General features: G+C 71.2%; 45 protein-coding genes. 26 read left to right on the top strand and 19 right to left on the bottom strand.

Annotated features, from left to right (window positions below):
- Positions 1-26 precede the first annotated feature (26 nt).
- The 3 genes from RBR11_RS18035 to RBR11_RS18025 form a co-directional block, all read right to left on the bottom strand.
- Positions 27-1,256 (bottom strand): integrase core domain-containing protein, encoded by a 1,230-nt coding sequence (locus tag RBR11_RS18035; RefSeq protein WP_419956798.1) that lies wholly within the window; start codon positions 1,254-1,256, stop codon positions 27-29.
- Between the two features lie 296 nt (positions 1,257-1,552).
- Complete coding sequence (locus RBR11_RS18030; RefSeq protein WP_308490771.1) at positions 1,553-2,974, bottom strand: aspartate aminotransferase family protein; 1,422 nt, start codon at positions 2,972-2,974, stop codon at positions 1,553-1,555.
- Between the two features lie 20 nt (positions 2,975-2,994).
- On the bottom strand, positions 2,995-4,494 hold the full coding sequence (locus RBR11_RS18025) for a CoA-acylating methylmalonate-semialdehyde dehydrogenase (protein ID WP_308490770.1): 1,500 nt from the start codon (positions 4,492-4,494) through the stop codon (positions 2,995-2,997).
- Positions 4,495-4,694: 200 nt separating this feature from the next.
- Between RBR11_RS18025 and RBR11_RS18020 the strand changes: the two genes are divergently transcribed.
- Positions 4,695-6,269, top strand: coding sequence for a PucR family transcriptional regulator (locus tag RBR11_RS18020; RefSeq protein ID WP_308490769.1), 1,575 nt, complete (start codon positions 4,695-4,697; stop codon positions 6,267-6,269).
- Positions 6,270-6,318: 49 nt separating this feature from the next.
- On the opposite strand, the gene RBR11_RS18015 is transcribed toward RBR11_RS18020, so the two are convergent.
- The 5 genes from RBR11_RS18015 to RBR11_RS17995 all read right to left on the bottom strand — a co-directional run bounded on the left by RBR11_RS18015 (position 6,319) and on the right by RBR11_RS17995 (position 9,572).
- The gene (locus RBR11_RS18015) at positions 6,319-7,044 is read right to left on the bottom strand and encodes a Type 1 glutamine amidotransferase-like domain-containing protein (protein WP_308490768.1); all 726 of its coding nucleotides are present in this window, start codon (positions 7,042-7,044) and stop codon (positions 6,319-6,321) included.
- Positions 7,041-7,166: a hypothetical protein gene (locus tag RBR11_RS18010; protein ID WP_308490767.1), complete on the bottom strand. Its 126-nt coding sequence runs from the start codon at positions 7,164-7,166 to the stop codon at positions 7,041-7,043. The genes RBR11_RS18015 and RBR11_RS18010 overlap by 4 nt, the downstream gene beginning before the upstream one ends.
- A 65-nt stretch (positions 7,167-7,231) precedes the next feature.
- On the bottom strand, positions 7,232-7,576 hold the full coding sequence (locus tag RBR11_RS18005) for a cupin domain-containing protein (protein WP_308490766.1): 345 nt from the start codon (positions 7,574-7,576) through the stop codon (positions 7,232-7,234).
- Positions 7,573-8,967 carry an NAD(P)/FAD-dependent oxidoreductase gene (locus RBR11_RS18000; RefSeq protein ID WP_308490765.1) on the bottom strand — a complete coding sequence of 465 codons (1,395 nt, stop codon included), beginning with the start codon at positions 8,965-8,967 and terminating at the stop codon, positions 7,573-7,575. Before RBR11_RS18000 ends, RBR11_RS18005 begins: the two co-directional genes overlap by 4 nt.
- Before the next feature lie 137 nt (positions 8,968-9,104).
- On the bottom strand, positions 9,105-9,572 hold the full coding sequence (locus RBR11_RS17995) for an Lrp/AsnC family transcriptional regulator (protein WP_308490764.1): 468 nt from the start codon (positions 9,570-9,572) through the stop codon (positions 9,105-9,107).
- A gap of 100 nt (positions 9,573-9,672) precedes the next feature.
- On the opposite strand from RBR11_RS17995, the gene RBR11_RS17990 reads away from it, so the two are divergent.
- Together RBR11_RS17990 and RBR11_RS17985 are read left to right on the top strand one after the other, a co-directional pair.
- Complete coding sequence (locus RBR11_RS17990; RefSeq protein WP_308490763.1) at positions 9,673-11,106, top strand: aminobutyraldehyde dehydrogenase; 1,434 nt, start codon at positions 9,673-9,675, stop codon at positions 11,104-11,106.
- A gap of 449 nt (positions 11,107-11,555) precedes the next feature.
- Positions 11,556-12,299 (top strand): dienelactone hydrolase family protein, encoded by a 744-nt coding sequence (locus tag RBR11_RS17985; protein WP_308490762.1) that lies wholly within the window; start codon positions 11,556-11,558, stop codon positions 12,297-12,299.
- Positions 12,300-12,610: 311 nt separating this feature from the next.
- On the opposite strand, the gene RBR11_RS17980 is transcribed toward RBR11_RS17985, so the two are convergent.
- The 6 genes from RBR11_RS17980 to RBR11_RS17955 all read right to left on the bottom strand — a co-directional run bounded on the left by RBR11_RS17980 (position 12,611) and on the right by RBR11_RS17955 (position 17,723).
- On the bottom strand, positions 12,611-13,528 hold the full coding sequence (locus RBR11_RS17980; protein ID WP_308490761.1) for an ABC transporter substrate-binding protein: 918 nt from the start codon (positions 13,526-13,528) through the stop codon (positions 12,611-12,613).
- Between the two features lie 52 nt (positions 13,529-13,580).
- Positions 13,581-14,309, bottom strand: coding sequence for an ABC transporter permease (locus RBR11_RS17975; protein WP_308490760.1), 729 nt, complete (start codon positions 14,307-14,309; stop codon positions 13,581-13,583).
- Complete coding sequence (locus tag RBR11_RS17970) at positions 14,306-14,992, bottom strand: ABC transporter permease (RefSeq protein WP_308490759.1); 687 nt, start codon at positions 14,990-14,992, stop codon at positions 14,306-14,308. Before RBR11_RS17970 ends, RBR11_RS17975 begins: the two co-directional genes overlap by 4 nt.
- A gap of 1 nt (position 14,993) precedes the next feature.
- On the bottom strand, positions 14,994-15,848 hold the full coding sequence (locus RBR11_RS17965; protein WP_308490758.1) for an ABC transporter ATP-binding protein: 855 nt from the start codon (positions 15,846-15,848) through the stop codon (positions 14,994-14,996).
- Positions 15,849-15,855: 7 nt separating this feature from the next.
- A complete protein-coding gene (locus tag RBR11_RS17960; RefSeq protein WP_308490757.1) occupies positions 15,856-16,158 on the bottom strand; it encodes a DUF427 domain-containing protein in 303 nt (100 codons plus the stop codon).
- 146 nt (positions 16,159-16,304) lie between these two features.
- Entirely contained in the window at positions 16,305-17,723 is a 1,419-nt protein-coding gene (locus tag RBR11_RS17955; protein WP_308490756.1) for a dihydrolipoyl dehydrogenase family protein, read from the bottom strand.
- A 237-nt stretch (positions 17,724-17,960) separates the two neighbouring features.
- Between RBR11_RS17955 and RBR11_RS17950 the strand changes: the two genes are divergently transcribed.
- Entirely contained in the window at positions 17,961-19,571 is a 1,611-nt protein-coding gene (locus RBR11_RS17950; protein ID WP_308490755.1) for a LuxR C-terminal-related transcriptional regulator, read from the top strand.
- Positions 19,572-19,720: 149 nt separating this feature from the next.
- A complete protein-coding gene (locus RBR11_RS17945; RefSeq protein ID WP_308490754.1) occupies positions 19,721-20,812 on the top strand; it encodes a flavin-containing monooxygenase in 1,092 nt (363 codons plus the stop codon).
- Positions 20,813-20,897: 85 nt separating this feature from the next.
- Here the strand turns inward: RBR11_RS17945 and RBR11_RS17940 are convergent, their stop codons facing one another.
- Positions 20,898-21,890, bottom strand: coding sequence for a LacI family DNA-binding transcriptional regulator (locus RBR11_RS17940; protein WP_308490753.1), 993 nt, complete (start codon positions 21,888-21,890; stop codon positions 20,898-20,900).
- Positions 21,891-22,051: 161 nt separating this feature from the next.
- On the opposite strand from RBR11_RS17940, the gene RBR11_RS17935 reads away from it, so the two are divergent.
- The 5 genes from RBR11_RS17935 to RBR11_RS17915 are packed head-to-tail and all read left to right on the top strand — an operon-like array spanning position 22,052 to position 26,901.
- Positions 22,052-22,876, top strand: a complete 825-nt coding sequence (locus RBR11_RS17935; protein ID WP_308490752.1) for an ABC transporter permease — start codon at positions 22,052-22,054, stop codon at positions 22,874-22,876.
- Entirely contained in the window at positions 22,873-23,670 is a 798-nt protein-coding gene (locus RBR11_RS17930; protein ID WP_308490751.1) for an ABC transporter permease, read from the top strand. Before RBR11_RS17935 ends, RBR11_RS17930 begins: the two co-directional genes overlap by 4 nt.
- Positions 23,667-24,662, top strand: a complete 996-nt coding sequence (locus RBR11_RS17925) for an ABC transporter ATP-binding protein (RefSeq protein WP_308490750.1) — start codon at positions 23,667-23,669, stop codon at positions 24,660-24,662. The genes RBR11_RS17930 and RBR11_RS17925 overlap by 4 nt, the downstream gene beginning before the upstream one ends.
- A gap of 38 nt (positions 24,663-24,700) precedes the next feature.
- Complete coding sequence (locus tag RBR11_RS17920; RefSeq protein WP_308490749.1) at positions 24,701-25,798, top strand: extracellular solute-binding protein; 1,098 nt, start codon at positions 24,701-24,703, stop codon at positions 25,796-25,798.
- Positions 25,795-26,901, top strand: a complete 1,107-nt coding sequence (locus tag RBR11_RS17915; RefSeq protein WP_308490748.1) for an adenosine deaminase family protein — start codon at positions 25,795-25,797, stop codon at positions 26,899-26,901. Before RBR11_RS17920 ends, RBR11_RS17915 begins: the two co-directional genes overlap by 4 nt.
- 209 nt (positions 26,902-27,110) lie before the next feature.
- Here RBR11_RS17915 and RBR11_RS17910 read toward each other — a convergent pair whose 3' ends face one another.
- Positions 27,111-28,226, bottom strand: coding sequence for a lactonase family protein (locus tag RBR11_RS17910; protein WP_308490747.1), 1,116 nt, complete (start codon positions 28,224-28,226; stop codon positions 27,111-27,113).
- A gap of 1 nt (position 28,227) precedes the next feature.
- Positions 28,228-29,514, bottom strand: a complete 1,287-nt coding sequence (locus tag RBR11_RS17905) for an adenylosuccinate synthase (protein WP_308490746.1) — start codon at positions 29,512-29,514, stop codon at positions 28,228-28,230.
- Between the two features lie 204 nt (positions 29,515-29,718).
- Between RBR11_RS17905 and RBR11_RS17900 the strand changes: the two genes are divergently transcribed.
- Positions 29,719-30,471 (top strand): hypothetical protein, encoded by a 753-nt coding sequence (locus RBR11_RS17900; RefSeq protein ID WP_308490745.1) that lies wholly within the window; start codon positions 29,719-29,721, stop codon positions 30,469-30,471.
- Between the two features lie 38 nt (positions 30,472-30,509).
- Here the strand turns inward: RBR11_RS17900 and RBR11_RS17895 are convergent, their stop codons facing one another.
- Entirely contained in the window at positions 30,510-31,703 is a 1,194-nt protein-coding gene (locus RBR11_RS17895; protein WP_308490744.1) for a cytochrome P450, read from the bottom strand.
- Between the two features lie 292 nt (positions 31,704-31,995).
- On the opposite strand from RBR11_RS17895, the gene RBR11_RS17890 reads away from it, so the two are divergent.
- The 7 genes from RBR11_RS17890 (at position 31,996) to RBR11_RS17860 (ending at position 38,518) form a co-directional block, all read left to right on the top strand.
- Complete coding sequence (locus RBR11_RS17890; protein WP_308490772.1) at positions 31,996-32,961, top strand: AAA family ATPase; 966 nt, start codon at positions 31,996-31,998, stop codon at positions 32,959-32,961.
- A 187-nt stretch (positions 32,962-33,148) separates the two neighbouring features.
- Complete coding sequence (locus tag RBR11_RS17885) at positions 33,149-34,054, top strand: DUF58 domain-containing protein (RefSeq protein ID WP_308490743.1); 906 nt, start codon at positions 33,149-33,151, stop codon at positions 34,052-34,054.
- Positions 34,038-34,529 carry a hypothetical protein gene (locus RBR11_RS17880; RefSeq protein WP_308490742.1) on the top strand — a complete coding sequence of 164 codons (492 nt, stop codon included), beginning with the start codon at positions 34,038-34,040 and terminating at the stop codon, positions 34,527-34,529. Before RBR11_RS17885 ends, RBR11_RS17880 begins: the two co-directional genes overlap by 17 nt.
- Complete coding sequence (locus tag RBR11_RS17875; protein WP_308490741.1) at positions 34,520-35,503, top strand: VWA domain-containing protein; 984 nt, start codon at positions 34,520-34,522, stop codon at positions 35,501-35,503. Before RBR11_RS17880 ends, RBR11_RS17875 begins: the two co-directional genes overlap by 10 nt.
- Complete coding sequence (locus RBR11_RS17870) at positions 35,500-36,591, top strand: vWA domain-containing protein (RefSeq protein ID WP_308490740.1); 1,092 nt, start codon at positions 35,500-35,502, stop codon at positions 36,589-36,591. Before RBR11_RS17875 ends, RBR11_RS17870 begins: the two co-directional genes overlap by 4 nt.
- Positions 36,588-37,391, top strand: a complete 804-nt coding sequence (locus RBR11_RS17865) for a hypothetical protein (RefSeq protein ID WP_308490739.1) — start codon at positions 36,588-36,590, stop codon at positions 37,389-37,391. Before RBR11_RS17870 ends, RBR11_RS17865 begins: the two co-directional genes overlap by 4 nt.
- 86 nt (positions 37,392-37,477) lie before the next feature.
- The gene (locus RBR11_RS17860; protein WP_308490738.1) at positions 37,478-38,518 is read left to right on the top strand and encodes a hypothetical protein; all 1,041 of its coding nucleotides are present in this window, start codon (positions 37,478-37,480) and stop codon (positions 38,516-38,518) included.
- Here RBR11_RS17860 and RBR11_RS17855 read toward each other — a convergent pair.
- The gene (locus RBR11_RS17855; RefSeq protein ID WP_308490737.1) at positions 38,490-39,098 is read right to left on the bottom strand and encodes a hypothetical protein; all 609 of its coding nucleotides are present in this window, start codon (positions 39,096-39,098) and stop codon (positions 38,490-38,492) included. The two genes, RBR11_RS17860 and RBR11_RS17855, sit on opposite strands and share 29 nt — an antisense overlap.
- 189 nt (positions 39,099-39,287) lie before the next feature.
- Between RBR11_RS17855 and RBR11_RS17850 the strand changes: the two genes are divergently transcribed.
- The 8 genes from RBR11_RS17850 (at position 39,288) to RBR11_RS17815 (ending at position 46,935) form a co-directional block, all read left to right on the top strand.
- Positions 39,288-40,022 carry a Pr6Pr family membrane protein gene (locus tag RBR11_RS17850; RefSeq protein ID WP_308490736.1) on the top strand — a complete coding sequence of 245 codons (735 nt, stop codon included), beginning with the start codon at positions 39,288-39,290 and terminating at the stop codon, positions 40,020-40,022.
- Between the two features lie 45 nt (positions 40,023-40,067).
- Positions 40,068-40,298 (top strand): AbrB/MazE/SpoVT family DNA-binding domain-containing protein, encoded by a 231-nt coding sequence (locus RBR11_RS17845; RefSeq protein WP_308490735.1) that lies wholly within the window; start codon positions 40,068-40,070, stop codon positions 40,296-40,298.
- Positions 40,282-40,698 carry a PIN domain-containing protein gene (locus tag RBR11_RS17840; protein ID WP_308490734.1) on the top strand — a complete coding sequence of 139 codons (417 nt, stop codon included), beginning with the start codon at positions 40,282-40,284 and terminating at the stop codon, positions 40,696-40,698. Before RBR11_RS17845 ends, RBR11_RS17840 begins: the two co-directional genes overlap by 17 nt.
- Before the next feature lie 173 nt (positions 40,699-40,871).
- Positions 40,872-42,320 carry an argininosuccinate synthase gene (gene argG / locus RBR11_RS17835; protein WP_308490733.1) on the top strand — a complete coding sequence of 483 codons (1,449 nt, stop codon included), beginning with the start codon at positions 40,872-40,874 and terminating at the stop codon, positions 42,318-42,320.
- A gap of 36 nt (positions 42,321-42,356) precedes the next feature.
- Positions 42,357-43,523, top strand: a complete 1,167-nt coding sequence (locus tag RBR11_RS17830) for a M20/M25/M40 family metallo-hydrolase (protein ID WP_308490732.1) — start codon at positions 42,357-42,359, stop codon at positions 43,521-43,523.
- Positions 43,520-44,329, top strand: coding sequence for a GNAT family N-acetyltransferase (locus tag RBR11_RS17825; RefSeq protein WP_308490731.1), 810 nt, complete (start codon positions 43,520-43,522; stop codon positions 44,327-44,329). Before RBR11_RS17830 ends, RBR11_RS17825 begins: the two co-directional genes overlap by 4 nt.
- A complete protein-coding gene (gene menC / locus RBR11_RS17820; protein WP_308490730.1) occupies positions 44,326-45,474 on the top strand; it encodes an o-succinylbenzoate synthase in 1,149 nt (382 codons plus the stop codon). The genes RBR11_RS17825 and menC overlap by 4 nt, the downstream gene beginning before the upstream one ends.
- A 231-nt stretch (positions 45,475-45,705) precedes the next feature.
- Positions 45,706-46,935, top strand: a complete 1,230-nt coding sequence (locus tag RBR11_RS17815) for an integrase core domain-containing protein (RefSeq protein ID WP_419956798.1) — start codon at positions 45,706-45,708, stop codon at positions 46,933-46,935.
- Positions 46,936-46,961: the final 26 nt, after the last annotated feature.

Below are 46,961 nucleotides of genomic sequence, written 5' to 3'. Positions count from 1 at the left end.
TCAGGACATCGGTGACAGTTGGTGTCTCAGGACATCGGTGACAGTGGGCGTCTTCTGGGGGCCGATCCTCGGGGTCTGCCGTTGCCGACGTAGCGGGTGCCGGGTTGTGGCCAGGGGTGTTCGATGATGAGGGTGCCGCGCTCGTCGAAGATCATGATCAGGGCGGGGTTCCAGATCGCGTGGACTTGAGTGCCGGCGAACTCGTTCCCGAGTTGGAATGTGGTGCCGCGGATGCTGATGTCGCCGTGCGTGCGGACGATCCGGACGGCATCTCCAGTCGCCCCGGGATGGGTGGCAGCGTCAGGGTCTGGCTCTGGCGCGGGAGCTTTCGGTGTCGCGTCCCAGGCCTGTTGCGGGGTGCTCCGACCGGGAAGCGCCTGGTGCGGGCGCTCGGTGTTGTAGATCACGTCGAACCGGTCCACGAGATGTTGGAGTTCCTCGATCGTCCCGGCGAGGGGCTGCTTGTCCAACCATCGGAACAGGGTCTGGTGGAATCGCTCGTTCTTGCCCTGGGTCATGGGGTGCCCGGGCTTCCCGGTGATCGCGACGACGCCGAGCGTGCTCACGTAGGCGACGAGCTGACTGACGATGCCGCGGCGGTGCGGGTTCAATGCGGCACCGTTATCCGTGAGGAGCCGCTGCGGGACCCCATGCCGGGCGATCCCCTTCTCCATCACCGTGACCGCGCCCTTGCTCGTCTCCGCCCTCGCGACATGCGACGCGACCGCGAGACGAGCATGATCATCGGTGAGCTGGAAGATCACGCAGGTCCGTCCGCCCGCGAGGACGTACTCGGTCGCATCGAGTTGCCAGCACGCGTTCGGAGCGGGATACACGAACCGTCGGAACGCGGACCGCGGCTTCTTCTTTGGCTCCACCCGGGCGACGCCCGCTTCGCGGAAGATCCGTGCGAGTGAGGCGATCGACGGGGTCGTGAATCCCATCGATGTCATCTTGTCGTGCACGCTGATCGGCCCGTAGTCGAGCCCGGATCGCTCCAGCGCTGCCCGCACGTCCAGCGCGCTCCGCTTCACCTCCTCGCCGATCTTCGCCGGCGACGCGGACGGACGACGAGACTGCGGCTCCAGCACCGCCGCCGGGCCCTTCTCCCGCGCACGAGCGAGCAGCACATAGAACGTCTTCCGCGAGATCTCGTGCTCTCGACAAAACGACGTCACCGCCCCACGCGGAGCATCCGCAGGCCAACGAGAGATCGCGAGACGGACACGCGCATCAACAGGTTCATTCTTCGACACCGCTCAATCTGAGCCGAGAAGTGTCACCACCAAGACCCCCAGAACTGTCACCGATGTCCTGATACAGAACCGTCACCGATGTCCTGAGACATAACACCACCACTATCCACAGCGCGTCCGGGATTCAGCAGCGCGTCCGGGAGAGCGCAGCGCGAACGGGAGAGCGCAGCGCGAACGGGAGAGCGCAGCGCGAACGGGAGAGCGCAGCGCGAACGGGAGAGCGCAGCCCACGGCAGCGGGGCCCGCCCGGAACGAGTCCGGTGCGGGACCCGCGTCGTGCGTCCCAGCGACAGGCCTCAGTCGGTGTACTCGTCCGCCACGCTCAGAGCGACGTCGATCGCGGCGAGGCCACGGACGAGCTCGTCCTCGGTGATCACGAGCGGCGGGGCGATGTGCGTGCGGTTGAAGTGCACGAACGGCCAGACGCCGCCCTTCTTCGCCGCCGCGACGAACGCGCCCATCGGCGCAGCCTCGGCGCCGGCCGCATTGAACGGCACGAGCGGCTCCCGCGTCTCGGCCGAACGCACGAGCTCGACCGCCCAGAACAGGCCCTGCCCGCGCACCTCTCCGACGCTCGGGTGCTTCTCGAGCCAGCCCTGCAGGGTCGGCGAGACGATCCGGGATCCGAGGTCGCGCACGTGCTCCAGGATCCCGTCGCGGCGGAACACCTCGAACGTCGCGACGCCCGCGGCGCACGCGAGCGGGTGCCCCGAGTAGGTGAGCCCGCCGGCGAACGGGACGGTGTCGAACGCGTGCGCGATCCGGTCGGAGATGACGACGCCGCCGAGCGGCACATACCCCGAGTTCACGCCCTTCGCGAAGGTGATCAGGTCGGGCTTCGCGTCGAACGCGTCGATGCCGAACCACTCGCCCAGCCGGCCGAAGCCGACCATGACCTCGTCGGCGATGTAGACGATGCCGTACCGGTCGCACAGCTCGCGCACGCCCTGCAGGTAGCCGGGCGGCGGCACGAGCACGCCGTTCGTGCCGACGACGGTCTCGATGATGATCGCGGCGATCGTCGACGGGCCCTCGAGCTGGATCACCTGCTCGAGGTGCGCGAGCGCGCGCTGCGACTCCTCGGCGAGGGTCGTCGAGTGGAACGCCGAGCGGTACAGGTACGGCCCGAAGAAGCGCACCGTGCCGGTGTCGACGGCGTCGTTCGCCCAGCGCCGCGGGTCGCCGGTCATCGAGATCGCCGTCGCCGTGGAGCCGTGATAGCTGCGGTACATCGACAGCACCTTGCGGCGCCCGGTGACGGAGCGCGCCATGCGCACCGCGTTCTCGTTGGCGTCGGCACCGCCGTTCGTGAAGAACACCTTCTCCATGCCTTCGGGCGAGACCTCGGCGATGAGCCGGGCGAGCTCGCCGCGCACGTCGTTCGCGATCGACGGCTGGATCGTCGCGAGACGTCCGGCCTGCTGCTGGATCGCGGCGACGAGGTCGGGCTGCTGATGCCCGAGGTTGAGGTTCACCAGCTGGCTGGAGAAGTCCAGATAGGCGTTGCCCTGGTAGTCCCAGAACGTGGAGCCCTCGCCCGCGGCGATCGGCATCGGGTCGATGAGGGCCTGCGCACTCCACGAGTGGAACACGTGCCCGCGGTCGTCGGCGCGCACCTGCGCCTCGGCCTCGGGGGCCGGGAGCGCGTGCACGGTGCCGAACCGATCGATGAGCCCCTGGCGATCGGTGAGAGCGGCGGCGTCGGTGGCGACGGTCATGATCTTCGGTCCCTTCGGTGTCAGTGGTTGCTCGGGAAGCCGAGGTCGACCTGCGCCGGGGTGTGGTCGGGCCAGCGGGTGGTGACGACCTTCGAGCGCGTGTAGAAGTGGATCGACTCGGGGCCGTAGATGTGCGAGTCGCCGAACAGGCTGGCCTTCCAGCCGCCGAACGAGAACGCCCCGATCGGCACGGGGATCGGCACGTTCACGCCGACCATGCCGACCTCGATGTCGAACTCGAACTGGCGGGCGGTACCGCCGTCGCGGGTGAAGATCGCGGTGCCGTTGCCGAACTGGTGCGCGTTGATCAGGTCGACCGCCTCGGCGTAGCTGTCGACGCGGACGACCGACAGCACCGGGCCGAAGATCTCGTCCTCGTACAACTTCATGCCGGGCTTGACGTCGTCGATCAGGCTGATCCCGGTGAAGAAGCCGTTCTCATCGAGACGTTCTCCCGCCGCGATCCTGCGCGTGCCGTCGATGAGCACCGTGGCGCCCTCGGCCGCAGCACCCGTCACATACGACTCGACGCGGTCGCGGTGCTCGCGGGTGACCAGCGGGCCCATCTCGCTCGCGGCGTCGGTGCCGGCGCCGATGCGCAGACCCGCGACCTTCTCCGTGATCGAGGCGATGAGGGGATCGGCGACATCGCCCACGGCGACGAGGACCGAGACGGCCATGCAGCGTTCGCCCGCGGAGCCGTAGGCGGCGGAGACAGCGGCCGCCGCGGCCCCGTCGATGTCGGCGTCGGGCATGACGACCATGTGGTTCTTCGCGCCGCCGAGGGCCTGCACGCGCTTGCCGTTGGCGGAGGCGCGCTCGTAGATCGCCTGGGCGATCGGGGTGGATCCGACGAAGCTCACGGCCTTGACCTGGGGCGCGTCGAGCAGGGCGTCGACCGCGACCTTGTCGCCGTTGACGACGTTGAGCACGCCGTCCGGCAGGCCCGCCTCCTGGAACGCCTTCGCGAGCCAGATCGCCGCGGACGGATCCTTCTCGCTCGGCTTGAGCACGACGGTGTTGCCGCACGCGATCGCGGAGGCGACCATCCACAGCGGCACCATCACCGGGAAGTTGAACGGGGTGATGCAGGCGACGACGCCGACCGGCTGCTTGACAGAGTGCACGTCGACGCCGCGCGCGACCTGCTCGGCGTGCTCGCCCTTGAGCAGGTGCACGAGGCCGGCGGCGAACTCGACGTTCTCGATGCCGCGGGAGACCTCGCCCGCCGCGTCGGAGAGCACCTTTCCGTGCTCGCTCGTGACGAGGGCCGCGATCTCCGGGGTGCGCTCGGCGAGGATCTGACGCAGGCGGAAGAACACGTCGGCGCGCTTGATCAGGCTCGTCTCCCGCCAGGCGGGCAGGGCGGCGGCGGCCGCGGCGACGGCCTGCCCAGTCTCGGCGGCAGAGGCCAGGGCGACCTGCCGGTGGGCCTCGCCCGTGGCGGGGTTGTAGACGGGCGCGGTGCGCTCGGTCTCGCCGGCGTCTGCGCCGTTGATGAAGTGACGGATCACGGTCACGTGATGCTCCTCGGGTCGTGGTGCTGGTTCTGGTGGCTGAGCAGTCCGCGAGAAACCAGATCCTGCATGAGGCACCAACCCAGGCGTGGTGTCTCATGTCGAAAAGGGTTTCTCACGGACTTACGACGGGGATCCGGACACTCTGATCGGAGGTGTCCGCACGCTTGCCCTCCCATGCTGGCAAAGGAGAGGATGGATCCGTGCCCTCAGATCGTCTGGACTTCACCAGTGACCGGACAGATCGTCCGGACGCGTATGAACCCGGCCTGCCGACCGTCGCCGACGCCCTCGGGGTGGCTTCGCTGCAGGCCGGCCTGCCAGAACTGCTCGCCGGATCCGTGGACGTCCCGGTGCGGTGGGTGCACGTCTCGGACAGCGACCGCGTGGCGCCGCTGCTGAACGGCGGCGAGCTGCTGCTCACGACCGGCGCGAGCTGGCCCGGGGCGGCGGACCCCCTGACGCGGCTCGTCGACGAGTTGGCCGACGCCGGCGTCGCCGGGATCGTGCTCGAGCTCGGCACGCGGTTCACGGTGGCCCCGCCCGCGCTCCTGGCCGCCTGCCGCGCGCGGGACCTCGCGCTGGTGACGCTGGACCGCGAGGTGAAGTTCGTCGCGGTGACCGAGGAGGTGCACCGCCGGATCATCGCCGGGCAGGTCGAGGCACTGCAGGAACGACAGCGGCTTCACGACCTGTTCACCGGACTGAGCCTGCGCGGCGCCCCGATCGAGGTGGTCGTCCGGGAGACGGCGCGGGCGCTGCGGGCGCCAGTCGTGCTCGAGGACCTCGCGCACGAAGTCGTGGTGGCCGACACCTTCGACGCCGCCGAGGCCGAGGTGCTCGCGGACTGGACGCGGCGGTCGCGGCGCCTGCCGGAGACCTGGACCCGAGTCCCGGTCGCGGCCCGGGGCTCGCGCTGGGGAGAGCTCGTGGCATTGCCCGGGCCGCCGCATCCTGGGGGACGCGCGACCGTGCTCGAGCAGGCCGCAACCGCGCTCGCGCTGTCACGCCTGGCCGACGGCGACGGCGCCTGGGCCCGGCTGCGCGCCGACGGGCTGGTCGCCGCGGTGATCGGCGAGCGGTTCGTCGCGGTGGCCGACATCGAGGCGCGCCTGGAGGCGTCGGGCTTCCCCGTGCACGGGCGCGCGCTGTACGCGGCGGTGGGCTCTTCGGTCCCTGAGCCCGTCGAAGGGACCCCGCGCCGTCCGGGCGCTTCGACAGCCTCAGCGACCCGGGTCGGATCCCTCCCCCTGCCGATCGGCGAGACCCGGATCCTTTCCGCGACCATCGACACGGAGCGGATCCTGCTCGCGTCCGTTCCCGCCGGATCCCCCCTCCCCGATCCTCTCGTCGCGGACCTCGGATCCGGCGCGGTCAGCGATCCCGCCGAGACTGTCGCCGAGCTGCTCGCGGCGCTGCCGGCCGTCCGCCGCCTGGCACGGCAGGCCGGTCCGGGTGAGCTGCTGCGCGTCGCGGATCGCCCGCTCGCGCGCCTCGCCGCGGAGCTCAGCGGCGACCACCGCCTGCAGGAGCACAGCGCGCGGCTGCTCGCACCTCTGATCCGGCACGACGACGCGACCGGCGGCGACCTCATCCGGGTGCTGCACGCCGTGGTCGCCCACCCCGGCAATCGCACCGCGGCGGCGAGCGCCTCGCATCTGTCGCGCTCGGTCTTCTACCAGCGCCTCACCGTCATCGCGGACCTGCTCGGCGCCGACCTCGACGACGGCGAGACCCTGTCGGCCCTGCACCTGGCCCTGCTCGCGCACGGGCGCTGAAGAACTCCCGGCACGGCTCGCGCGAGGTCGCAGGACTTCGCGGGCGCTCTCACGTGCCGATCGTCGAGACCAGCACGCCGCCCTCGGCCGGAAGCACCCGCCAGACACTGCCCGTGCCCTCGACCCGGAGCGCGCCATCGTCCACGATCAGGGCCGTGCGCTCGTCGATGCCGAGCGCACCGGCGATCAGCCCGGACTCGACGGCGGCGACCAGGCGGGACAGCACGCCCCGCTGGGCCACATGCACCTCGATGGCCACGTCGACGAGGCCGATGCCGACCTCGATCTCCAGCTCATCGCCCGGCTCCGCGGGATCCTCGGGGGAGACCGCCACGCCACCGATACGGGCGCCGCTGCCGAGCGAGCCCTCCGCCGCGATCATCGCGCCGGCCGAGACACCGAGGTAGGGCACACCGTCGGCGACCAGCCGGCGCACCTCGTCGAACACCGGCTCGAGCCCGGCGCGCACGGTCTCGACGTTGCCGCCGCCCACCGCGATGCCGTCGACGTCGGCGATCGCATCGAGCCCGATCGGCTCGCCCGGCCGCCCCGCGGTGAGGTGCAGCTCGAGGGCTTGTCCTGTTCCGGCCTCGGTCAGGAGCTCGCCGAGCGCCGCCGCCTTCTCCTCGGCCTCGGGGTGCAGCGAGATCACGGCGATGCGCGGCCGGGCGCGGCCCGTGTGGGACGCGCGCACCAGCGCTTCAGTGACGAACGGTGCATGGAGAGCGGCGTCCGCGGTCGTCGTCGCACCGCCGCCGATGAGGTGCACGCTCACGCGGCAGCCTCCCCCGCTGTGCCGGCGGACGATGGTGCCGCATCACCGAACCGGTCAATCGGGAGGAGCTCGCGGCGGATCCCGTCACTGTCGACGGCCGCGTCGTACGCATAGAAGGTCATCCCCTGAGGCTAGCCGGGCGACGGTCACCGTCGTGCCCGCGCGGGATGCGATTGCCGACTCACGCTCACGTGATGTAGACCTTGCGCAGCGTCTCGGTCACGGTCCACGCCGTGCGCATCCCCTCGGCGAGCCGGACGACGGAGCCCGGCCCCACCTCCAACGACGCCAGCGCCGGATCCTCGAACGCGATCGTCGCGCGGCCCGACAGCACGACGAACAGCTCGTCGGCCTCGGTGTCGCGGGCCGTGCCGGGCGTCATCTCCCAGATCCCGATCTCACGGTCTCCCGTGTCGTCGAGCACCGCGACAGCGGTCGTCGGCGCGCCCGCGACCACGTCGGAAGCCGGCAGCGGCGCGTGAGCGAGGTCGAGGCCGGCCACGGCCGTCCCGGCGAGGGGCAGCGCGGTCACGAGTCGAACCCCATGCCGACGGCGTCGAGCGTCTTCAGGAACAGGTTGCGGCGACCGCCGTTGTGGTCGGCCCGATCCATGGCCGCGCGCACGAGACCGACGCCGATCGAGGCCGCCGGCTCCGGCGGGAACGGGATCGGCTTCGTGCGCACCATCTCCAGCTGGGTGCGCTCGGTCGTGAGCCCCGCGAGCTCGTCGAGCATGACGTCCGCGGCGAACCGGGTGGCGCCGACGCCGAGCCCGGTGAAACCGGCCGCGTAGGCGACGCGCCCGCCGCGCGCGGTGCCGAAGAAGGCGCAGAACCGGCTGCACGAGTCGATCGCGCCCGCCCAGCGGTGCGTGAACTGCAGGCCCTCGAGCTGCGGGAACGTGGTGAAGAAGTGCGAGGCGAGCGTACGGAACGTCTCCGGGCGCTCCTCGTACTCCTCGCGCACCTTGCCGCCGAAGTGGTAGATCGCGTCGTAGCCGCCGAACAGGATCCGGTTGTCGGCGCTCAACCGGTAGTAGTGGAACTGGTTCGCGCTGTCCGCGAGACCCTGCCGGTTCTTCCAGCCGATCGCGTCGTACTGCTCGGCCGTGAGCGGCTCGGTCATCAGCGCGTAGTCGTAGACGGGGACGGTCATCAGGCGGTTGCGCTTGAGCAGCGACGGGAACACGTTCGTCGCGAGCACGACCTGGTCCGTGACGACGGATCCGTTCTCCGCCGTGACGGTCTGGAGGCCCTTGCCGCGGATCCCCGTGACCCTGGTGCGCTCGAAGATCTGCACGCCGAGCTCGGTCGCGACCCGGGCGAGCTCGAACGCGAGCTTCGCGGGGTGCACCATCGCGCAGCCCGTGCGGTTCCAGGATCCGGCGAGGTAGGTGGGCGAGGCGACCTCGGCCTGCACGGCCGCCTGGTCGAGGAAGTTCTCGCCCGCCATCCACTCGATCTGGTGCGGTTCGACCGCGAGAGCGAGCTGGCCGGTTCGCTCCCAGTCCACGTCCATGCCGTAGCGCTGCACGCTCTGCTCGATGCCGTCGAGATTCTCCAGGCCCAGCCGCTCGAGCGCCTCCATCTCGGCGGGCCAGCGGTTCTGACCGTTCTCCTCGCCGTGAGTCAGGCTCGCCTCGCAGAAGCCGCCGTTGCGACCGGACGCGGCCCAGCCGACCCGGTTCGCCTCGAGCAGCACGACCGTGCGCTGCGGGTCGCGCTCCTTGGCGCGGATCGCGGTCCAGAGTCCGGCGTAACCGCCGCCGACGATCGCGAGGTCGGCGCGGACGCCGCCTGCGAGCGCCGGATACGCGGTGCGCTCGACGTCGTCGAGCCAGAACGGCGCGTGCGCCGTGCTCTCGAGGGAGCGCTCGATGACCGAGGCGCTCGGCTGCCGTCGTTCGAAGACGGTTGTTCCCATGGCGACTTCCTTGTCCGGTGCGGTGGGAGAGGTTCGGTTCCGGGCTCGGCGCAGCGCGCCGGGGTCGCCGCGGCGACGGTGTTCGGCGGGCCAGGGCGGTCAGCGAGCCCGGGCGGCGGGGGTGCCGGGGCTCCGGATCAGCGGGTGCCCCAGTTGTAGAAGTCCTTGTGCTGACCCGCGTAGAGGAAGTACTCGGTGTGCTTGACGCCGGGGATCGGGCGGATCCGCGTCGCGACCAGATCGAGCAGTTCCTCGTCGCTCTCGCAGATCGCCTCGGCGAGGATGTCGAAGGATCCCAGCGTCACGTTGACGTAGGCGATGGCGGGGATGCGCGCGATCTCCTCGGCGACGATCCGCGGATCCCCCTCGACGCGGATCCCGAGCATGGCCATGCGGGAGAAGCCGAGCTGGCGCGGATCGGTCACGGCGACGATCTGCACGATGCCACTGTCGGTGAGGCGCTGCACGCGCTGACGCACGGCGGCCTCGCTGAGGCCGACCGCGCGACCGATCTCGGCGTAGGGACGGCGACCGTCCTCCTGCAGCAGCTCGATGATCCGCTTCGAGACATCGTCCAGCACCGGCGCCTTGGGCTTCTCGCTCATGCGACGATCCTGACACCATCAACTATCCTCTGCAACTGATTTCGCAGATTCGGATCCACATTTCTTTCGATTTCGTGGGATCTCACGTAGGTTGTTCCGCATGCAGACCACGCTGTTGCAGAACTTCATCGGCGGCCGGTACGTCGCCGCCCGCGGCGAGGGCCGCATGGACCTCGTCGACCCGGCCACCGAGCAGGTGTACGGCCAGGCGCCGATCTCGGATCGGAGCGACGTCGACGCCGCCTACGCCGCCGCTGCCACGGCCTTCCCGCTCTGGCGCGACACGACGCCCGCCGAGCGGCAGCTCGCGCTGTTCCGGATCGCCGACGCGATGGCCGCCCGCGCCGACGAGTTCGCGGACCTCGAATCGCAGGACACCGGCAAGCCCCGGGCGAGCCTCGTGGCCGACGAGATCGACCAGTCCGTCGACCAGCTGCGCTTCTTCGCCGGCGCCGCCCGCAGCCTCGAGGGCCGCGCGGCCGCGGAGTACATGGCCGGGCACACCTCGTACGTGCGCCGCGAGCCGGTCGGCGTGATCGGCCAGGTCACGCCGTGGAACTACCCGCTCAACATGGCCGTGTGGAAGATCGCCCCGGCGCTGGCCGCCGGCAACACGATCGTGCTGAAGCCGGCCGAGGCGACGCCGCTGACCACCCTGCTGCTCGCGGAGATCGTGGCCGAGCACACCCCCGCCGGCACGCTCAACGTGGTCCTCGGCGATCGGGAGACGGGCGCGGCCCTGGTCGCGCACCGGACACCGCAGATGGTCGCGATCACGGGATCCGTCCGCGCCGGCATGGCGGTGGCGGAGTCGGCCGCCTCCGATGTGAAGCGCGTGCACCTCGAGCTCGGCGGCAAGGCCCCCGCGATCGTGTTCCCCGACGCGTCGATCGAGAAGGCCGCGGCGGGCATCGTGACCGGTGCGTTCTTCAACGCCGGCCAGGACTGCACGGCCGCGACCCGGGTGATCGTGCACGCCTCGGTGCACGACAAGCTGATCCGCGCGCTGGTCGAGCGGGTGCGCACCCACGCCCGCACCGGCGGCCCCCGCGAGGAGGGCGTGTTCTACGGTCCGCTGTCGAGCGCCGCACAGCTCGCTCAGGTGCAGGGCTTCGTGGACCGGCTGCCCGCGCACGCGCGGATCGAGACCGGCGGCCGCCGCCAGGGCGAGGTCGGGTACTTCTTCGAGCCGACGATCGTCTCGGGCATGCGGCAGCACGACGAGGCCGTGCAGAGCGAGATCTTCGGCCCGGTCCTCACGGTGCAGTCGTTCGAGGACGACGACGAGGCCCTCGGCTACGCGAACGGCGTGCCCTACGCCCTGGCGGCATCGGTGTGGACGAAGGACCACGCCCGCTCGCTGCGGTTCTCCCGCGACCTCGACTTCGGCTGCGTGTGGATCAACACGCACATCCCGTTCGTCTCGGACATGCCGCACGGCGGGTTCAAGCACTCCGGCTACGGCAAGGATCTGTCACAGTACGGCTTCGACGACTACACCCGCATCAAGCACGTGATGAGCGCGCTGGACTGAGGCGGCACGGCCGGGGTCAGCGCCGCCGACCCGTCCCGTACCATCGAAAGGCCCGACCGCAGCATCGAACTGCGCGGCTCGCACACCCGGGTGGGGGATGGGTTTCGCTGCTCGGGCCGCCGACCGAGCAGCGTTTTCCATCTCCCGACGCAGCGCCCTGGGCACGGAGATGGATTTCGCCGCGCCCAGCGCGCTCGGAGCAGCGGAATCCATCTCTGGAAGCACATCCAGGGCGATCCATCCCGAACCGGATCCGGTCGCGCATCGCTGCCGCCGCGGGATGGCGCTCGACGACACCACCGGGAAGTGCTACGGTCGCCTACGCCGTGTGGCAGGAAGAGGAGGTGGTCCCCGTGAACGAAACGACGTGGGTGCTCCTCAGCGAGGTCACGGTCGGGCGATAGGTCGCCCGGGAGCGCCGTGATTGCGTACTCCCGAAAGGCACGACCATGAACATCACCTCCACCACGCATCGCGACGACGGCATCGTCGAGCGCGACTTCCTCCTCGGTGAGATCCCCGGCATCCTCTGGACGCCCGGATCCGCCTCCGCATCCGCACCCGTCCCGCTGATCCTGCTCGGCCATCCGAGCGGGCCAGGGCTCGCCCGGATGCGCCCCCGACTCGACGGGCGCGCCCGCGCCGCGGCCGAACTCGGCTTCGCCTCCGTCGCGATCGAGCTGCCGGGCAACGGCGCCCGGCCGGCGCTGCCCGACCTCGAGAGCGCCAGGGCGGAGCTCTGGCAGGCGCTGGATGCCGGCCTTCGTCCGGACGAGGACGTCATCGATCGACTGGTGCTGCCGCTCGTCGACAGGGCGGTCCCGGAGTGGCGGACGGCCCTGGACGCGGTGCTCGCGCTGCCCGAGATCGGCGGCCCGGTCGCCTACTCCGGCGGGGTGCTCGCGATCGGGATCCGGCTCGCGGCGATCGAACCGCGCATCGTGGCGGCCGGGCTCTTCGCCGGCAGCTACGTGCCGCTGCGCATGTTCGACGAGGCCCGGCGGGTCACGATCCCGGTGCACGTCCTGCTGCAGTGGGACGACGAGGGCAACGACCGGCAGCGGGCGCTCGACGTGTTCGACGCGTTCGGATCCGCGGAGAAGACCCTGCAGGCCAACCTAGGCGGACACACCGGTGTCCCGGTGTGGGCCGGCGAGGACGCCGGGCGGTTCTTCGCGCGGCACCTCGGATAGGCCGCCATCCCCGGGGTCGTTGAGCGAGCCACGAGCGCAGCGAGGAGCGAGACGAACGCGGTCGCCCACAGGTCACCGCGTTTCGTCTCGGTCGCCTCCGGCGTCCTCGCTCAACGACCCCGATAGGGGACAGCCGAGTGGCGAGGACGCCGGGCGGTTCTTCGCGCGGCACCTCGGATAGGCCGCCATCCCCGGGCCGTTGAGCGAGCCCCGAGCGCAGCGAGGAGCGAGACGAAACGCGGTCGCCCGCCCGTCACCGCGTTTCGTCTCGGTCGCCTCCGGCGTCCTCGCTCAACGACCCCGATCCGACCTCAGCTGAGCCCCTGGGCCTTCAGCCAGGCCTTGGCGATGTCGGCGGGCTGCTTCTTGTCGACCGTGCTCTGCACGTTGAGCTTCACGAGCTCGGCCGTGGTGAGCTTGGCGCTGACCGCGTTGATCGTCTTCGAGATCTTGTCGGCGATGTTCGCGCTCGCGATCGGGACGACGTTCGACGACAGGATCAGGTTCTTCGGATCCTTCAACGCCACGAGGTCGCCCTTCTCGAACGCGGGGTCGGCCGTGTAGATGTCGGCGACCTGCACGGTGCCGGCCTGCAGGGCCTCGAGCGTCGTCTGCCCGGTCGCGGAGAACGCCAGGTTCACGCCGTAGACCGTCTTCGCGGCGGCGGGGCCGTAGGGGCGCTTCTCGAACTCGGGGGCGGCGCCGACCGTCACCGTTCCGGGCATCTTGTTCAGGTCGGCGATCGAGGACAGACCGTACTTGTCGGCGTTGGCCTTGGTCACGGTGTAGGTGTCCTGGTCGGCGGCCTTGGCGTAGTCGAGGGCCGTGAGGCTCGACGGCAGCGCCTTCTTCAGGGCCGCGTAGACGTCGTCGGGGCTGTTCGTGCCGGCCTTTCCGCCGAGGTACTCGAGCAGGTTCCCGGTGTACTCGGGGAACAGGTTGATCGCCCCCGACTTCACCTCGGGCATGTACGCGTCGCGCTGACCGATGTTGAACTGGCGCTTGACGGTCATGCCGGCCTTCTCGAGCGCCTGCGCGTAGATCTCGGCGATGATCTCGTTCGAGTAGTAGGCCTGCGAGCCGACCACGATCGTGCCGGACGAGCCGGATCCCCCGGTCGCCGTCGGCTGGGCGAGCGGGTTGCTGGAGCTGCATGCGCTGAGGGCCAGCGCGACGGCGACCGCGGCCGTTGCTGCGGCAGCGATGCGGGTGATGCGAGCGGTGAACATGGTGTTCCTCTCTGGGGCGGACTGGGGTGCGGGAAAGTCGGGAGGCGCCGGATCAGGTGCGTGCCGGGCGCAAGGCGCGGGGACGGGCTTCGGTCTCGGTGCGGCCGCCGCCCGCAGCGCGCACCCCGGCGGGAACGGCGGCGCGCTGGGCGATCGCGAACAGCAGGTCGACGATGAGGGCGAGCACGGCGACCAGCAGGGCTCCGGCGAGCACCTGGTCGAACCGGTTCAACTGGATGCCCTGGATGATCGGGAAGCCGAGGCCGCCGAGGTTCACCCAGCCGGCGATCGTGACGGTCGCGATCACCTGCAGGGTCCCGGCGCGCAGACCCCCGACGAGCAGCGGCAGTCCGAGCGGGAACTCGACCTTCCAGAACACCTGCCACGGCGTCATGCCCATGGCCCGGGCGGCGTCGATCACCCGCGGCTCGATCGCCTCGATCCCGGTGTAGGCACCGGCGAGCAGCGAGGGGATCGCGAGCAGCACGAACGTGACGAGCCCCGCGGCGGGCACCTGCAGCACACCGAAGAGCAGCACGAGCAGGATCAGCAGGCCGAAGGACGGGATCGCCCGTGCCGCGCCCGAGATCGCCACGGCGACCTCGCGCCCGCGCCCGGTGTGCCCGATGAGCCATCCGGCGGGGACGGCGATCAGCGCCGCGACGAGGACGGACGCGACCGTGTAGAGCAGATGCTGCGCGAGCAGCGTCGGCAGGGCGTAGGTGCCGGTCCACTGCGCGGGGGCGAGGATCCAGCGGATCGCGTCGAGGAAGAGGTTCATGCGGCACCTCCTGCCGCGACGGCGGAGCCCGACCGCCGTGCCCGCGACTTCGTGGCGCGGTTCCACGGCATCAGCACCCGCCCGAGCACCACGAGGAGCCCGTCGATGAGGAGCGCGAGGATGACCACGGCGAGGACGCCGGCGAAGACCTCCTCGATGAACCGGCGGTCGAGCCCGTTCGTGAAGAGGTAGCCCAGGTTGGTCACTCCGATGAGGATGCCGACGGTGGCGAGCGCGATCGTGCTCACCGCGGCGACGCGGACGCCGGCGAGGATCACCGGACCCGCGAGCGGCAGCTCCACGGTCCAGAACCGGCGGCCGGATCCGTAGCCCATCGCGGTCGCGGCCCGGCGTATGTCGGCGTCGACGGAGTCGAGCCCGTCGGCGACCGAGCGGACCAGGATCGCGACGTTGTAGATCGTGAGGGCGATCACGAGGTTGGACTCGCTGATCGCGGAATAGCCGAAGAGCGCCGGCATGAGCATGAGCAGCGCCAGCGACGGGATCGTGTAGAGCAGGCCGGTGAGCACGATGACGGGACCGCGCACCAGGCCGTACCGCCAGGCGACCCATCCGAGCGGCACCGAGACGACGACCCCGAGCACGAGCGCGATCAGGCTCTGCCGCAGATGCACCGCGGCGAGGCCGAGGATCAGCCCGAGGTTGTCGATGGTCCAGGACACGTCAGCCGGCCGTCCCCGCGTCGATCGCGACCGCGTCTGCGGGAGTCTGCACGAGCGTGCCCTGCGCCCGCCCGTCGGCGTCGACGACGACGGTGCCGTGCGGGGTCTGCTTCAGGTGCAGCGAGCGCCTGCCCCGGTCGGCGCCGACGAACGCCGCGACGAAGTCGTCTGCGGGCGCCGCGAGGATCTCCTCCGGGGTGCCCTGCTGCACGATCCGGGCGGCCCTGTCGAGGATCACGATCCGGTCGCCGAGCAGGAACGCCTCGTCGATGTCGTGCGTGACGAAGACGACGGTCTTGTCGAGCTCGCGCTGCAGCCGCAGCAGCTCCTGCTGCAGCTCGGTGCGCACGATCGGGTCGACCGCGCCGAAGGGCTCGTCCATGAGCAGGATGTTCGGATCCGCCGCGAGCCCGCGTGCGACGCCGACGCGCTGCTGCTGCCCGCCGGACAGCTGGATCGGGTAGCGGTCGGCGAGCCGCTGGTCGAGCCCGACGGTGTCGAGCAGCGCCCTGGCGCGGACATGCGCGTCCCGCCGGGCGACGCCGTTCAGGCGCAGCACGGTCGCGACGTTGTCGATCACCGTGAAATGCGGCATCAGGCCGGAGTTCTGCATCACGTAGCCGATCCCGCGGCGCAGGGCCACCGGATCCTTGTCGCGCACGCTCTCGCCGTCGATCTCGACCGTGCCGCCGGTCGGCTCGACCATGCGGTTGATCATGCGCAGCAGCGTCGTCTTGCCGGACCCCGAGGATCCGACGAGCACCGTCGTCTCGCGCGCCGGGATCACCAGGCTGAAGTCCTCGACGGCGTGAGTGCCGTCGGGGAAGGTCTTGGAGACGGATCGGAACTCGATCATGGGCGCCTCAGAGGGACACCTTCACGCGCGGATCGAAGGCGACATAGCCCGCGAAGTCGACCCCGACGCGCTCGATCGCGCTCTCGTAGGGACGCGGGTACGCCCACGCCAGATCCGGGTGGGTCACGTCGTCGACCCGGACCGAGTAGTACTGGCACTCGCCCTTCCACGGGCACGTGTACGGGGTGGGGCTGGTCTGCAGCACGCCCTCGGTGACCGCGGTGGGCGGGAAGTACCGGTTGCCCTCGATGATCACCACATCCGCCTCATCGGCCTCGGCGACGACGGCTCCGTCGAATACTGCCTGCATGCTCGACCCTCCCTCGGGTTGTTCCGGCGCCGCGCCTTCGACAGGCTGTGCCCTCTAGACAGTACGCGGCACCTCCGACAACGGAAACAGGCGGGCCGGTGTCGGGATTCCCGGATCCCCTGATTTCGAGGAGCGGAACAGGGGGGTCAGGCCGATCGGCGGCCGTACGCCTCGAGCAGGCGCAACCACACCTCGCTCATCGTCGGGTACGACGGCACCGCGTGCCAGAGCCGGGTCAGCGGCACCTCGCCGGCCACCGCGATCGCGCCCGCGTGGATCAGCTCCGCGACGTCGGGCCCGGCCAGCGTGACGCCGAGCAGCACCTGGCGATCCTCGTCGACGACCATGCGGGCGCGGCCCCGGTAGCCGTCCGCGTGCAACGAGGCGCCGGACACCGAGGAGAACTCCACGTCGACCGCGCGGACCCGGTGCCCGGCCCTCTGCGCCGCCGCCTCGGTGAGGCCCACCGCCGCCACCTCCGGCGCGGAGAACACGACCTGCGGGACGGCCGCATGATCCGCCGTCGCGGCGTGCCGCCCCCACGCGGCGTCGTCCACCTCCTCGCCGCGCGCACGGGCCGCGATCACGTCGCCGGCGGCGCGTGCCTGGTACTTGCCCTGGTGCGTGAGCAGCACGCGCCCGTTCACGTCGCCGACCGCGTACAGCCAATCGGATCCGGGGACGCGCAGGGTCTCGTCCACGGCGATCGAGCGCCCCGGTTCGAGACCGACCGTCTCCAGGCCGATGTCGCCGCTGCGGGGTGTGCGGCCCGTCGCGACGAGGACCTCCGCGGCGCGCACCTCCCCGCCGTCGGTCCGCACCGTGACGCCTTCGGCATCGCGGGCGACCGAGAGCGTCGCGACCCCGGTGCGGACGTCGACGCCGAGCTCGCGCAGCCCGTCGGCGACGAGCTCGCCGGCGAAGGGTTCGACCGTGCCGAGCAGTCCGCTGCGGGCGAGCACCGTCACGACCGCGCCCAGCGAGGCGTAGGCCGTGGCCATCTCCACGGCGACCACACCGCCGCCGATCACGACGAGGGACGCGGGGATCTCCTCGGCGCTCGTCGCGTCCCGGCTGGTCCACGGATCCGCCTCGCGCAGGCCGGGGATCGGCGGGACCGCGGCGTCGGATCCCGTGCTGACCGCGACCGCGTGACGGGCGGTGAGCACACGCTCGGAACCGTCGGGCGTGGTGACGGTCACCCGCCGCTCGCCGCTCAGCCGGCCGTGCCCGCGGACGAGCTCGATGTGCGCCGACGCGAGCCAGCGGACCTGGCCGTCGTCGGTCCAGTGATGGGTGAACCCGTCGCGCCGCGCGAGCGTCGCCGCGACGTCGAGGGATCCGGTCATCGCCTCCGCCGCACCGCCGACGTGCTGTGCCGCGCGCAGCGCCTGCGGCGAGCGCAGCAGCGCCTTCGACGGGATGCAGGCCCAGTAGGAGCACTCGCCGCCGACGAGCTCGCTCTCCACGATCACGGCGGTGAGGCCGCCCTGCACGGCGCGATCCGCCACGTTCTCGCCGACCGGTCCCCCGCCCAGCACGATCAGGTCGTATTCGTCGGTCATCTCCGCCTCCCGTCGCCGCGGCCCCGTGGGACCCGTTCCACCCTCCCAGAACGCCCGTCACGCCGCCCGGATTCCTCACGGATCCGCAGGCCGGGTGCCTGTCTCCCGTCGTTTCGGGGAGCGATGTCCGCGCTCGTCCCCGGGTTTCGAGGACGGACATCGCTCCTCGGGATCGGAGAACGATCGGATCCGCCCGGCGCCCTTGTCCCCCGTGCGGCGGGGGCAGATACTGTGCGCATGGCGATCCGGGGCGCGCCCGTCGTGGACTGGACGGGCCGATTCGAGGAACTCGCCGCGCGCGAGACCGCCCTCGCGCCCGGCGAGCTGGACGACCTCGGCCAGGCGGCCTGGTTCATCGGCCGCGACGACGTCAGCGCCCGCGCGTGGGAGCGCGCGCACCTCGCCTATCTCGACGCCGGCGACCTCCCCGCGGCGGTGCGCTGCGTGTTCTGGCTCGGATTCACGCTCAGCGAGCAGGGGCAGGAGGTCCTCTCGCGGACCTGGATGGGCCGGCTGTACGAGCTCTGCGCGCGGCCGGACGCGGATCGGCGCACCGATGCGTTCCGCGGGCTGTGCGACGCGGTCGTCCGGTTCGCGGAGGGCGACATGGACGGATCCGTCCGGCTCTACCGCGCGGCGGCGGACCTCGCCGCAGCGGTGGGGGACGGCGACCTCGACGCCCTCGCCACGATGGGCCTCGGCCACTCGCTCGTGAAGCTCGGCCGGGTGGAGGAGGGTTTCGCGAGCCTGGACCGGGTGATGCTCATGATCGGCAGCGGGCGGGTGAGCGACCGCGCCGCCGGGCCGGCGTTCTGCGCCGTGGTGGCGGGACTCCTCGCCCGCGGCGACCTCGAGCGGGCCAGGGTCTGGACCCGTGATCTCGGGGACTGGTGCGACTCGCAGCACGGCCTCGAGCCGTTCCGCGGCGAGTGCACCCTGCACCGCGCCACGGTCATGCAGCTGGGCGGGGAGTGGAAGGCCGCGGCGAAGGCCGCCGACCAGGTCTGCCGCTCGGACAAGCGCGTGGAGACGATCGCGAACGCCTGGTACCGCGCGGCGGAACTGCACCGCGTCGCCGGCCGTGCCGCCGCGGCCCGCGACGCGTTCCGCCAGGCGGCCGCGCTGGGACGCGAGGTGCAGCCGGGGCTCGCCCTGCTGCACCGCGACGCCGGCGAGCTGGAGACCGCGTGGGCGGGCCTCTCCCGCGCCCGGTCGTCCCTGCTCGGCCCGGCCGAGCGGGCGGAGGTGCTCGCTGCGGTCGTCGCCGTCGCGCTGGACCGCGGCAGGATCGCCGACGCGCACACCGCAGCCGAGGAGCTCGCCGGCTGCGCGGAATCCTTCGACTCGCTCTCGATGCGCGCCCTCGCCGCCCAGGCGCAGGGCGAGATCGCGCTCCGGGAGGGCCGGCCGGCCGAGGCCCTGGCGAAGCTGCGGGCGGCGTGGCTGGACTGGCGGCACCTCGACGCCCCGCATCAGGCCGCCCTGGTCCGGGTGGCGATCGGATCGGCCGCCCGCGCCGCCGGGGACGAGGAGGGTGCGCTGCTCGAGTTCGACGCCGCGCGCGCCGTGCTGGAAGGGCTGGGGGCGGTGCCGGATCTCGCCCGGCTGGAACGGCTCGCCGCGACGACCCGGCGCGAGCCCGCGGATCCCGGCCTCAGCCGCCGCGAACGCGAGGTGCTCGAACTCGTCGCACGGGGCTGGTCGAACCGGCACATCGCCGAGCGGCTGTTCCTCAGCGACCGCACCGTGGCCCGCCACGTCGGCAGCATCCTGAGCAAGCTCGACGTCCCCAGCCGCTCCGCCGCGACCGCCTACGCCTTCGCGCACGGGCTCGTCAGCGCGGTCTGACCCCGGCGCGCAGCACCACAGGCGCTGAGGCTGCCACGGCCACTGAGGCTGCCGGAGCGCCGATCCGTGCCCGGAATTGGTCATTTCTGCCGATGCCGGCCCCTCCCGCCCCGCCCTAGCGTGCAGGAAAGACGGAGAAGGAGGCTCTCATGTCCACTGCAGCACTCGACCTGGCCATCATCGGCGCGGGAGCGGCCGGCCTGCACACCGCCCGGCGGGCGCAGCAGCACGGCGCGACGTTCGAGGTGTTCGACGCGCACGCGCGCATCGGCGACACCTGGCGCGAGCGCTACCGCTCGCTGCGCCTGTTCACCCCGCGGCGCTGGGCGGAGCTGCCCGGGCTGGGGCTCGACATCGGGTACTTCGAGTACGCCACCGGCATGCAGCTCGCCGACTACCTGGAGCGGTACGCGGCGACGTTCGAGATCCCGGTCCGCACGAGCACGCCCGTGCAGCGGCTCTCGCTCGATCCGTCGGGCCTGTTCCGCCTCGAGCTGCCGGACGGCGAAGAAGTCCTCGCGGAGCGCGTCGTCGTCGCGGCGGGCGCGCACCACCGGCCGATCGTGCCCGCCCTCGCGGCGGAGATCGATCCGACGATCCGGCAGGTGCACTCGCTCGACTACCACGGCCCGGAGGATCTCGCGGCCGGGGCGGTGCTGGTCGTCGGCGCCGCGAACTCGGGCACGGACATCGCCCTCGAGGCCGCCGCCGCGGGGCACCGCACCACGATCGCCGGGCGCAACCCCGGGCAGATCCCGGGGCACATCGACACCCCGGTCGGCAACCTGATCAGCAGCATCTTCATCCGGCGCCTGCGCAACGCCACCTCCGACACCGAGAAGGGGCGGCGGATGTGGGACGAGCGGAAAGGGCACGGCGTCAACCTGGTCCGCAACCACGTCTCCGATCTGATCAAGGCGGGGATCCGGCAGGTCGGACGCGTGGTGGCCGTCGACGACGGCCTTCCGACCCTCGAAGACGGCGAGCGCCTGGATCCGGCGACGATCGTCTGGTGCACGGGATCCCGTCCGGTGCTGGGCTGGATCGACATCCCGGGTTTCGCGGACCGCGAAGGGGTCCGGCACGACCGCGGGATCTCGACGACCGTCCCCGGCCTGGCGTTCGTCGGGCTGCCGTTCCAGTACTCGATCGCGTCGCCGACCCTGATGGGCATGGGGCGGGACGCGGAATACGTCGTGGAGCAGCTGTTCCCCGCGATGCGGGCGCTGCAGGCGGCGTGAGTCGGGCGGGCACTGCAGGCGGCGTGAGTCGGGCGGGCGCGCCCGGCGCGCCCTGAGCGCGGTGGACTCCCCGGCGGGTGCCCGCTCAGGGCCTCGTCGGCTCCTCGGCGGCGCCGCCCGCGCCCGACCGCATCGGGCCGAGGACGAGCCCGACGTCCAGCCGCACCCGCGCCGCCGGCTCGTCCGGGGCCGCGATGCGCCGCAGGAGCATCTCCGCGGCGGTGCGCCCCAGCCCCTGACCGTCCACGTCGATCGCAGGCACGTCCACGCTGCCCAGCGCCTCCACGATGGCGCGCTCGGAACTGACCACCGGAGGGCGATCGCCCTCCACGAGATAGGCGAACTGCACGCCCAGACCCAGCGCGGTCGCATACGGCACGACGGCGGTCGGCGCGCTCTCGCGCACCGCCGCGGAGGCCTCGATGCCCGCCGCGAACGTCGAATCGTACGGCCCGACGACGGTCACCTGCGCGTCGGAGCCCACGGCCGCGGCCTGCGCCGCCGCCGTGCGCTGGCGGTCCTGCCAGGATCCGGCCGGGCCGCCGAGGTAGACGATGCGCCGGTGCCCGCCGGCGATCAGGCTCTCCACGAGCGCTCCGAACGCCGTGGCGGAGTCGGCGATGACGGAGGGGATCCCGTCGATCTCGCGATCGACGAGGACGGTCGGGGTGCTGCCGAGCGCGGCCCGGATGAACTCGTCGGATCCGCGCGGGGCGAGGACGATGAGGCCGTCGACCTGACGCCGGAGGCGCTCGAACGAGGGGAGCTCGGCGGCCGTCTCCAGCGGATGGACGACGACCGTCAGCTGATAGCCGTCGGCGTCCGTGCTCTCCTGCGCCCCGGCGATGATCGGGGTGAAGAAGCTGTTGTCGAGCGTGGGCACGACGAGCGCGAGGATGCCGCTCTTCCCCCCGGCGAGCAGCCGCGCCGCGGTGTTCACCACGAATCCGAGCTTCTCGGCGGCGCTGTGCACGCGTTGGGCGGTCTCCGTGGAGACCACCTCCGGGCGTGAGAACGCCCGCGAAGCCGTCGCCTTCGAGACTCCGGCGAGCTTCGCCACATCGGCGATCGTGACCATGCAGGCTCCTTAATTCCGCTCAGCCTATCCTGGCATCAATATGTAACCGGTTGTTTCTGTGCTGAACAGCCTGAGATCGTCTGTGAAACAAGGAGAAGCATCAGATCTTGCACTTTGAATGAAACCGGTTACTCTGGACCAAACGATCAGAGGAGATGGTGATGCGGAGCAGGCTCACGCCGACGCTGCTGTTGCTTCCGGGACTCGTGTTCCTGCTCGTCGGGTTCCTCATACCGTCCGTCACGATGCTGCTCGCGCCGCCGCGGACGAAGACGACCGACATCTTCGCCCGGGTGGGCATGATGCTGACGGACCCGTACGATCTGACGATCATCGGACGGACGGTCCTGCTGGCGTCGATCGTCACGGTCGTGTGCGTGGTGCTCGGCTTCCCGATCGCCTACCTCCTCGCCCGGTCCACGTCGCGCTGGTCGGGCGTCCTACTCGCGCTGGCGATCTTCCCGCTGCTGCTGAGCAACGTCGTCCGCACGTTCGGCTGGCTGGTCGTGCTCGGCTCGAACGGCGCGATCGGGCAGCTCCTTACCGGACTCGGGATCGTCGACAAGGCGCCGCAGCTGCTCTACACGCCGCTCGCGATCGTGCTCGGTCTGACGCAGCTCTTCCTGCCGCTGGCGATCATCACCTGCTACTCCGCCGTCTCGCAGGTCGACCCGGGCCTCGACGACGCGGCCCGCGGGCTCGGGGCGTCCCGGACGCGCACCTTCTGGGATGTCGTGCTGCCGCTGTCCCTGCCGGGCATCGTGGTCGCATCCACGCTCGTGTTCGCCGGATCCGTGACCGCGTACACCACGCCGTACCTGCTCGGCGGCTCCGCGAACCGGGTGCTGTCCACCCAGCTGTTCAACTACGCCAGCGTCACGATCGACTGGGCCGGCGCCTCCGCGACCGCCCTCATCATGACGGTCCTCGTGTTCGCCGTCTCCGCGCTCTCGTCGGCGATCGGACGGAAGGGAGCCACCTCGTGAAGACCGCACGCCCGGTCGCCACGGCCTTCGCCGTCGCCGGCTACATCGTGATGATCGTGCCGATCCTGTTCGTCGTCGCCGTCTCGTTCACTCGAAGCCCGACGCTGAAGTTCCCACCCCAGGGCTTCTCCCTGCAGTGGTTCGACGCGGCTCTGAAGTACCAGCCGTTCATCGGCTCGCTCGTGACCAGCGTCGAGATCGCCCTGCTGGCGACGCTCCTCGCGCTCCTCGTCGGCGTGCCGACGACGCTCGCGATCCACCGCGGCCGGCTCCCCGGCAAGGGCATCGTGGAAGGCCTCTTCCTCTCTCCGCTGATCGTCCCGGAGCTCGTCGTCGGACTGGCCCTGTTCCAGCAGCTGATCGTCTCGTTCCGGATCGACAACTGGTTCGTGCTGCTCGTCGGGCACACGGCGCTCCTGCTGCCCTACGCCGTGCGCGTGACCGGTGCCGCCGTCATCGGCGCGGATCCGTTCCTGGAGGAGGCCGCCCGCGGACTCGGCGCCTCGCCGTGGCGCACGTTCTGGACGATCACGCTGCCCATCCTGCGGCCGGGCATCTTCTCGGCCGCACTGCTGAGCTTCATCACCTCGTTCAACAACGTGCCGCTCTCGCTCCTGCTGCAGAGCCGCACGACCCGCACGCTGCCCGTCACGATGCTCGACTACGTGCAGCAGAGCTACGACCCCATGGTCGCGGCCGCATCGACCCTCATCCTCGCCGCCACGATCGTCATCGCCGTCATCGCCGAGAAGACCGTCGGCTTCGCCAAGATCTTCGGAGGCATCAACCGATGAACGCAGCAGCGCAGTTCGAATCCGTCAGCCAGGTCTTCGGCGACTTCACCGCCGTCGACGGCATCGACCTCAGCATCCCCGCGGGCAAGCTCACGACGCTGCTCGGGCCCTCCGGATGCGGCAAGACCACGTCCCTCCGGATGCTGGCCGGGTACACCCGCCCGACCAGCGGACGGATCCTGATCGACGGCGCCGACGCCACCCGCACGCCGCCCGAGAAGCGCGGTCTCGGCATGGTGTTCCAGTCGTACGCGCTGTTCCCGCACATGACCGTCGCCGAGAACGTCGCCTACGGTCTCAAGCTGCGCCGTGTCGGGCGGCGCGAGCGCGACGCGCGCGTCGCCGAGAGCCTCGAACTCGTCGGCCTCGTCCACCTCGCCGCCCGCAAGCCGCGCGCCCTGTCCGGCGGGCAGCAGCAGCGGGTCGCCCTCGCCCGCGCGATCGCGATCCGGCCCAGGCTGCTGCTCCTCGACGAGCCGCTGTCGAACCTCGACGCGCGCCTCCGGGTGCAGATGCGCGCGGAGATCCGGCGCATCCAGCACGAGACCGGACTCACGGTCGTGCTCGTCACGCACGACCAGGACGAGGCGCTCGAGATGAGCGACGAGATGGTGCTCATGCGCGCCGGCAGGATCATGCAGCAGGGCGCTCCGGCGGACGTCTTCGGATCCCCCGCCAACCGCTTCGTCGCCGACTTCCTCGGCTACGAGAACTTCGTGCAGACCGCCGACGGCCTGGTGACCGTCCGGCCCGAGCACGTCGTCGTCGAGCCGGGCGATTCCTCCCGCACCGCCGGATGGTCGCTGCCGGCGACCGTGCGCGATGTCGCCTACCGCGGCGTGGACCTGCTGATCACGGTCGACGCGAACGACCGTTCCGACACGGTCACCCTGCGCTCGCACGTGCGGGCCGACGGCGCGCCCCGCGTCGTCCCCGGCGACGCCGTGACGGTGTCCGCCTCCGCCTCCCACCTCATCGCCCTGTCCGACTGACCCCGAGCTCGTCCCGACCGATCCCGAAAGGAACACCCATGAAGATCCGCCGCCTCCGCGCCGTCGCGCTCGTCGCCGGCCTCACGGCATCCGCCATCGCCCTCGCCGGCTGCAGCTCCGCCGCTCCGGCCGCCGCGCCGAGCGCCACCTCCGCCGCCCCCGAGTCCAAGACCCTCGTGGTGAGCACCTTCCCGTTCGGCGTCGATCAGCTCAAGCAGGCCGTGATCGACCCGTTCACCAAGGCGACCGGCATCACCGTCCAGATCGACACCGGGTCGAACTCCGACCGGATCTCCAAGCTGCAGCTCGCGGCAGGCGTCGACCCGGGCGTGGACGTGATGATGATCAGCGACTTCTACGCCGCGCTCGGCCAGAAGGACGACCTGTTCCAGAAGGTCGACGCGTCGAAGGTACCGGCGCTGAAGGACATCGCCTCGTTCGCCAAGGAGAGCGCCTACGACGGTCCCGCGTACAGCTACCAGCTCAACGGCACGCTCTACCGCACGGACGCGCTCGACAAGAAGCAGGCGGCCGATTGGAGCCTGTACGGCAACAAGGCCTACGCGGGCAAGCTCGCCCTGCCCGACATCGCCGTGACCGCCGGACAGCTGACCATCAGCGGCGTCGGCACCGCGTACGGCAAGGGCCCCTACGACGTCGACAGCGCGTTCAAGACCATGCACGGCTGGGCTCCGAACGTCCTGCAGTTCTACAGCTCGTCGACCGAGGTGACCAACCTGATCACCCAGAAGGAGATCGTGGCGGCCGACGCGCTCAACGGCTTCGCCACGAAGCTCGTCGCCTCCGGCGAGCCGATCGCCTGGACCGCGCCGTCCAAGGGCGCCTACATGGCGACCAACCGCGCGATGATCCCGAAGGGCGCCGCCCACACCGACGCCGCGTACAAGTTCATCCAGTACCTCCTCGGCGTCGAGGCGCAGACCGCCTCCGCGAAGCTCGTCGGCGACCTGCCGGTGAACCCGGGCGCGACGATCCCGAAGGAGATCCAGGCCGTCGTCGGCGACATCGGGAAGGACCCGATGGCCGCGGGCTACAAGACGCTCGACCCGTCGAAGCTCGTCCCCACCCGCAGCCAGTGGGTCGACCGCTTCGCCCGCGAAGTGACCGCGAAGTGACGCCCGCCGTCACCGGCGAATGGATCCGGGGGCTCCCGAAGGTCGAGCTGCACTGCCACCTCATCGGTGCGGTGCGCGCGACGACCTTCGCCGAGCTGGCCCGGCGCTCCGGCCTCGACCTCCCGGACGAGCCCGAGCGCATCTTCGCCGACATCAACTCGCTGCCGCCGGACCCCGCGCTGTACGAGAACACCGTGATCCCCGTCCCGCAGGGCCGGTCGGCAGACGAACCCGAGGTCTCCTACTCGCTGTTCCAGGCCTCCACCTGGGTCATCCAGTCGCTGCGCGAGGCGGACGATCTCACCCGGATCGTCTACGAGGCGTTCGAGGACGCCCACCGGCAGAGCGGGGTGCGGCACCTGGAGCTGTTCTTCGACGACGTGCCGGAGCACCTCGCGTCGCTCGGCTACGCCGGGAGCGTGGCCGCGTACGCCGAGGGCATCCGGATGGCGGAGCGCGACTTCGGGATGACGGGGCGGCTCATCAAGGGCGTCGACCGGTCCAAGAGCGGCGAGGAGGCTCTGGCCGGTGTGCGGGAGGTCGTCGACAACCCGAACGAGTACGTCGTGGGCATCGGCCTGGACAACCTCGAGACCGCCGGCCCCCCGGAGCGCTTCGCGGACGCGTATCGGCTGGCGGGCCAGGCGGGTCTGAAGCGGACGGCGCACTCCTCGGAGCACGCCCCCAGCGCGCAGAACACCATCACGTGCCTCGACCTGCTCGGCTGCGACCGCATCGATCACGGGTACTACGTGCTGGAGGATCCGGACGTTGTGGCGCGCGTCCGCGACGAGCGTGTCGCCTTCACGGTCGGGTCCACCACCTCGCGGCGCTCCTGGCGTCCGTGGCGGCGCGCGTCCATCGGGGCGATGCTCGAGGCGGGTCTGAACGTCATTCCCTGCTCCGACGACCCGGGCATGTTCCCCACCTCGCTGACGAACGAGTACACGATCCTCAACGAGCAGATCGGTGCGACCCGTGAGCAGCTGAGCCGGATGGCCCTGCGGGCCGTCGACGCCTCGTGGCTGCCCGACCCGGAGCGCGCCGCCCTGCGCGCGGAGGTCGAGGCCGCGATCGTCGAGCTGGACGCCGCCGGCCTGTAAGCGGCGGGATGCCCCGGAGCAGGCGCCATCCTGCTCCGGGGCATCTTCGCGTCCGCGGGGTGCGGCCGCGGGGCTGATCCCGCGGTGCGGGCGGCGCGACGACCGCACGATCCTGCGACGAATGCACGATCGTTCCGCCGATGCGATCGTGCAGACGTCGCCCGATTGTGCAGACGTCGCCCGATCGTGCAGGCGTCGCCGTTCCGGGCTCAGCGCACGAGCAGCAGGTGCGTCGGCGTCGGCGCGGGAGTGCGGTGGCGGACGCGGCCGGGGGCGCCGGTGCGGTCGTCGATGTCGAGCACGCTGATCTCGTCCGAGCGCTGGCCGGAGACCAGCACGGCGCCGTCGTGCACGACGTGGTGGCGAGGCCAGTCGACGCCGGCGTCGGCGAGCGCGAGCGGCTCGACCCGTTCGCCGGATCCGCGCACGCGCAGAGCCGCGATGGTGTTGCTGCCGCGCACCCCGGCGTACAGGGTCGCGCCGTCGCGGGAGCGGCTGAGCTCGGCCGGGTAGTCGTGACCGGGGGTCGCGATCGCCGAGACGACGGTGCCGGCGACGAGGCCCCAGCGGCCCTCCCGGTCGGCGGCGAGAGTGAACAGCTCGCAGGAGTACTCGGTCACGACGTGCAGGTGCCCGCTCGGATGCACGACCATGTGCCGCGGGCCGGATCCACGCGGTAGCACGACCTCGTGATCGCGCACCAGCCCGGTCACGCCCGAGCGCCAGATGCGCACGAGATCGAAGCCGAGGTCGGTCGTCGCGATCCGGCCGTCCGGCAGGAAGGCGGCGGCGTGCGCGTGCGAGACGCGCGGGTTCCCGTGGGGATCGAGACGGTGCGGATCCGACGCGTGGGGATCCGTCGCCGCCTGCGGATCCTCGCCCTGGGTCGGCGGCTCCTCGCCGAACAGCGCGGCACGCACCTCGGCCGCCCTGTCGCGTCCGCCGGGGACGAGCGTGCCGTCCGCACCCAGGCCGATCCGCACGACCCGGCCGTCGCCGTAGCAGCTCGCGACGAGGAACCGCGCGTCGGGGGACACGGCCAGGTGGCAGACCGCGGCACCCGCGGAGACCGGGGCGCCGAGCGGAGTCAGTGCGCTCTCACCGGAGCGCGCGAAGGCCGCGACGCCCCCGGATCCCTCCAGCGCCGCGTAGACGACGTCGTGGGTCGGATGCGCGGCGAGCCAGGACGGCGACACGGCCGACGCGACCGCCCCGCGGTACGCGAGGGTCGTCGGCACACGGCCATCGGATCCGGCGAGCAGCCCGATCCCGGCGGCCTGGCCGTCCATGTCGGGGCCGTACCCGCCGACCCAGAATCGGGTCACGTCAGTCGAGCAGGTCGTGCCGGACGATGACCTCGTCGCGCTCCGGGCCGACGCCGATCACCGAGATGCGCGTGCCGGACATCTTCTCCAGGGCGAGCACGTAGTCCTGCGCGTTCTTCGGCAGATCCTCGAAGGTGCGGGCCGAGGAGATGTCCTCGCTCCAGCCCGGGAAGTACTCCAGGATCGGCTTCGCGTGGTGGAAGTCACTCTGGTTCACCGGCACGTCGTCGAAGCGCACGCCGTCGACGTCGTAGGCGACGCAGACGGGGATCTGCTCGAGACCGTCGAGGATGTCGAGCTTGGTCAGCACGAGGTCGGTGATGCCGTTGACCCGGGTCGCGTAGCGCGTGATCGGGGCGTCGTACCAGCCCACCCGGCGCGGGCGGCCGGTCGTGGTGCCGAACTCGAAACCGCGGGCGCGCAGCCATTCGCCCTGCTCGTCGAAGAGCTCGGTGGGGAACGGACCCGATCCGACGCGGGTCGTGTAGGCCTTGACGATGCCTACGATGCGGTCGAGGCGGCCGGGGCCCACCCCGGATCCGGTCGCCGCCCCGCCCGCCGTCGCGGAGGAGGAGGTGACGAACGGGTAGGTGCCGTGGTCGACGTCGAGCATGGTGGCCTGGCCGCCCTCGAACACGACGACCTCGCCGCGACTCAGCGCGTCGTCGAGCAGGTGGCTCGTGTCGGCGACCATGGGGCGCAGCCGCTCGGCGTAGGAGAGCAGATCCTCGATGATCTCGTCGCACGTGATCGCGCGGCGGTTGAACACCTTCACGAGCAGGTGGTTCTTCTGGTCGAGGGCGCCCTCCACCTTCTGCCGCAGGATGTTCTCGTCGAAGAGGTCCTGCACGCGGATCCCGACACGGTTGATCTTGTCGGCGTAGGCCGGGCCGATGCCGCGGCCGGTCGTGCCGATCATGCGCTTGCCGAGGAAGCGCTCGGTGACCTTGTCGAGCGTGCGGTGGTACTGCGTGATGATGTGCGCGTTGGCGCTCACCTTCAGGCGGGACGTGTCGATGCCGCGGGATCCGAGCGCCTCGAGCTCGCTGAACAGCACCTCGAGGTCGATCACGACGCCGTTGCCGATGACCGGGTTCACGCCGGGGGACAGGATCCCGGAGGGGAGCAGGTGCAGCGCGTACTTCTCGTCGCCGACGACGACCGTGTGCCCGGCGTTGTTGCCGCCGTTGAACTTGACGACCCAGTCGGTGCGCTCGCCGAGCAGGTCGGTGGCCTTGCCCTTGCCCTCGTCGCCCCACTGGACGCCGACGATCACGATTCCTGGCATGGGTGCATCCCCCTTGGGTGCGGCCGGTGGCCGCCGTGCTTTTCGCCGGGTTTGCACCGGCCGATGAGCTGGCCCGATCGGGCGGCTTCATCCTATCGGAGGGCACCGACGCGGCGGCCGGGAGGGGTTGCCTTCCAGGAACGGGCGGGTATCGTGAGGCGGACGCGCGGCGACACGCGTCGCGCGGAACGGAACGACCAGGTCATGACGCACGCGACGGAACCCAGCTGGGCGACCCCGCGCGTGATGCCCACCGGGTCCGCGTCGCGCCGGCGGCGGGCGATCGTGCTGCTCGGGATCGCGGTCGTGGTGCTGGCCTGCGCGAACGCCGTCGTCCTGGGCTTCGTGCTCCTGCGGCACGCCCCCGTCGACGCCTCGACCGGATCCGACGTCTCGGCCCAGGCGGGCGGCCACGGCAACCCGATCAACGGGCTGGCCGGCGAGGGCGGAGGAGGGCCGGGCGGTCCCGCGCTGCCGACCCCGACGATCCCGACCCCCACGCCCTGGGACGAGCCCACCCCGCCGCCGGTCGATCCGGCCGCACCGTCCACGCCTTCGGATCCGTCCTCACCCGCCCCGGCACCGGTCGCCCCGGCACCGCCCTCCACACCCGCAGCCCCGGCCGCCCCGGCCGCGCCGGCGCCCACGGCACCCGCCGCACCGGCTCCGGCGCCGCTCGCGTTCCTCGGGCTGACCGAGAACTCGACGGCAGGGCTGTTCGGCATCCGCATCGCGAACGGCTACACCCTCTCGCTGTCGGGCCAGCCGGGCGCGACCGCGACCGTGACCTACGGGTCCTCGCGCGCCGGATCCGTCCGCTTCGACGGCGCCGGCCACGCGTCGATCACCCTCGGCCGTTCCCTCGTCGATCTCGGCACCGACGATCCGCTGATCCGCGTCGCCTACTCCGACGGCACCCCCGGCGCCCCGATCGAGGCCCGCCGCAGCTCGCTCTGAACGTGCTCGTTCCGAGTGGAGGGACCGGCGCGGCCCGGCTAGGCGCCGGGCGTGAACCGGATCGGGAATCGCACAGGCCCCGTGTTGCCGGACACCGGGAGCCACTCGCCGGGACCGTCCGGCACCGCGTCGGGCATCCGGCGGGCGAGCAGGGGCAGTGCGACCGACATGTCGGTGCGGGCGACGAAGTGGCCGAGGCAGTGGTGGATCCCGCCGCCGAAGCCGGAGTGCAGCGGGCGGTCCTCGACGCGCAGGTCGAAACCGGGATCCTCGCCCATCCTCGACGGATCCGTGCCGATCGCGTGCGAGAGCACCTGCACGATCCCGCCCTTCGGCACCTGCAGGCCGTTCAGGTCCACGTCCTCGAGCGCCTCGCGGGTGACCCAGGTGACGGTCGGGTTGACGCGCATGACCTCCTCGACCGCGCGAGCGCCGAGGTCGGGGCGCTCGGCGAGCAGCGCCCACTGGTCCGGGTGAGCGAGGAAGGTCTGCAGCGCGAGCCCGAGCTGGTTGCGCGTCGTCTCCATTCCGGCGAACGCGAGGAAGACGAGGGCGACGGAGAGCTCGCGGCGGCTCAGCGCATCGCCGTCCTCGTGCGCCTGCACGAGCGTCGTCACGAGATCGCCGCGCGGGTGCGCCATCCGGTCGGCCACGACCGCCTCGATGTAGCCCGTGAGGCCCTCGAGCGCGGCCTCGATGCGCGGCAGGTCGTGACGCACGTTGATGCCGAAGGACTTGCCGAGGTCGTCGGCCCAGTGCGCGACCTGCGGCCACTCGTCGTCCGGCAGGCCGAGCAGCAGGCACAGGATCCGCGACGCGTACGGCTCGGCGAACTCGCTCACGAACTCGACGGATCCGCGGGGCGCGAAGGCGTCGATGAGGTCGTCCGCGAGCGCCTGGAACTGCGGCCGCATCGCCTCGATCGTCTTGTTCCGGAACGCCGGGCCGAGGAGCTTGCGCATCCGCAGGTGGTCGGCGCCCTCGATGCTGAGCAGGGTCTCAGCCCACCACTGCTGCCAGGGGCCCTCGTGGATGCCGTTCTGCGCCGGCCAGCGCGCGTTGCCCTGCTGGAACCGCCGGTCCTTGAGCAGCGCGGTGCCCTCCTCGTACCGCAGCACCGCCCAGCCGTACGGCGTCTCGGCGTACCAGCCGCCGTCGCGGGCGGCGTGCACCTCCTCGGAGTTGACGTCGAAGGCGGGGTCGGAGAGGTCGAGGAACGGCGCTGTTCTCATGCGGTGAGCCTAGTGGGGGCAGGCCCGCGCCCACGGCCTGCGCCTCCGGACCGTGTTCGGCCGGTCGCGGTGGGGAGCACTCCCCCCTCGGCCTGGCGCTGTCAGGACCGGCGGTTACCCTGGCAGAGGCCGTTGCACGCGCGGACAGAACCAGGGGGATCCTCACGTGAGCCAGATGAACGACGCCTCGCCGCAGTACGCCGGTGCTCCCGGGGTGCAGACGCCGCCCGCTCCTCCGGCCGGGACCGTCCCCCCGGCAGCAGGGACCAAGCCCGCACCGACCGACGCCGAGATGGCCGAGGCCCGGCGGATCCTGGGCATCGTCACCGAGGCGTACTCCCAGCGCATGGTCGGGCAGGACCGGCTGCGCACCAGCCTGCTGCTCGCGCTCATGGCCGGCGGGCACATCCTCCTCGAGTCCGTGCCCGGCCTCGCCAAGACGACCGCGGCGAGCACCCTCGCCGACACCGTCAAGGCCGACTTCAAGCGGATCCAGTGCACCCCCGACCTGCTGCCGAGCGACATCACCGGCACGCAGATCTACGACGCGGCGAGCGGATCCTTCCGCACCGTGCTCGGACCCGTGCACGCGAACTTCGTGCTGCTCGACGAGATCAACCGCTCGAGCGCGAAGACGCAGTCGGCGATGCTCGAGGCGATGCAGGAGCGGCAGACCACGATCGGCGGCGAGATCCACCGGGTGCCGCGGCCGTTCCTCGTCATCGCGACGCAGAACCCGATCGAGCAGGAGGGCACGTACGAGCTGCCCGAGGCGCAGATGGACCGCTTCCTGCTCAAGGAGATCGTGGAGTACCCGAGCCCGGCCGACGAGCTCGAGGTGCTCGCCCGGATCGACTCCGGGGCCCTCGACCCGGACCGGCACGCGCAGACGACGATCAGCCTCACCGAGGTCGAGAAGCTGCAGGACATCGCGTCGCGCGTCTACGTGGATCCAGCGATCCGCAACTACATCGTCTCCCTCGTCTACGTCACCCGGAACCCGGTGCCCTACATCGGCGAGACGCTCGGCGGGTACATCAAATACGGATCCAGCCCGCGCGGATCCATCGCGTTCCTGCAGGCGTCGCGGGCGCTCGCGCTGCTCTCCGGGCGGTCGTACGTGATCCCCGAGGACGTGCGGAACCTCCGCCACCTCGTGCTCCGCCACCGCGTGCTGCTCACGTTCGAGGCGGAGGCCGAGGACGTGCGCAGCGAGGACGTCATCGACGCCGTCTTCGGCGCCGTGCCCACCCCCTGACCATGACTCACGTCGGCTGCATCGTCCGGCTCGGAGATGGATTTCGCTTCCCCGAGGCGCTTCGCGGCGGCGTTTTCCATCTTCGGTCCGCCGGACGGCCGGCTCGCGGATGGATTTCGCTCCTGCGAGACGGATCGAAGCGACGTTCTCCATCTGCGACCGGATCGCGCCTCACACGAAGGACACCATGGCCAGCCTGCTGACGCCGGTGAAGGGGAAGCTCTTCATCCACTCGTCGCGAAAGTCGACGCACGCGCTCGACGGCGCGTACGCGTCGCTGCTGCGCGGGCACAGTCTCGACTTCGACGACCTGCGCGCGTACGAGTACGGCGACCAGATCCGCGACATCGACTGGAAGGCGACCGCCCGGCACGGCTCCCCCGTGGTGCGGCGCTCGCTCGCGACCCGCATGCACACGGTGCTGTTCGCCGTCGACACCGGGCTGTCGATGACCGCGCTCGCGCACGACGACACGCCGAAGAAGGATCTGGCGATCCTCGCCGTGGGCGTGCTGGGGCTGCTCGCGCTCCGACACGGCGACGACTTCTGCCTGGTCAGCGGCGATTCCACCGCGGTCAGGCGGCGTGAGATCGGCCGCAGCGAGGCCGCGCTCGAGCACGCCCTGCGCACGATCGACCGGGCCGTCGACGCGGCCGAGGCGCCGAGCGACCGGGACGCGCTGCTGTCGTACATCGCCCGCACGATCGCGCGGCGGATGATCGTCGTCGTCCTCACCGACGACACCCCGCTCGGAGAGGAGACCGAACGGCTGCTGCGACGGCTCCGCGTGCAGCACGACGTGCTCTGGATCACGCTGCGCGACGCCGAGCCGATCCTGGATTCGACGGGCTCGGGGACCGGCGCGCTGCGACACCGCCGCGACGTCGGCTCGCACTGGGGCGTGCCGGAGTTCCTGCACGGCGACGCCGAGCTGGCCGCCGAACTGCACGCCGCCGACGCCGTCGAGGAGGCGCACCGCGAGTCGCTGCTGCGCAGCCTCGCGATCACCCATGTCGCCCTCTCCGCGCAGGACGAGGCCGTGGGAGCGCTGCTGACGATGCTGGATGCGAGGTCGCATGTCCGGCACGGATGAGCTGTACCCGCCCGCGCAGTACGGCGGGGGCTGGATCCTGCTCGCGATCGGCGTGCTCGTCGTGATCGCGGCGGCGGGCTGGCTCGTCGTCGTGCTGACCCGTCCGCGCCGCGCGGTCGCGGTCGCCGCCGGCCCCGCGCCGTTGCCCGGCCTCACCGCCGACGTCGCCACCGTGCTGCGCCAGGAGTATCTCGGCGCGATCGCGCAGATCGAGGCCGACTACCGCGCTGGCTCCAGCGACGCCCGCCGCGCCAACCTCGACCTCAGCCGCGTGGTGCGCGGCTTCGTGAACGAGTACAGCGGCATCGAGGCGCCCGTGCTGGCCCTCGACGACCTCGTGCGCATGGGCGTGCACCCCTCACTCATCGACGCGATCGGGCGCAACTACTACCCGAGCATCTTCCGGCGCACGGCGCCGATCGACCCGCTCGCGGGGATCGAGGCCGCCCGTCAGGTGGTGACGACGTGGTACTAGCCAACCCCTGGATGCTGCTCGCCGTCGTCGGCGCCCTGCTCCTCGCGATCGCGCTCGGCGTGCTGCTCGGGCTGCGCGGCGGGCGCGGCGCGGCGGCATCCGGCGTGCCGGTGTCCCGCGCCGAGCGGATCCGCACCCTCCCCGCGTTCCGACGCGCGGTGCGGCGACGGCAGGCGGCGCTGGCCGGGGTGGTCGCGCTGGGAGTCCTCGCGGTCGTGCTCGGCGGGGTCGTCGCGGCGCGCCCGATCGCGCAGCGGACGGTGCAGCCGGTGTCCACGAACCGCGACATCATGCTGTGCCTGGACGTCTCGGGATCCATGACCGACGTCGACAAGGAGATCGCGTCGATCTTCGACCGGCTGGCGAACGGCTTCAAGGGGGAGCGGATCGGGCTGACGATCTTCAACAGCTCGGCCGTGCAGGTCTTCCCGCTCACCGACGACTACTCCTTCATCCAGGAGCACCTGCGCAGCCTGATGAAAGGCTTCGACTACACCACCGAGGTGCCGGAGCAGTGGGTCGGCACGATGAACGGGGTCGGCGCCTCGCTCATCGGCGACGGGCTCGCCTCGTGCGCGCTGCGCTTCGACCACGCCGACGAGCAGCGCGCCCGCTCGATCATCCTCGCCACCGACAACGAGCTGAACGGATCCCCGATCGTGTCGCTGAAGGAGGCCGCCGACTACGCCGCCTCGAAGAAGATCAGGATCTACACGATCAACCCCGTCGTCGGCGTCGACGTGCCCAACAGCACGGACCTCGCGGCCGCCGCGACGACGACCGGCGGCAAGGCGTACGCCCTCCGCGAGACGACCACGGTCGGCGACATCATCGACGAGGTGCAGAAGCAGGAGGCGTCGCAGCTCAAGGGGCAGTCGACGGTCATCTGGGCCGACGTGCCTCAGCTGGGGATCGCCGCCCTGCTCGTCATCGCGCTCGGCTTCGTCGTGCTGCTGTGGAGGGTGCGCCTGTGATCCTCCAGCCCGTGATCGCGCCGCTCCTGGCGATCCTGCTCGTGCTGCCCGTGCTGGCCGCGGCGGTGTGGATGCTCGTGCGCTCCATCCCGGTCGTTGAGCGAGCGAAGCGAAACGAAACGCGGCTCGTCGCGGACGGCGTTTCGTCTCGGTCGCGCTTCGCGCGTCCTCGCTCAACGACCGGAGGAGTAACGATCTGGGCCCTCCGGATCCTGCTCGTGCTCGCCTGCGGTGTCCTGCTGCTGCGCCCCGGGATCCCGGGCGGGCAGGTGCGCACGCTCGCCTCCGCCACCGACGTGGTGATCGCCGTGGACACCACCGCGAGCATGGTCGCCGAGGACTGGAACGGCAAGGAGCAGCGCCTCGCCGGCATCCGCGCGGACGTGCGGGCCCTCGTCGCCGCCTACCCGGGCGCGCGGTTCGCGCTCCTCACGTTCGACGCGAACCCGATCCTGCGCCTGCCGCTGACGACCGACAGCGGCGCGCTCGTCTCCGCGGTCGACGTGCTGCAGCCCGAGGTGACCCGGCAGTCGAAGGGCAGCTCGATCGGGATCGCGAACCGGCTCGTCGCGCAGACCCTGCAGAGCGCGCAGAAGGCGTCGCCGGATCGCGCCCGGCTGTTCTTCTATCTCGGCGACGGCGAGCAGACCGTGACGTCGAGCCCGGAGTCGTTCAGCGGGGCCAAGCAGTACGTCTCCGGCGGCGGGGTGCTCGGCTACGGCACGGCGGCCGGCGGCCCGATGCGGGAGACCACCGGCGCGTTCGGCGGCGCGGGCGCCTACATCCAGTACCAAGGCGCGAACGCGCTGAGCAGGATCGACGAGAAGAACCTGCAGAGGATCGCGTCCGACCTCGGCGTGACCTACCAGCACCGCACCGCGCAGAAGAAGGCGGCGTTCCCGCCCGCGCCGACCTCGACCGATGCGTACCGGGAGAACGATCCGCTCACCCAGCCCACCGACCTGTCCTGGATCGTGGCGCTCGTGATCGTGGCGCTGCTCTGCGTCGAGATCGCCCGGGCGACGACCCTGGTCGTGCGCATGCGCGGGCTGTCGATCCGGCCGCAGACCCCGGGAGGCGACGCATGACGATGTCACCCCCGGTCCCTGACGCTCTCGAAGGGACCCCGGAGCAGGATCCGTCGGCCGCGCACGCGCTCCTCGCCGCGAACCGGCGGCGCCGCCTCGCCCGGCGCTGGATCGCAGGGGGCTCGGTTCCTCTGCTGCTCGTCGCCGCACTCTTCGTCGGCAAGGTGATCAGCCTGTACGCCTTCGCCTCCCAGTCGATCAGCGCATATGCGGCCGGGGACTACTCCGGATCCGTGAGCGCCGCCCACGGCCTCGACCCGGCCAACTGGTTCGAGCCCTACAAGGCGCCGTACGACCAGGGTGTCGGGCTGGCCGAGTCCGGCGAGCTCGCTGCGGGCGAGAAGAAGTTCACCGAGTCGCTGAAGCTCGCGCACGGGCTCGAGGTGTGCGCGGTGCGGTTCAACCTCGCGATCGTGCTGGAGCGGGAGGGCGACGCGGCCGCCGACCGGAAGGACCACGTGGCGGCGGCGGAGTTCTACGCGAAGGCGCTGCAGGTGAACGCGGACCGGCCGAAGGAGTGCGACAGCCCGCAGGCGCAGCAGCAGTCGCCGGATCCGCAGCGCGACATCGGGCAGTCGAACAAGGATCAGCAGGAGCGGCTGAAGCAGAAGCAGCAGGATCAGCAACAGCAGAACCCGGATCAGGGCCGGACCCCGCCGCCGCCCCCGCAGCCGCAGTCGCCCGACCCGCAGAAGCTCGACGACCTGCAGAAGCAGCTGCAGCAGGGCGAGCAGGATCGCCAGCAGAACCAGAAGAACGGCACCGACGGCGGCAGCACCGGGACGGACAAGCCATGGTAAACCGCAGCGATCAGCCCCGGTACGTCGCCGATTCGACCGGCGCTCCGCCCCTCCCTCCGCCCGGCGGGTATCGAGGTGCGCGGCGCGTGCCCTCGGCAGTCGTCGAGCGAGTGCGGCGAGACGAAACGCCGCCTGCCACGAACCCCGTTTCGTCTCCCTCCGGCTTCGCCGGTGCTCGCTCAACGACCCCGGGCCGGGGGAAGACCGTCCTCGGCTGGATCGCCCTCTCCGGCGCGATCCTCTTCGCCGTCTTCCTGGTGATCCTCGCGGCGATCGGCGATGCAGAAGCGTTCTTCGGTGCGACGATGCTCGTGCTGCAGCTCGTGGTGCTCGGACTCGTCGTGGCCGCCCTCGCGACCCGCGGCGGCCGGATCCTGGGCGCCGCGGCCCTCACGGTCGCTCTCGTGCTGAACATCGGAACGATGGGGGCGCTGGGAGCCGTCCGGGCCGCCGCGACCGGATCCGCTGCGGGCCACAAGACCGAGACGCAGAAGCTCTGGGAGGCGTATCCGGGCATCAAGGGCAAGGATCCGAACGGCTTCGTCGCCCAGCAGTCGCTCGAGGGTCTGCAGGCCCTCGCCGACGAGACGCTCACCGACGTCCGCGCCCAGCTGACCGCGAAGTACGGCCTCACCTGGGTGAAGGTCGACGACGGCCAGGCTCGGCCCGAGCGCAACGGCTACGGCGGCGAGTCGATGCTGGTCCGCTACAGCGCTCCGGTGTGGGCGACCAGGCAGCCGGTGACGGGATACGCGCACAAGCTCGCCGTGATGCGCACGATCGAGACGGTGATCAAGGCGCACGGCTGGCGCGGCATGATCGCGTTCAACGACCCGGCCAGCGGCATCGACCCGAGCGTGCTGCCGAAGATGTACGGCGGATCCGCCCCGCAGACGCAGGTGCAGTGGGAGTGGTTCAGCGACGAGCAGCCGGATCCGGGCTGGTTCTACGCCACGACGGTCGACCTCGCCAACGACAGCACCGGCGCGTACCGCACCTCGAGGGAGCAGACCTCGCAGCGCACCGGGGAGCCGCTCGAGGGGCTGCAGCTCGCGGTCGTGGGCCGGTACATGCTCAGCACCAGCAAGGTCGACGCGTTCAAGAATGCCCTGACGAAGTACCCCTGAGCTTGTCCGCGACCTCGAGGAGCCGCCCGCGCCGGACGCCCCAGCCGGTACTCCCGCTTCGGGGAGCCACGTCGATCTCGAGGAGCCGGCCGTCGTGCATCGTCAAGAAGACGTGCGCATAGCGTCCTCGGAACGGTTTCCGGATGTCGGCGGCGAGGACACTGTCGTGTCCGATCTCGAGCACGGTTCTTGCTCTGGAATGGAAAGCGAATTGAGACCTGGGCTCCTCGATCCGGGCCGTCGCACCGTGCCAGAGGATCCAGCCAGGTCCGGTCGCCCAGAGCGTCTCGTCGCCCACGGCACATCGCACCTGTCGAACGATGACCCAGTCCGACGCGGCGGTTCGTCGCGCATGCCCGCGTGCGTTCATCGCCACCGGAAACAGCCCCCATCCCTGGAGAAGTGCAGCGAGGAACAAGAGGCCCGCCAGCACGCTACTGATGACGGCGGGTCCCGAGGCCGACCTCAGAATGATCGCAACCGCATAGAGGGCGGAACCAGCCGCGAGGACACTCCCTAAGAACAACTTCGCAATGCCCATGGCAGGTCCGTCAAGAACCATCAGGCGCTTTTGCCTCACCAATCCATCCTTCGTCGGCCGTGGTTCCTCGCGCTAGGAGGCCGGCTCGGTGCCGGTGGAGCCCACAGCGCCCATGATTGCTGAGGGGAGCCAGAGAAACGCAAATCTATCGCGCCGGCGATTTCTGGAGCCGATGTATCGGACTTCCGCGATCCCGCGATCCGCGCGTCCGGGCGCTAGGTTCAAGACATGCAGATGCCCGCCCCGGCCTCCGTCGCGCCGCCGACGTCCCGCGCCCTGGTCTACCCGACGGTCTGGTCGATCGTGCGCCTGGTCGGAGCGCTCGCGATCCTCGCCGCGATCGCGAATCAGCTCGTCGTGACGGTCGGCAACGCGCTGCAGGCGACCACGCCGTACGGGTCGCACGTGCCGACCGTGATCGCGAACTTCCTCAGCTTCTTCACGATCGAGTCGAATCTCGGCACCGCGATCGTGCTGATCCTCGCCGCGATCTGGGGCCTGCGCTCGCGCGGCGCCGGCCCGGAGCCGCGCTGGCTCGCGATCCCGCTCGCCTGCACGGCCACGTACATGATCGTCACCGGCGTCGTCTACAACACCCTGCTGCGCAACATCGAGCTGCCGCAGGGCACGACCGTGGCGTGGGCGAACGAGATGATGCACGTCGTCGCCCCGCTGCTCATGCTCGCCGACGTGCTGTTCGCCCCGCGCCGGCGATGCCTCGGCTGGGGCATCGTCGGCGTCATCGCGGCGTTCCCGATCCTGTGGGCGGTCTACACGCTCGTGCGCGCGAACCTCGTGATCAACCCGCGCACCGGCGCGCACAGCTGGTACCCGTACCCGTTCCTCGACCCGGCGAACGTCGGCGGCTACGCGGGCGTCGCCGCATACATCGCCGGCATCGCCGTCGTGATCATCGTGGCCGGCACCGGCGTGGTCTGGGCCTCGCGCAAGCGCGGGTCGTAGCCATCGACCTGGGGCCGCATGCCATCGGAATGGTATTCTGATGGCATGAAGGCGACCATGGACAAGGCAGGGCGGATCGTGATCCCCGCGGTCATCCGCGAGCGCCTGGGCATGGTTCCGGGTCCCGTGGATCTGATCATCGACGGCGACGGGATCCGGATCGAGATCGAGACGCACGCCAACGTCGTCGAGAAGGACGGGATCCTGGTGATCACCGGCGGTCCCACGCTCACCGCCGATGACATCAGGGAGTTGCGTCTTGCCGATCAGCGCTGACCTGCTCCTGGACACCAGCGCATCTCTCGCGCTCCTGCACGACACGAACCCCGCTCACGAAGAGGTCCTCGCCATCACCCACGGTCTGACCCGGGGCCTCGCGGGACATGCGCTTTTCGAAACCTACTCCGTCATGACGCGCCTGCCGGGCGAGGCCCGCGTCGATCGCGGCCTCGCCCGGCAGCTGATCGCGCGCGCCTTCCCCGCATCCGTCGCGCTCCCACCGGACATCGCGCTCGACGCCGTGACGATGCTCAGCGAAGCGGGCATCGCCGGCGGAGCCGTCTACGACGGCCTGGTCGGGCTCGCCGCGCGCGCCGCCGGGATCCCCCTGCTGTCCTGCGACCGGCGTGCCATGCCGACCTACGCGGCCCTCGGCGTCGACGTCCGCCTCGTCTGAGCCGCGAGGCGCCCGGGCCGGACATCCGGCGGGAGCTAGGACGGCTGGCGGTGGATCCCGACCCCGATCTCCCGCCACACGTATCCCCGCCCGCCACATGACCCGGGCGCCGCCACCGGCCCGCACCGATGACCCGTCGAAACCCGCGAAACGCCGCCGATACACTGGATCCCATGTCCAAGGTCCTCCAGTCCCTGCCCGTCGGCGAGCGCGTCGGCATCGCTTTCTCGGGAGGGCTCGACACCTCCGTGGCCGTCGCGTGGATGCGCGACAAGGGCGCCGTGCCGTACACCTACACCGGCGACCTCGGGCAGCCCGACGAGGACGACATCGCGTCGATCCCCGGCCGCGCGCTCGAGTACGGCGCCGAGGACTCGCGCCTCATCGACTGCAAGACCGCGCTCGTCGAGGAGGGCTTCGTCGCCCTCGCCTGCGGCGCATTCCACATCCGCTCCGGCGGCAAGACCTACTTCAACACGACCCCGATCGGCCGCGCCGTCACGGGCACGCTGCTCGTGCGCGCCATGAAGGAGGACGGCGTCGACATCTGGGGCGACGGATCCACCTACAAGGGCAACGACATCGAGCGGTTCTACCGCTACGGCCTGCTCGCCAACCCGCGCCTGCGCATCTACAAGCCGTGGCTCGACGCCGACTTCGTCACCGAGCTCGGCGGGCGCCAGGAGATGAGCGAGTGGCTCGTCGCGCACGGCTTCCCCTACCGCGACTCCGCCGAGAAGGCGTACTCGACCGACGCCAACATCTGGGGCGCGACGCACGAGGCGAAGACCCTCGAGCACCTGAACGTCTCGCTCGAGACCGTCGACCCGATCATGGGCGTGAAGTACTGGGATCCGTCCGTCGCGATCGACGCCGAGGACGTCACCGTCACGTTCGAGGCCGGCCGCCCCGTCGCGCTCAACGGCGTCGCGTTCGCGGACCCGGTCGAGCTCGTGTTCGAGGCGAACCGCATCGGCGGCCGGCACGGCCTCGGCATGAGCGACCAGATCGAGAACCGCATCATCGAGGCGAAGTCGCGCGGCATCTACGAGGCCCCGGGCATGGCGCTGCTGTTCATCGCCTACGAGCGCCTCGTCAACGGCATCCTCAACGAGGACACCCTCGCGACCTACCACGAGCAGGGCCGGCGCCTGGGCCGCCTCATGTACGAGGGGCGCTGGCTCGAGCCGCAGTCGCTCATGCTGCGCGAGTCGATCCAGCGCTGGGTCGGATCCACGATCTCCGGCACCGTCACGATCCGCCTGCGCCGCGGCGACGACTGGACGATCCTCGACACCGTCTCCCCGAACCTGTCCTACAGCCCGGAGAAGCTCTCCATGGAGCGAGTCGGCGACGCCGCGTTCGGCCCGGTCGACCGGATCGGCCAGCTCACGATGCGCAACCTCGACATCGCCGACTCGCGCGCCCGCCTGGAGCAGTACGCGGGCCTCGGCCTCGTCGGCGGCGCCACCGGCGAGCTCGTCGGCCGCGTGACCGCGGGCGAGGCGAACGAGATCTCGGGCGCGGTCGAGGGCACCACCCTCGCCGAGACCGAGGAGGCACTGGCCGACGCGGTCGACGCCGCGAGCGAGGGCGCCGCCTTCGACGCCGGGACCGACTGAGCGCGGAGCGCATCCGAACGAGAGGCGGGGGTCGGCATGACGGTTCAGGATCCGCGTCTCGCTGATCTCGTCCGCCTCGCCGAGGAGCGCGTCGACGCCGTCACCGCCGACGCGATCGCCCTGATGCGGATCGAGTCGCCGTCCGCCGACCACGCAGCGGTCGCGGTGAGCGCGGACGCGGTCGCCGCGTACCTGGCCGACGTCCTGGGCGCCGAGCCCGAGCGGATCACGATCGACGGCGTCAGCCACGTGCGGCTGCGGTTCGGATCGGGCCCGACCCGGGTGGTGCTCCTCGCGCATCACGACACGGTGTGGCCGCACGGCACGCTCGACCGGCTGCCCGCGCGGGTCGTCGACGGCGCGCTGCGCGGTCCCGGATCCGTCGACATGAAGACCGGCCTCGTGCTGGGCGTGCACGCGCTGCGGATCCTCCGCGAGCACGGCGTCGACCTCGACGGCACGACCCTGCTCGTCACCGGCGACGAGGAGCTCGGATCCCCGTCCTCCCGCGCCCTCATCGAGGAGACGGCCCGCGGCGCGGCCGCCGCGCTCGTGCTGGAGGCGGGCGGCGACGCCGGCGAGGTGAAGACCGAGCGCAAGGGAACGGCGATGTACCGGCTCACGGTGCGGGGCCGCGCCTCGCACGCCGGTCTCGCTCCCGACGCCGGGATCAATGCGACCGTCGGCCTCGCTCAGGCCGTGCTCGCGGTCGCCGCGCTGCACGCCTCCGAGCCCGGGCTCAGCGTCGTGCCGACCGTGATCTCCGGCGGCACCACGACGAACACCGTGCCCGCCGAGGCCCATGTCGACGTCGACGCGCGCGCAAGCACCGTCGCCGCGCAGTTGCGCTGCGACGCCGCGATCCGGGCGATCGCGATCGACCTGCCCGGCGCCGAGCTGCTCGTCGAGGGCGGCCCGAACCGCGCCCCGCTCGAGGCCGCGGCGAGCGCGGGCCTGTTCGCCCGCGCTCAGCGCCTCGCGGCGGCGCACGGGATGGACGAGCTGCGCCCGATCGCGGTCGGCGGCGGATCCGACGGCAACTTCACCGCCGGGATCGGCGTGCCCACGCTCGACGGGCTCGGTGCGTGGGGCGGCGGCGCGCATGCCGAGGACGAGCACGCGGTCGTGGCGGGGCTCGGGCCTCGCCTCGCGCTGCTGACGGCGCTCGTGGCCGACCTCCTCGGCGAGGAGGGGCCCCGATGAGCGCGGCCGGCGCTCCGACCGCGGTCCCGACCGGGGTGACGATCCGCATGCTCGACGACCAGGCCGATCTCGCCGCCCTCATCCGCGTCTTCGATCGGATCTGGGGTACGGGCCCCGGCCGCACGATGCTCGACCTGCCCACCCTCGTCGCGCTGCGCGGCGGCGGACACTTCGTGTCGGGGGCGTTCGTCGGCGACGAACTGGTCGGCGGCTGCATCGGCTTCCACGTCGAGCCACTCGGTCGCACGCTGCACTCGCACATCGCCGGCGTGCTGCCCGCGTACGCGTCCGCCGGGGTCGGGCGCGCGCTCAAACAGCACCAGCGCGAGTGGTGCCGCGATCGCGGCATCGACACGATCCGGTGGACGTTCGATCCGCTCATCGCCCGCAACGCGCACTTCAACCTCAGCTCGCTGGGCGCGGTGCCGTACGCGTTCGCCGCGAACTACTACGGGGTGATGAGCGACGGGATCAACGCGGGTGACGAGAGCGACCGGCTCACGGTCGCGTGGGCGGTCGCGGACGCGGAGCGCCGCCCGCCCTTCCTCGCCGACGACGCCGCTCCGCTCCTGGACGCGACCGCCGACGGCCGCCCCGTCGTCGACACCTCGGCGCTGCTCGCCGATCGGGTGTCCGCGCGGATCCCGTCCGACATCGAGCGGATGCGCCTCGATGCGCCCGCCCTCGCCCGCTCCTGGCGTCTCGCCCTGCGCGACGCCCTCTCCGTCGTCGTCGGATCCGCCGACTGGATCCCGGTCGGCTTCGACGCCGCCGACCGCTACGTCTTCTCCCGGAGGTCCGCATGATCATCGAGTCGGTCCAGCTGCGCGAGCTCTCCCTGCCGCTCGTCGCCCCGTTCACCACCTCGTTCGGCACGCAGACCCGCAAGCAGACCTATCTGCTCCGCATCGCCGGCACCGTGCAGACCGCCGCGGGCGCCGTGCCGACCGTGGGCTGGGGCGAGTGCGTCGCCCTGGCCGACCCGGTCTACTCGTCGGAGTACCTCGCCGGCGCCCGGGCCGTGACCGAGCGGTACCTGATCCCGGCGCTGCGCGCCGTGCAGGAATCGGGGACCGAGATCACCGCCGAGACCGTCGCCGCGCGCCTCGAGCACTTCGTCGGGCACCGGATGGCCAAGGCCGCCGTCGAGATGGCGGTGCTCGACGCGCAGCTGCGCGCGCACGGGGTCTCCTTCGCCGAGTACCTGGGCGCCACCCGGACCGCGATCCCCTCGGGCGTCTCGGTCGGGATCCAGGACTCGATCGAGGATCTGCTCCGCGTCGTCGGCGGGTACCTGGACGAGGGGTACGTGCGGATCAAGCTGAAGATCCGGCCTGGCTGGGATGTCGAGCCGGTCGCGGCCATGCGACGCGCGTTCGGCGACGACGTGCCGCTGCAGGTCGACGCGAACGCCGCCTACACGCTCGTCGACTCGCGTCAGTTGCGCCGGCTCGACGAGTTCGGCCTGCTGCTCATCGAGCAGCCGCTCGCCGAGGACGACCTGCTGCAGCACGCGACGCTCGCGACGCTCATGCAGACTCCGATGTGCCTGGACGAGTCGATCGAGTCCGCCAAGGACGCCGCCGACGCGATCGCACTCGGCGCCGCCTCGGTGCTCAACATCAAGCCGGGCCGGGTCGGCGGGTACCTTGAGGCGCGGCGGATCCACGACCTCGCTCGGGCGCACGGCGTCGCCGTGTGGTGCGGCGGAATGCTCGAGACGGGGCTCGGCCGCGCCGCGAACGCCGGCCTCGCCGCGCTCGACGGCTTCACCCTGCCCGGCGACGTCTCCGCGTCCGGCCGGTTCTACGCCGAGGACATCACCGAGCCGATCGTGCTCGACGCCGGCACCGTCGCCGTGCCGACCTCGCCCGGGCTCGGCGCGGTGCCGATCCCGGAGATCCTGGACCGGCACGCCGGCCCGGTCGCGGAGCTCTGGGCGCGCGGCTGAGGTCGCGCTTCCCTCCCGACCCTCTCTTCTCGGATCCGGGTTCGCTCGCGCTGTCTATTCCTGTCGGCGCTGCCGTTTCACGGACCCGGAATCGCTCGCGCTGTCCTTCCCCGACCGCGCGCCGGAAAGCGGTGCTGTTATGTCTCAGGACATCGGTGACGGTTCTGTATCAGGACATCGGTGACAGTTCTGGGGGTCTTGGTGGTGACACTTCTCGGCTCAGATTGAGCGGTGTCGAAGAATGAACCTGTTGATGCGCGTGTCCGTCTCGCGATCTCTCGTTGGCCTGCGGATGCTCCGCGTGGGGCGGTGACGTCGTTTTGTCGAGAGCACGAGATCTCGCGGAAGACGTTCTATGTGCTGCTCGCTCGTGCGCGGGAGAAGGGCCCGGCGGCGGTGCTGGAGCCGCAGTCTCGTCGTCCGTCCGCGTCGCCGGCGAAGATCGGCGAGGAGGTGAAGCGGAGCGCGCTGGACGTGCGGGCAGCGCTGGAGCGATCCGGGCTCGACTACGGGCCGATCAGCGTGCACGACAAGATGACATCGATGGGATTCACGACCCCGTCGATCGCCTCACTCGCACGGATCTTCCGCGAAGCGGGCGTCGCCCGGGTGGAGCCAAAGAAGAAGCCGCGGTCCGCGTTCCGACGGTTCGTGTATCCCGCTCCGAACGCGTGCTGGCAACTCGATGCGACCGAGTACGTCCTCGCGGGCGGACGGACCTGCGTGATCTTCCAGCTCACCGATGATCATGCTCGTCTCGCGGTCGCGTCGCATGTCGCGAGGGCGGAGACGAGCAAGGGCGCGGTCACGGTGATGGAGAAGGGGATCGCCCGGCATGGGGTCCCGCAGCGGCTCCTCACGGATAACGGTGCCGCATTGAACCCGCACCGCCGCGGCATCGTCAGTCAGCTCGTCGCCTACGTGAGCACGCTCGGCGTCGTCGCGATCACCGGGAAGCCCGGGCACCCCATGACCCAGGGCAAGAACGAGCGATTCCACCAGACCCTGTTCCGATGGTTGGACAAGCAGCCCCTCGCCGGGACGATCGAGGAACTCCAACATCTCGTGGACCGGTTCGACGTGATCTACAACACCGAGCGCCCGCACCAGGCGCTTCCCGGTCGGAGCACCCCGCAACAGGCCTGGGACGCGACACCGAAAGCTCCCGCGCCAGAGCCAGACCCTGACGCTGCCACCCATCCCGGGGCGACTGGAGATGCCGTCCGGATCGTCCGCACGCACGGCGACATCAGCATCCGCGGCACCACATTCCAACTCGGGAACGAGTTCGCCGGCACTCAAGTCCACGCGATCTGGAACCCCGCCCTGATCATGATCTTCGACGAGCGCGGCACCCTCATCATCGAACACCCCTGGCCACAACCCGGCACCCGCTACGTCGGCAACGGCAGACCCCGAGGATCGGCCCCCAGAAGACGCCCACTGTCACCGATGTCCTGAGACACCAACTGTCACCGATGTCCTGA

The sequence above is a fragment of the Microbacterium capsulatum genome (assembly GCF_030865425.1).
Classification (GTDB): domain Bacteria; phylum Actinomycetota; class Actinomycetes; order Actinomycetales; family Microbacteriaceae; genus Microbacterium; species Microbacterium capsulatum.
The sequence above is the reverse complement of the archived record's forward strand: the minus strand, read 5'-3'. Positions and strand labels throughout refer to the sequence as shown.

Excerpts from the sequence above, each read along its gene's own strand:
- RBR11_RS17960 (WP_308490757.1), bottom strand. The coding sequence starts at position 16,158 with ATGCAGGCAGTATTCGACGGAGCCGTCGTCGCCGAGGCCGATGAGGCG.
- RBR11_RS17985 (WP_308490762.1), top strand. The coding sequence starts at position 11,556 with ATGAACATCACCTCCACCACGCATCGCGACGACGGCATCGTCGAGCGC.
- RBR11_RS17940 (WP_308490753.1), bottom strand. The coding sequence starts at position 21,890 with ATGGTCACGATCGCCGATGTGGCGAAGCTCGCCGGAGTCTCGAAGGCG.
- RBR11_RS17885 (WP_308490743.1), top strand. The coding sequence starts at position 33,149 with ATGGCCAGCCTGCTGACGCCGGTGAAGGGGAAGCTCTTCATCCACTCG.
- RBR11_RS17945 (WP_308490754.1), top strand. The coding sequence starts at position 19,721 with ATGTCCACTGCAGCACTCGACCTGGCCATCATCGGCGCGGGAGCGGCC.
- RBR11_RS17925 (WP_308490750.1), top strand. The coding sequence starts at position 23,667 with ATGAACGCAGCAGCGCAGTTCGAATCCGTCAGCCAGGTCTTCGGCGAC.
- RBR11_RS17880 (WP_308490742.1), top strand. The coding sequence starts at position 34,038 with ATGTCCGGCACGGATGAGCTGTACCCGCCCGCGCAGTACGGCGGGGGC.
- RBR11_RS17830 (WP_308490732.1), top strand. The coding sequence starts at position 42,357 with ATGACGGTTCAGGATCCGCGTCTCGCTGATCTCGTCCGCCTCGCCGAG.
- RBR11_RS17955 (WP_308490756.1), bottom strand. The coding sequence starts at position 17,723 with ATGACCGACGAATACGACCTGATCGTGCTGGGCGGGGGACCGGTCGGC.
- RBR11_RS17980 (WP_308490761.1), bottom strand. The coding sequence starts at position 13,528 with ATGTTCACCGCTCGCATCACCCGCATCGCTGCCGCAGCAACGGCCGCG.
- RBR11_RS17845 (WP_308490735.1), top strand. The coding sequence starts at position 40,068 with ATGAAGGCGACCATGGACAAGGCAGGGCGGATCGTGATCCCCGCGGTC.
- RBR11_RS17825 (WP_308490731.1), top strand. The coding sequence starts at position 43,520 with ATGAGCGCGGCCGGCGCTCCGACCGCGGTCCCGACCGGGGTGACGATC.
- RBR11_RS18000 (WP_308490765.1), bottom strand. The coding sequence starts at position 8,967 with ATGGGAACAACCGTCTTCGAACGACGGCAGCCGAGCGCCTCGGTCATC.
- RBR11_RS17905 (WP_308490746.1), bottom strand. The coding sequence starts at position 29,514 with ATGCCAGGAATCGTGATCGTCGGCGTCCAGTGGGGCGACGAGGGCAAG.
- RBR11_RS17965 (WP_308490758.1), bottom strand. The coding sequence starts at position 15,848 with ATGATCGAGTTCCGATCCGTCTCCAAGACCTTCCCCGACGGCACTCAC.
- RBR11_RS17990 (WP_308490763.1), top strand. The coding sequence starts at position 9,673 with ATGCAGACCACGCTGTTGCAGAACTTCATCGGCGGCCGGTACGTCGCC.
- RBR11_RS17920 (WP_308490749.1), top strand. The coding sequence starts at position 24,701 with ATGAAGATCCGCCGCCTCCGCGCCGTCGCGCTCGTCGCCGGCCTCACG.
- RBR11_RS17895 (WP_308490744.1), bottom strand. The coding sequence starts at position 31,703 with ATGAGAACAGCGCCGTTCCTCGACCTCTCCGACCCCGCCTTCGACGTC.
- RBR11_RS17935 (WP_308490752.1), top strand. The coding sequence starts at position 22,052 with ATGCGGAGCAGGCTCACGCCGACGCTGCTGTTGCTTCCGGGACTCGTG.
- RBR11_RS17865 (WP_308490739.1), top strand. The coding sequence starts at position 36,588 with ATGACGATGTCACCCCCGGTCCCTGACGCTCTCGAAGGGACCCCGGAG.
- RBR11_RS17975 (WP_308490760.1), bottom strand. The coding sequence starts at position 14,309 with ATGAACCTCTTCCTCGACGCGATCCGCTGGATCCTCGCCCCCGCGCAG.
- RBR11_RS17850 (WP_308490736.1), top strand. The coding sequence starts at position 39,288 with ATGCAGATGCCCGCCCCGGCCTCCGTCGCGCCGCCGACGTCCCGCGCC.
- RBR11_RS18030 (WP_308490771.1), bottom strand. The coding sequence starts at position 2,974 with ATGACCGTCGCCACCGACGCCGCCGCTCTCACCGATCGCCAGGGGCTC.
- RBR11_RS18010 (WP_308490767.1), bottom strand. The coding sequence starts at position 7,166 with ATGACCTTCTATGCGTACGACGCGGCCGTCGACAGTGACGGGATCCGC.
- RBR11_RS17950 (WP_308490755.1), top strand. The coding sequence starts at position 17,961 with ATGGCGATCCGGGGCGCGCCCGTCGTGGACTGGACGGGCCGATTCGAG.
- menC (WP_308490730.1), top strand. The coding sequence starts at position 44,326 with ATGATCATCGAGTCGGTCCAGCTGCGCGAGCTCTCCCTGCCGCTCGTC.
- RBR11_RS17900 (WP_308490745.1), top strand. The coding sequence starts at position 29,719 with ATGACGCACGCGACGGAACCCAGCTGGGCGACCCCGCGCGTGATGCCC.
- RBR11_RS17890 (WP_308490772.1), top strand. The coding sequence starts at position 31,996 with ATGGCCGAGGCCCGGCGGATCCTGGGCATCGTCACCGAGGCGTACTCC.
- RBR11_RS17995 (WP_308490764.1), bottom strand. The coding sequence starts at position 9,572 with ATGAGCGAGAAGCCCAAGGCGCCGGTGCTGGACGATGTCTCGAAGCGG.
- argG (WP_308490733.1), top strand. The coding sequence starts at position 40,872 with ATGTCCAAGGTCCTCCAGTCCCTGCCCGTCGGCGAGCGCGTCGGCATC.